Here is a 57,671-nt window from a genome sequence, read left to right on the forward strand (position 1 = left end):
TATCGCTCATACGGCTGACTCCTCTTGGTGCAGATGGCTTGCGGCGGTGCGTGGGCACCGCGCGGGCTTTCCAGAGCCATGGGCCCTGTCAGTGAATGCCATCCGAGTATGGACGATGCACCCACCTTCCGGCGCATGGTGGCTGGCGCCAGTTTAGGCAACGGCATGTTGCGCCCATGTAACGGTACAGCTGCGGCCAAGCCAGGCCGGACGGGGCTTGCGGGCAGACAGTAGGTTGGGGTATGCGGTCCAAAGTATGTATAATTCGTACATACTTCATTGGAGGTCCCATGGAAGCCACCGTAGCTGAACGCGGGCAGATCACCCTGCCCAAGGCCGTGCGCGACGCCCTGGGCCTGACCAAGGGCACCCAGCTCAAGGTTGAGCTGGAAGGCAGCCGCATCATCCTGCGCAAGAGCGTGGACGACGCCATCTCACGTGCCCGCGGCAAATTCGCGCTGGACGGTTTCGAGTCGGCCGAGCAGGCCGTGCGCACCGTGCGTGACGAGGCCGACCCGGCATGATCGCGGTCGACTCCCCGGTCCTGATCGAACTGCTCAGCGATGGCCCCCGTGCCGACGCGGTGGAGGCCTGCCTGCGGCAGGCACTGATCGGCGGCCGGGTGGTCATCTGCGGTACCACCCTTGCCGAGATCTGTGCCTCGCTGCGCGGCGGCGCCGAGGTACAGGAAGCGCTGGAGGAAATGGGTGTCCATTTCAATCCGCTGGAAGCCAAATCCGCGTTGCGTGCCGGCGAGATGCACCGCCGTCACCGGCAACGCAGCGGCGAGACGCGCCGCATCGACGATTTCATGGTGGGCGCCCACGCACTGCTGCAGTGCGACGGCCTGATCACCTGGAACGACACGTTTTATCGCGATTACTTCAAGGGCTTGAAGCTGATCGTGCCGCAAAGCTGAGCCCATCCATTCTTTAACCGTTACACCCGGGAGTTGTCATGTTGGAAGCCTATCGCCACCACGTAGCTGAGCGCGCCGCGCTTGGCATCCCGCCGTTGCCGCTGACCGCACAGCAGACGGCCGACGTCATCGAGCTGCTGAAGAACCCGCCGGCAGGTGAGGCCGAGTTCCTGCTCGACCTGATCACCCACCGCGTACCGGCCGGCGTCGATGACGCTGCCAAGGTCAAGGCTTCGTACCTGGCCGCCATCGCCTTCGGCAGCGAGAAGAACGCGCTGATCAGCCGCGCGCGCGCCACCGAACTGCTGGGCACCATGCTGGGTGGCTACAACGTTGCCCCGCTGATCCAGCTGCTGGACGACGCCGAAGTGGGCGCCATTGCCGCCAGCGGCCTGAAGCACACCCTGCTGGTATTCGATGCGTTCCACGACGTGCAGGAAAAGGCCAAGGCCGGCAACGCCCATGCACAGGGCGTGCTGCAGAGCTGGGCCGATGCCGAGTGGTTTACCAGCAAGCCGGAAGTGCCGCAGAGCCTGACCATCACCGTGTTCAAGGTGCCGGGCGAAACCAATACCGACGACCTGTCGCCGGCACCTGACGCCACCACCCGCCCGGACATCCCGCTGCATGCGCTGGCGATGCTGAAGAACAAGCGTCCCGACGCGCCGTTCGTGCCGGAAGAAGACGGCAAGCGCGGCCCGATCCAGGAAATCCTGTCGCTGAAGGAAAAGGGCAACCTGGTTGCCTACGTTGGCGACGTGGTCGGCACCGGTTCCAGCCGCAAATCCGCCACCAACTCGGTGCTGTGGTTCACCGGTGAAGACATTCCCTTCATCCCGAACAAGCGCTTCGGCGGCGTGTGCCTGGGTTCGAAGATCGCCCCGATCTTCTACAACACCATGGAAGACGCCGGCGCACTGCCGATCGAGCTGGACGTGTCGAAGATGGAGCACGGCGATGTCGTCGAGCTGCGTCCGTACGACGGCAAGGCACTGAAGAACGGTGAAGTGATCGCCGAGTTCCAGGTCAAGAGCGACGTGCTGTTCGACGAAGTGCGCGCCGGTGGCCGCATTCCGCTGATCATCGGCCGTGGCCTGACCGCCAAGGCGCGCGAAGCGCTGGGCCTGCCGGTGACCGACCTGTTCCGCCTGCCGGTGCAGCCGGCCGATACCGGCAAGGGTTACTCGCTGGCGCAGAAGATGGTTGGCCGCGCCTGTGGCTTGCCGGAAGGCAAGGGTATGCGCCCGGGCACCTACTGCGAACCGAAGATGACCTCGGTGGGCTCGCAGGACACCACCGGTCCGATGACCCGTGACGAGCTGAAGGACCTGGCTTGCCTGGGCTTCTCGGCCGACCTGGTGATGCAGTCGTTCTGCCACACCGCTGCCTACCCGAAGCCGGTGGACGTGAAGACCCACCACACCCTGCCGGAGTTCATCTCCACCCGTGGCGGCGTCTCGCTGCGTCCAGGCGATGGCGTGATCCACAGCTGGCTCAACCGCATGCTGCTGCCGGACACCGTCGGTACCGGTGGTGACTCGCATACCCGTTTCCCGGTCGGCATTTCGTTCCCGGCCGGTTCGGGCCTGGTGGCCTTCGCTGCTGCTACCGGTGTGATGCCGCTGGACATGCCGGAATCGGTGCTGGTGCGCTTCAAGGGCAAGATGCAGCCGGGCGTGACCCTGCGTGATCTGGTCAACGCGATCCCGCTGTACGCCATCAAGTCCGGTCTGCTGACCGTGGCCAAGGCTGGCAAGAAGAACATCTTCTCCGGCCGCATTCTTGAAATCGAAGGTCTGCCGGACCTGAAGGTCGAGCAGGCATTCGAACTGTCCGATGCCTCGGCTGAGCGTTCGGCGGCGGGTTGTTCGGTGCACCTGAACAAGGAGCCGATCATCGAGTACCTCAACAGCAACATCACCCTGCTGAAGTGGATGATTGCCGAGGGTTACCAGGATGCCCGTTCGCTGGCCCGTCGCATCGAGAAGATGGAAGCCTGGCTGGCCAACCCGGAACTGCTGCAGGGCGATGCCGACGCCGAATACGCCGCCGTCATCGAAATCGACCTGGCCGACATCCACGAGCCGATCGTGGCCTGCCCGAACGACCCGGACGACGTGAAGACCTTGTCCGAAGTTGCTGGTGCCAAGATCGATGAAGTGTTCATCGGTTCGTGCATGACCAACATCGGTCACTTCCGTGCCGCTGCCAAGCTGCTGGAAGGCAAGCGCGACATCCCGACCCGTCTGTGGGTTGCCCCGCCGACCAAGATGGATGCTTCCGAGCTGACCAAGGAAGGCGTGTACGGCACCTTCGGCGCTGCTGGCGCACGCATGGAAATGCCGGGCTGCTCGCTGTGCATGGGCAACCAGGCGCAGATCCGCGAAGGCTCCACCGCGATGTCGACCTCGACCCGCAACTTCCCCAACCGTCTGGGCCGCAACACCAACGTGTATCTTGGTTCGGCCGAACTGGCCGCGATCTGCTCGCGTCTGGGCCGCATCCCGACCAAGGAAGAGTACATGGCCGATGTCGGCGTGCTGGATGCTGCTGGCAGCGAGATCTACCGTTACATGAACTTCGACCAGATCAGCGATTACAAGGACGTGGCCGATTCGGTCAACGCCTGAGTTGTAGCTGAGAAGTAAAAGCTTGAACGAAAAACCCCGGCGCAAGCCGGGGTTTTTTGTTGTCTGCAGAAGCCGAGATGAAGATTGCGGCAATGGTTGGATGTGGGTGATAGGTTGTGGGAGCTGCATCAGCCGCGAAGCTGATGCAGTGTCAGCTTGCGGAAATCCCGGTGATTCATTGATCCCAGCTTCGCGGCTCACGCCGCTCCTACAAAAGCCTTGGTCGGCTTGTGGGAGCGGCGTGAGCCGCGAGACTGAAAGGGTGTCAGCTTGTGGAAATCCCGGTGATTCATTGATCCCGGCTTCGCGGCTTACGCCGCTCCTACAAAGCCTTGGTCAGCTTGTGGGAGCGGCGTGAGCCGCGAAGCTGAAAGGGTGTCAGCTTGTGGAAATCCCGGTCATTCATTGATCCCGGCTTCGCGGCTGACGCCGCTCCTACAAAGCCTTGGACAGCTTGAAGGAGCGGCATAAGCCGCGAAGCTGATGCGGTGTCAGCCTGCGGAAATCAGGGTTGTTCAATGATCCCGGTTTCGCGGCTTACGCCGCTCCCACAAAAGCAGAGCTTGCTGGCTTGCCTGCGGGGCCCGGGCAAGCACAGCGCGGTTGGGAGGCACCGTTCTTGGCGGAAAGTACCTGGGGAGCCCCAACCGCGCTGCACTTGCCCGGGACCCGCAAGCGGGTGCCGGTATCACCCATCAACGCTCGCGGAATGCCTCGCGCGCCTTCAGTACCGGCTTGAGCAGGTATTCCAGAACGGTCTTCTCACCGGTGCGGATTTCCACCGAGGCGATCATGCCGGGAATGATCGGCAGCTCTTTGCCACCGGCTTGCAGCGCACTTTTCTCGGTCAGCACGGTCACCCGGTAATAGGTGCTGTCGGGCCGACCGGCTCCGCCTTTCTCTTCATCCTTCAACGTATCGGGGCTGATCAGCTCGACCTTGCCGTCCAAGCCGCCATAGATGCCGTAGTCGTAGGCGGTGATCTTCACCTTGGCCGGCAAGCCCGGGCGCAGGAAGGCAACATCGGACGGACGAATCTTGCCTTCCACCAACAGCTGGTCTTCCAGCGGCACGATTTCCAGAATGTGCTCGCCCGGCTGGATGACGCCGCCAACGGTATTGACGCGCACGTTCTTCACCGTGCCGCGTACCGGTGCGGTGATGGTGGTGCGTTCCACCACGTCGGCGCGGCCAACGAGGTTCTCGGTGGTCTGCGACAGTTCCATCTCCAGCTTGACCAGCTCGGAGTTGGCATCGGAACGGTAGCGATTGCGGCGTTCCACCATCTGCGAACGGATATCGTTGGCCTGGCGGCGCATGCGCAGCAGTTCCACATCGGACAGCAGGCCCTTGGCCGCCAGCGGCTGGGCAAGGTTGATTTCGCGCATGGACAGGGCGTAGCTCTGCTCCAGCGAGGCGATGCCTTCCTCCAGCGAGCGACGACGCGCATTGAACGCCCGCGTTTCGCTGGCGACTTCGTCGGTGAATTGACTTACCTGCTCATCGAATACCAGCGGTTCGCCGTACGCTTCGGCGCGCAGACGGGCAATGGTGGCTTTCAGCGAGATGGCCTTGCTGAGCGCTTCGCGGTAGCTGGCGTTGGCGCGGGTCGGGTCGATCTTCAGCAGCACCTGGCCGCTTTCGACAATGTCCCCCTCGTGTGCCGACATTTCCGCAAGGATGCCGCCCTCCAGGCTCTGGATCACCTGCTCGCGGCTTTTGGAGACGATCTTGGCTTCGCCCTTGGTGATTTCCTCCACCCGCGCAAAGTGCGCCCAGGTCACCCCGATCACCACCACCAGCAGGATCATGTAGGTGACAAGGCGCGAGCCCGGCGTGGTCTGCGCCAGCAGTGATTCGGAGACATCGTCCATGAACGCGGCATCGGCGGCGTTGATCGAGCCAGCCTGTTTGCGGTCTTTTTTCCAGGGAAACATCAGTGGGCCTCCTGCTGAGGCGTTTTGGTGTGCCGCACACGAATGGGTGCGGCTTGAATGGACGGCGCCGGTGCCTGTGCTGCAACAGTGACGGCATTCGACGTCGCAGCCGTGGCGGTAGCCGAAGTTGCAGCCGCGGCTTGCGGCCTGTCCTGCGCGGCCGCGGGCTTTTCAGCATTCTGCTTTTCAGCATTGGCGCCCAGCGCAGCCAGCACGTTGGCCTTGGGGCCGTCGGCGAACACGCGGCCGTTGTCCATCACGATCACCCGGTCGACCAGGTTGAGCAGGGAAGGGCGGTGGGTAACCACAACCAGCGTCTGGCCCTGGGTGGCGCGGTGCAGGTGCTCAAGGAACTGCGCCTCGGTCTGCGCATCCATCGCGCTGGTGGGTTCATCCATCAGCAGCAGGCGCGGGCGTGCCAGCAAGGTGCGGGCCAGCGAAATCAGCTGGCGCTGGCCGCCGGACACACCATCACCGTTCTCGCCGATGGGCAGGTTGACGCCGCGCGGGTGTGCGGCGGCAAACTGGTCAAGACCGGTCAGCCGCAATACCCGCAGGAACTCATCCACGCTGGCATCCGGGCAGCCCAGCATCACGTTCTCGCGCAACGTGCCATGGAACAGACGCGCTTCCTGGTTGACGAAACCCACGGCCTTGCGCCAATCGGCCGGGTCGATCTGGTTGACGTCCAGGCCGTCGGTGAACATCTGCCCCTCGGTGGGCGAGTAAAGGCGCGACATCACCCGCAACAGCGTGGACTTGCCGCTGCCGATGCGGCCCAGGATGGCAACACGTTCGCCGGGCGCGATGGACAGGCTGATATCGGTCAGCACCGGCGGATTGGGCTGCATCGGCGGTGCCGGATAGGAAAAGCCAATCTTCTTCAGCGACAGCTGTCCGCTCAGGTTTGGCACCGGCAGGTAGTCCTGGGCCGGGTCGCGGTCCTGCGGCATTTCCATCAGCTTGTTCAATGAGCCCAGCGCGGCCTTGGCCTGCTGGAAGCGCACCGCAAGGCCGATCACCTGGCCCAGCGGGGCAGTAGCACGGCCGGCCAGCATCACCGTGCCGATCAGTGCGCCCATGCTGAGCGTGCCGGCGGTGATCAGGTACACGCCAGTGATGACCAGCACCACCGTCTGCAGCTGTTGCAGCAAGGTGACGGTGCCGGTGGCAATGCTGGACAGGCGGCGCGACTTCATCGAGGTGGCCGATTGCAGGGCGCTGAAGTGCTGCCAGCGGCGCTGCATGTTGGCACTGCCGCCGGTGGACTTGAGCGTTTCCATGCCTTCGATGGATTCGATCAATACGCCTTGCTTGAGCGATGACTCACGCAGGTTCTCTTTCATCACGCGCGCCAGCGGCCACTGGATGCTGACCGAGATGATGACGATCAACGGCAGGATCAGCAGCGGAATCCAGCCCAATGGCCCGCCAATGGCAAAGATGACGCCGACGAACATCAGCACGAAGGGCAGATCGGAGATCGCCGCCAGCGTTGCCGACGTGGCGAAATCGCGCACCGATTCGAACTCGCGCAGCTGATTGGCGAAGGCGCCGGAGGAGGCCGGCTTGTGTTCCATCTTCACCGACAGGGCCTGCCGGAACAGCATCGCGCCCAACACCAGATCGGCTTTCTTGGCGGCAACATCCAACAGGTGGGCGCGCACGAAGCGGATGACCGTGTAGCGCAGCTGGCGCTTATTCTCCTCGTCGCGTACTTCCCTGCGTTCCAGCAGGACGGCGCCGCCCTGCTTCTTGCGCAGCAGGATCATCGGCATCACCTGCGCCGGCAGTTGGGCGAGCCCGCGCTTCACCACGCCGCCGGTCAAGCCAACATTGCTCAGCGCCTGCAGCGCGAGCGAGGGCGAAAGCGCACCGTTCCACGGCAGGCCGGCCACCAGCGCTGCCGGGGTGCGGCGCATATCGTAGTGATCACACATCCAGGACACGCTTTGCAGCAGGGTGTCTTCTATGTTGACCTGGTCTTTGGTCATCGCGGCGGCTTCGTCAGCCGGTGCAGGTGTGTCAGTCATGGCAATTCCAGATGGAGCCACCTGCTACAACAGGTGGGTTTTTATCCGGGAGTGCAAAGTACCAACTGCTCCCGACGAGGAGCGGAAGTCTGGGCTTGGCGGGCGTCGCGGCGAATAGGATTGGTCCCAAATGTGCGGCGTTTGTTCTGAATTTCCGTTCACTGCGCTTGTTTACGCCTCGCCGGGCGCAGGAACACCGTGATTCCCATTGCGGCCGCCAATGTTCTGCTTGAACGACTGGCTCTGTTATCGCCATATGGCAGGGGAACTGACCTGCTGCGGGGGAGCTGCCCGGTGCTTGGCTAAGCAGTGGAAAGACGCAGATCCAATGCTATCCGTGATCCGCGCGCCCTTTAGTGGCCTTTTCGGCTTTTAAGATCATCCCTATGTAACGCAGTGGGGAGGGGATCTATTGTTATCACAGGTGAAACTAGCTGCCATTGGTGTCGCGGGTAGTTCATCAACGGCCGAACGCTGAAGTTTTCGCGTGACGCTGCGGTAAGTTGAAACGAAGTATGAGCCTTTTCGGTTTCTCGAATGAAGCCAGGGCCTTCTGTTGTCGCATGAAACATATGGGAATTCCATTCAGATACTGGCCAGTCCGGTCGGATCGTGCAATTCCCACCAGATAAACAATAACGAGTGAAATGTAATGACTGCGATGGTGTCAGTGGTTAGCGGGGGTTCTGTGGTGCATGTCCAGCAGTTTGCGGGCATGCAGAATGGCAAGGCCATGCGCATCAGCGCGGTCAAGGGCGCGCGCTATGTGCTTGCCGAGATGCACGGTGGCGTTGCTGCGGGTGATATCAGCGTGAAGCGCGTTGGCAAGAACCTGGTGATTGAGCAGCAAAAGGCGGGTGTTGAGCCGGCGTCTGTGGTCATCGAAGAGTTCTACGGCAGCGAAGGCCAGCTGGTCGGCCTGGGTGCTGACGGCGAATATCTGGAATACCTGGCCGCTAGCGAGGGTGGCGCTACCGAGGCTTCGGCAATGACGGATGGCGCTACGGCGCAGCTCATACTGGCTGCCGGCCAGCCTGTGGTTTTGCCGAGCAGCTTCGCGCTCGCCGAAGGTGGCTCTTCGGTATTCAGCGGCGCGCTTGCCGGTGTGGCGGCGCTCGCTGCTGGTGCTGCATTGAGCAACAACAAGAGCGGTGGCAGCAAGACGCAGCCTGCGCCGGCTGCCAGTGCTTTCGTGCTGGAAGATCAGCCTGCCGACGCAGATGCAGATGAGCCGGCGCCAGCCGCTGTAGAGCCAGGCGTCTCTGCCGTAGTGCAGGATGCTGGCGACACCGCTGGCCCGGTGGCCGAAGTGCACTCCGAGGCAGGCGATGTCAGTGCGGACAATGCTGCGATCAACGACAACGCTTCGAACGCCAATACCAACGAGGATGCTGCGCCAGTAGAATCCAGCACAGCGCCGGAAGCAGAAGCAATCACCAGCCCTGACAGCGCCTCGAACGCCAATACCAACGAGAACGCTGCGCCAGCAGAATCCACCACCGCACCGGAAGCAGAAGCAATCACCAGTCCTGGTTTGGTTGACGCACCTGCGGCCGTTGTACCGTTCGCTGTTGACGACGTTCCCGTCATTGAAAAGGTGATGGACGACCATGGCGTCATTCAAGGCGTAATCGAAAACGGCGGTTACACCGACGATGTCTATCCGACGCTGATGGGGCACGCCGATCCCGGCGTGAAGGTGCACGTCTACCGTGGCAAGTACCTGCAGGGCTATACCGTCGCTGACGAAAATGGCGTGTGGTCGTATACCCCGTCATCCGCCTATGCGTCCGGCACGCACTCGATGACCGTCAAGTACGAGTATCCGAACAAGGATACCAGCGGCTACTCCGAGCCCTACATCATCACCATCGACAAGATTGCACCGGGCATTCCGAAAATCACTGGCATTCTGGACGACGAAGGTCGCATCACCGGTGCCATCACCGATCAGACCATCACGGATGACAATCGCCCGACCATTACCGGCACAGCAGAAGCCAATGCCAAGCTGATTGTCTATGACAAGGGCAAGCAGATCGGCAGCACCACCGTCGGTGCCGACGGCACCTGGAGCTTCACCCCGGATACCCCGCTGGCCGATGGCCTGCACATGCTGAGCTACTCGGCAGTGGACCGCGCCGGCAACAGCGGTGAACAGACCGACGTCACCGAGTTCACCGTCGACACGCGCCCGGAAAAGATCAATATCTATTACGCCGAAGACGACGTCGGCAGCGTGACCGATGAAGTCTTCAGCGGTGGCGTAACCGATGACAGCACGCCGACTTTATTCGGCACGGCTACTGCTGGCGGTATCGTAAAAATCTATGAAGGCAGCGTGCTGCTTGGGCAGGTCGTGGCCGATGTCGACGGCACCTGGCAGTTCACGCCGCCGACCGAGCTGAGCGAAGGTGCGCATACCTTCCATGCCACGGTGACGCTGGTTGCCAAGGGCGAGAGTGGCCCGAGCCGTCCGTTCAAGCTGGAAGTGGACCTCACCCCGCCCAGTATTCCGACCATCGAGCAGGTGCTGGATGATGTGGGTGCCGTGCAGGGTGTAATCGAAAACGGTCAACACACAGATGATGCCACGCCGACCTTGTCAGGCAAGGCCGAAGCGGGTAGCACCGTTCGTATTTACGACAACGGAAGCTTGCTGGGTACGGCGGTTACCGATGCCAAGGGCGTGTGGACCTTTACGCCTCCCGTGGGCTTGGACGAAGGTGAACACATGTTCACCATCAGTGCCGCCGACGCTGCCGGCAACGTGACCGCATCGCCGGCACAGTATGAAATCACCATCGACAGCACCCGCCCGGATGCGCCGAAAATCGTGAGCGTGCTCGACGATGTGGGTGACGTCCAGGGCCCGCTGCAGAACGGCGATAGAACCGACGACACCCAGCCAACCTTTGTGGGCACCGCCGAGGCAAACAGCACCGTGATCATCCGCGATCATGGTGTTGAGATCGGCCGTGTGCAGGCTGACGGAAATGGGCAATGGCAATATACGCCGGCCTCGGAGTTGGCCACGGGCCCGCACGGTATCAGCGTGATCTCGGTGGACGTAGCGGGCAATGCAAGCCAGCCGACCGAGTCGTTCGATTTCACAATCAGCCTGTTGCCGCCGAGCGGCCCCAGCATCACCTCCATCTACGATGACGTGGGCAGCAAAACTGGTGAGCTGCGCAGTGGCGCGATTACCGACGATGACATGCCGCGCGTCAACGGCAGGGGCGATCCTTACACCACCATCGTCCTCACCGACAACGGGCAGGAGATTGGCCGTACGCAGGTGGATGCGGCGGGATACTGGAACTTCCTCCCAACCTTCCCGTTGAGCCAGGGCGTGCACAACTTGGTGGCGACGGAAATCAATGCGCAGGGTGAAACAACCGGCACGTCCGGTACGTTCGGCTTCCGCATTGCGGTGCCGGGTCAGTTTGGTGGATTTGAGAACTTCAACGAGATAAGGCACAGTTCCGTAGCGATACACCGTGAAGATCTTGAGCTTTCTTCGGGCCTTATTTTGACCGGGACTTTTCGTGCCCAGCCCACCGAAGCGAAGGAGGGTTACTATAAATATCGCCCCGAAGACGCTTTTGGGGTATTGGAAACGCACCTTTCGGGCTCGGTCCGGATGGAACTTCCAACCGAAAGTTCGACGCTATCATTTCACCACTTAACCTCTGGAAGTGGGGGCGTTGCCACTTATTTTGACGCGAATGGCGAGGTGATTGGTCAGTCAGAGTTGTCAGTGAATAATGGGAGTGGCTACCAACGTATCTATTTTCAAGCGCCTGAAGGAAAGTACGTCGCGTCGATCGCGATAGTTGGTGGTAGTTACAGTACGATGCTTGATGCCTTGCAATGGGGAGAGCGTTACCCGAGCAATATCACGATTTCAAAGGCCGAGACGAGCGCTTTCGGTGACCGCATCATTTATGGTTCGGTGGACGACATGCCTTATCTGTTGCCGAACATGGTAATCCAGGTATCCACCGACGGCGGCAAGACCTGGACCGACGCTGCTTTTTCCGAAGGAAGCTGGGCAGTCATCCAGCACAAGATGCCGCCGGGCGATTGGACCGCCGAGGTACGCATTGCGGAACGTTCCAGTGGTCTTTCCCTCGGGCTGAGCCATTCCAAGTACGTGCAGGCGCAGAGTGTGGGCGCGCCGGTGATTGAGCGCATTCCTGATGCCGAAGGTGTTTACACCGTTGCAAAGGCGTCTGATGGCGCATTGATCGAAGTATCGTTGACGGCCACGGATGCCAAGCAAGGCGACAGGATACATGTGCGCTGGGGCACCATCAGTCACGACCAGGTGTTGTACAAAGCCGACATCGATGCGGGCCACGTCACTGTGAGGATGCCGGCAGATCAGCTGTTGGAACACGGCGCCAGCAAAGACTTTTCGGTGATTGCCAAGATCATCGGCAAGAATGGACATATCGGCGCCGCGTCGGCACCTTATGAGGTTGTGATCAATCACCTCGTGGATACGCGTGACCCGAACGTAATCACCTCCGCCAAGGAAAGCTTCTTTGGCTCGGACGCCAATGATGTGGTGACGTTGCAAATGTACGCATGGGAATACGTCTATCGTGCTGAATCGGGTATTTACGGGGGAGGAGGTATCGATACTCTCAAGCTTATCCCCCTCCAAAACAGTATTGTGCCTGCCGGTTTGCAGTTCAATTCAATGGAGATCATCGATCTGGGCCTCGCAGGGGCGCATGTTCAACTTTCCCTTTCGGATGTGTTGCGCAATAGCGGCACGGACATCTTTTATAAGGGCAACGAGAGTCGCCTGCAGATGATGGTCAAGGGGGGCGCGGGTGGCAGCGGGGTCCTCGAATTGAAGGATGTATTGCCAGGGGGATTCGAGCTTTTGCAGCATAGCTATGTGCCAGGTGGTGATCTGGGTACGTGGGAATATGGTTCCCAGGTTGTGATTGACGGCTTGACGTACACCTCGTATCGGCATAGCGCGTTGAATGTAGAAGTGCTGACCTACGCAGTTAAGGTGATCCTCACCAACAGAGCGGAGTTTGTCGACCCGACTCCGCGTGAGCGCGCAATTGAGTACTGGCAGGACGCTGACATCGGCGAGGCGGGTTCGATTGATGCGCTTGCACAATCGCCGGCAGGGTTGGACGCGGCTGCGCGCGGCGGAATCTCTTCACTGCTGCAGCCCGTCGAGCCGGAGCTTTTCGCGGCCGGCGGCAGCTTGTTGAATGCTGCCGGTGCAGGTGATCGAGGTACCGGTGGCATTACGTACCCCGCACACGGCTTCAGTACCGATCTGTTTGATCACAACCAGGTGTCGTACTTGGCGTATTAAGCGAAGTAGGCGGCTGACGATTGCGTCTGCCATCAAGCAATAAACCGACGGGGCGCTCAGACGTCCCGTCGGCGTTTGAGCATGCCGTGGGGTTGTGCGGCCAGGCAGGGCGATGTGCAGCGCTGGGCCGCAAGCTAGGGCGATGTGATCTGTGCCTCTTGTTGAATGCTGCGTTCTTGGTTGAAAAGCTGACTGTCCACACACTGTGGGCATCGGCGATCCTGCCGGCGTTGGATGACATGAGGTAGTCGGGCTATCGCACTTGCTGCGCGCGCTTATCGGACTACTCCTATGGTCGGGCAAGGCGCCGGCCACTACATTTCCACTGGTGAAACTATTTTTTGGGAAAGGATGGCGTAACTTCGTCAGCTGCTTCTTTGCCGATGAAGAAACGCTAGTGATTTCTGCGGTTTCTTACGGAAAGTCAAAAGAGGATCAACCCTGATCGATCAGGGTTGTCATGGATGGCGCTTGGACGATGCCCCGACAGCGCCGACCGCTATTGCAATCAGTGGCAATTCCGCGATGGTCAGCTTCGAATCGGCTGCAGTGACGGCGGGGGATCGGATCTATTTGAATCAAGGAACCAGCTACTTCGAGTATCGGTTGACAGCGGCTGATGTGCTTGCGGGCAAGGCGACGATTACCCCCGGATTCCAGGTCTCAGACGTGACCACGGCGGCGCTCATCGATCAGGCAGGGAACATCTCCAAGTTCCGAGCCTGCCCACAGCAGGGGACCACTGAGGATTTCTCGAATACCACCGACAAGAAGGTCTATACGACAGGCCAGACGCTCGTGCTCGATACCATGAGCGTGAAGGTACTCCAAGGCAAAACCCTCATTGCTACCTACGGCAATACGTATCCCGAGTTCGGACACGGCAAGCGGCTCTACTTCGGCTACAGCGGAACGCCGGGCGATCGGCTGGAGATTTCTTTCGACGCTGCTTCGAAAGTCTCGTTCACAACGGACTACTTGCATCGCCCCGCGACGTATGAGTTCTACGATATCTATGGGAATCATCTTGCTACCCAGGGCTTCGACGGAATTCCCCAGGGGTATGCAGTGAGCTACACGGCCAACCCGGGCGTGCTGATTGGATCGGTAGTCGCCTATACAACAGAGTGGGGCTTCCTCGACAACTTCGAGTTCTCGCGGGCGGGTATTCCGACGTTGGTCGACGATGCGCAGACAAAGTATGTGAACCAAGCCAACTTCAGCTATCAAGGCGACGCGCGCGACGAAATCTTCGTCGTCTCAGAAATCGCCGCGATCTCGACCTCAAGCGTTCATGGCAATGGCGGCATCGATACCCTTAGGCTCAACACGACAGGCAAGGTCCTGGACATGAAGGCGTTGGGTGACGGCGACTGGGTTCAAAAGGCGGTATTGGTGATTGATGGCGTGAACTACAACACCTATCAGCACTCGTCGCTGGACGTGGAAGTGCTTGTGAAGAAGGAGTTGACTGTTGCGGTGACGAATCCAAAAGCGGTGGGTACAGGAATTTCCATTGCAGGCGATACCGACATAGCCGCAACTGGGCCGGTTTTGGCGCAGGCGGGAGAGGACCTGTTTGCTCAGGATTCAGCGCTTACAAGTAGCGCGGTACCGGTGATTCCGGGTGGCATTGCGCTTCACACTCAAGGCTTGGGCGCGGATCCATTGGAGTTGCATCACGTCAACGATGTCACCTCCAACCTGATCGAGCTGTCCAAGCAGCGCATCATCGTCGTAACCAGCCAGCGCTATGTTGACCGCATGGCCGAACTGGTGAAGATGCTGGAGGGCATTGTTGCCGTCGATTCGGGCCGGGTCAGTGAGCTGACCCAGGCGCGTGCGCGCCTGCTGCAGGCCGAAGCCTCGCGCAGTCTGGCCGATTCCAAAGCACGCGATATCGAAATCAACCTGCGCAGGATGGTGGGCGAGCGTACGCTGCCAACGCTGCCGGGCTCCCAGTACTGGGAAATGCGCATGCCGGAGCTGAGTTGGCTGCTGGGTGAGTCGATACACCACCCGACGGTGCTGCAGGCCAAGGCCTCGGCACGTTCTGCGGACATGCAGGCCGATGCCGTGCGCTCGGCACTGCGCCCGCAGGTCAACTGGGTGGTGAGCAAGAACACCGGTGAAGACATTTATGGGCGTGAGTCTGCGTGGCAGACCGGGCTGACGCTGTCCTGGAGCGCGTTCCGCGGTGGTTCGGGGCGGGCTGCGGAACAGGCAGCACGGCAGCGGGCGCAGGCCGGCTGGATGGGGGCCGAACAGCAGGTGCAGGATCTTGAATACCGTATACGCGCAGCCAACCAGGATGCGCGTTCGTTGGCGGACCGTGCTGATCTATATCGCGGCCTGGCGCTGGAGCCCGAATCCGTCGTCTGAGCGTTACTGGGTGAGCTGTAGCTGTAGTCGTCACTGCAGCTGCAGCTGCAGTGTACTCAGCCGCGTGCCAGGGCGAGGATCCGTTCGGCAATCCTGTCCAGCGCGACGACTTCGTCGGCCGCGCCCAAGCGCACCGCACTGCCGGGCATGCCCCAGACCACGGAACTGGCCTCGTCCTGGGCCAGGGTAGGTGCGCCGGCCTGTTTCATCTCCAGCAGGCCGCGCGCGCCGTCTTCGCCCATGCCTGTGAGAATGGCACCGATGGCGTTGGCGCCAGCGCTGCTGGCCACCGAGCGGAACAGCACATCGACCGCAGGCTTGTGCAGATTCACCGGCGCGCTGTCATCAACCCGGCAGCGCCAACGCGCACCATCGCGTATCACCCGCAGATGGCGGCCACCCGCAGGCAGATAGGCATGGCCGGGCAGGATGGCCTCGCCGTCGCTGGCCTCGCGTACCGACATAGCCGAATGCCGGTCCAGGCGCTCGGCGAAGGCGGTGCTGAAGCTGGCCGGCAGGTGCTGGGTCATGACGATGGCCGGTGCATCGGCGGGCATGGCTTCCAGCACCACCCGCAGCGCTTCGGTGCCCCCGGCCGAGGCGCCAATGGCGATCAGGCGGTCGGTGGTGCGGAAGCCGATATGGGCCGGGCTGGCTGCCTGCGGCAGCGGGCGACGCGGCGCTGAGCCGATGGCGCGTACCCGTGAGCGGGCGGCCATCTTGACCTTGCTGCGGATCTCCTCGGCGTAGGCATCCAGGCCGCGCGCTACGTCGAACTTCGGTTTGGAAACAAAATCCACCGCGCCCAACGCCAGCGCCTGCAAGGTGGTATCGGCACCGCGCTCGGTCAGCGAGGACACCATGACAACCGGCAGCGGATGCAGGCGCATCAGGTTTTCCAGGAACGCCAGCCCGTCCATGCGCGGCATTTCCACATCCAGCGTCAGCACGTCGGGATTGAGCCGCTTGATTTTTTCCCTTGCTAACAGCGGATCGGCGGCGGTGCCGACGACCTCGATGGCCGGGTCGGCCGACAGGATTTCGGTCAATACCTGGCGTACCACCGCCGAATCGTCGACGATCAATACTCGGCAGGGTGCTTGCAGCGTCATTCGAACAGCTCCACGCCACCGCTGACCGGGGTGCGCGACAGACGGGCGCGGATGGCCGATTCGGTGGCGGCGACTTCGGCGTCGTGCGCATGCGGCAGGCGCTGCACCACGACCCGGCCGGTGATCGGAAAGAACCAGATCTTGCGCGGGTGGATGCCGCACAGGTCTTCGGCAACGATGGGAATGTGCTCGGCATGCAGGTACTGGCGCACGAACTCGGCATTGCGGGTGCCGACCGGATTGCTGGTGAAGCCCTTGAGCACGTTGGCGCCGCCAAACACCTTGGCCTCCAGGCGCTTGCGATGGGCGCCGCGCTTGAGCAGGTCGTTGATCAGCAGTTCCATCGCATAGCTGCCATAGCGCGCAGGCGCGCCGTCGCCGATGTTGCCTTCGGGCAGCAGGAAATGATTCATGCCGCCAATGCCGAGGATCGGGTCGCGGATGCAGGCCGCCACGCAGGAACCGAGGATGGTGGTCAGCGCGGTGTCGTCGTCCACTACCAGGTACTGGGTGGGCAGCAGTTTGGCAGCGATGGTCTGGAACCGCGTATCGCGGTAGCGCATTACCTCATCGGGATGCTGTTGCGGGCTTCTCATGCGCCATTCCTGCGGCTGCGACGGTACAAGGTGCGGCCGCACGGCTGGATCAGGTCAGCGGCGTGCAGGTAGTTTTCCGAGTGCCCGGTATAAAGCAGGCTGTCCTCGTCCATGTGCTGCACCAGCCGCGACAGGATGCCGCGCTGGGTGGGTTTGTCGAAATAGATCATCACGTTGCGGCAGAACAGGGCATCGAAGGGGCCGCCGACGTCATAGCGGTTGGACAATAGATTTAGCGGACGGAACTCGATCAGCGAACGCAGGGCCGGCAGCACGCGGCATTTGCCCTCATTGGGGCCGCTGCCGCGCTGGAAGTAACGCCGCTTCAGGGCCGGGTCCAGGCCGGCGATGCGATCCATCGCATAGACACCCTGGCTGGCGGTGGCCAGCACCTGGGTGTCGACATCGGTGGCGATGATGCGCACTGGCGGGGTCATGCTGGAGAACGCCTCACACGCGGTGATGGCCATGGAGTAGGGCTCTTCGCCGGTGGAGGCCGCGCACGACCACAGCTTCAGCGGAGCCCGTGGCGCACGCATCTGCAGTTCTTCGCGGAGCTTGTCGAAGTGATGGGGCTCGCGGAAGAACGAGGTGAGGTTGGTGGTCAGCGCGTTGGTGAACGCCTGCCATTCGTCACCGTCCTGGCTTTCCAGCTGATCCAGATAGTCCTTGAACGAGCGCAGCCCCAGCACCCGCAGGCGCCGCGACAGGCGGCCGTACACCATGTCGCGCTTGGCCGGCGCCAGGGCGATGCCGGCACGGGTATGGATCAATTCGCAGACGCGACGGAAGTCACGGTCGCTGAATTCGAAGTCGCGCTCGGCGCTGCTGGGGATGGACATGGTTGGCGTGTCGGTTCAGCTGGCCAGAGCCAGCGAGGCGGAATCGGCGTGTGGTGCACGTACGGGGGTTTGCTGCAGGCGGAACACCGCCACAGCCTGGTTAAGTACCAGTGCCTGGTCTTCCATCGCGCGCGCCGCGGCCATGGCTTCTTCGACCAGCGCAGCGTTCTGCTGCGTGGTTTCGTCCATCTGGATGACGGTCTGGTTGACCTGCTCGATGCCGACGGTCTGCTCCTGCGAGGCGGCGGAGATCTCGCCGATGATGCTGGTCACCCGCTGCACCGACGAGACAATCTCATCCATGGTGGTGCCGGCCTGCTGCACCAGCTGCGAGCCCTCGGTGACCTTGCTGACCGAGTCGTCGATCAAGCCCTTGATCTCCTTGGCCGCGCCGGCCGAGCGCTGCGCCAGGGTGCGCACCTCGGCGGCCACCACCGCAAAACCGCGGCCCTGCTCGCCGGCACGTGCGGCCTCGACGGCGGCATTGAGGGCGAGGATGTTGGTCTGGAACGAGATGCCGTCGATCACGCTGATGATGTCTGCAATGCGCCGCGAGGCCTGTTCGATGTGGCCCATGGTGATGATGACGTCATCCACCACCTGGCCGCCGCGGGTGGCGACACTGGCCGCACCGATCGCCAACTGGTTGGCCTGCCGCGCCGATTCGGCGTTCTGGCGCACGGTGGAGGTGAGTTCCTCCATTGATGCTGCGGTTTCTTCGAGGTTGGCGGCCTGCATCTCGGTGCGCTGGGACAGATCGGTGTTGCCGGTGGTGATTTCACCCGCCGATACATTGATGTTGTGGGCCGATTGCTGGATGCCCGCGACGATGGCGCCGAGCTGGGCCATGGTGCGGCTGGCATCGTCGCGCATCTGCGCGAACACACCCTGGAACTGCCCCTGCATGCTGACGGTGAGGTCGCCGTCCGCCAGTGCGCGCAGCAGGCCGGAGATCTGCCCCAGGTTCTGGTCGCTGTTGCGCATCATCGCGTTGAGGCTGCGCACCATGGCCTGGAAGTCATGCTCGAAGCGGGCTTCGTCACCGCGCTGGCTGAAATCACCTGCGGCCGCCGCCGTGGCCAGCTGTTTGATCTGCGTATTGATGGCGCCCAGGTTGCGCTTGATGGCGGCCATGGTGTCGGTGATGACGCGCTTCTCGCCCGGCAGGTCGGCCATGTCCTGGCTGAGGTCGCCCACCGCATAACGCTGGGCGAGGGCGATGACGTCCATCTTCACGCCGATATGGGTAGCAACCAGGGTATTGGTCTCGCTGACCATCACGCCGTACTCGCCCGGGAATGCGGCAGGGTCGATGCGATAGCTGATGAAGCCGGCATCGTGCTGCCGCGCCATCTCGTTCTGCGCCTCGATCACTGCGTGCAGCTGGTGCTGCATGTCGCGCATGCTGGACAGCAGCTGGCCGGTTTCATCCTTGCTTGGCGGTGGGATGACATTGTCCAGGCGGCCGCCGGCGATTGCCTTGGCTATGCCGGTGGCGCTGCGCAGCGGGACCACGATGCGGCTGCCGATGAGCCAGTTCAGGGCGATCACCAGCAGGATCAGCACGCCGCCAGCCAGGGTCATGACGCCGGTGAACCGCAGCGCATAGGTGAGGCTGGAGTTCAAATACGCACCGCTGGACACCACCATCTTCCAGGGCGCGAAGGCGGTGGCATAGGAAATCTGCTCGATGCTGCCCTGCGCGGCCGGGTCTTTCACCAGGTAATGCACGAAGCCGCCGCCATTGCGCGCCGCCTTGACCTGCTCTTCGTACATGCGCACGCCGTTGCTGTCGGCAAACTGCGAGAGCTGCTTGCCTACCATGCTCTTGTCGAACGGATGCATCAGCATGGTGTTGTCCTCGCCATAGACTTCAAACGAGGCACCACCGCTGTCCGAGTGCATGGTGGCCAGCACCGCCAATGCCTGCTGGCGTGCTTCGGCATCGCTCAGCTCACCGGCCTTGGCACGCGCGTGGAAGTTGGCCAGTACGGTCTTGCCCAGTTCGACGCGGTTGCTCAGCGACAGCTTGCGTGTCTCGATCAGGTCCAGGTACTGCATGCGGGCGCTGAGCACGGCCAGGGCAATGACACCGAGCGCGATCAGCACCGTCAACAGGTTCAGCTTGCGCCGCACCGATATGTTCGAGATGTAGTTGGACCAGAGCTGCTGGATATTCATGGGAACAGGGCGCAGGGCGCAATTGGCGGGGGATACTCTGGTATCGGCCGCTGTGATGGTGAATGAAGTAGGTAAAAACCCCAGCGTTAGCTGGGGTTTTTGGGTAGATCAGAATTCCTGCCAATCGGAGTCTGCTAGCTCGGCCACGGCGGTGGGGGCGTTGGCCCGGCGCCGTGGTGCAGGTGCCGGCGTACGCGCCGGCGCTGAGCGTTGCAGGGGCTCACGTTTGGCGACGCTAGTGCTGGCCACTACATCTGCCTCGTCGTCCTGATCCAGCAGAAACACCGAGACGACGCTGGCAAGCTGCGCGGCCTGTTCTTCCATCGAACGCGCCGAGGCGGTGGCTTCTTCCACCAGCGCGGCATTCTGCTGGGTGGTTTCGTCCATCTGCACGATGGTCTGGTTGACCTGTTCGATGCCGGCACTCTGCTCCTGCGAGGCAGCGGAGATTTCGGCCATGATGTCGGTCACGCGCTGCACCGAGGCGACGATTTCACCCATGGTGGTGCCGGCCTTTCGGACCAGGGCCGAGCCGTCGGCGACCTTGCCGACCGAATCGTCGATAAGGCCCTTGATCTCCTTGGCGGCACCGGCAGAACGCTGCGCCAGCGTGCGCACTTCGGAGGCGACCACGGCGAAGCCGCGGCCTTGTTCGCCGGCACGGGCGGCTTCCACCGCCGCGTTCAGGGCCAGGATGTTGGTCTGGAACGCGATGCCGTCGATGACCGAGATGATTTCGGCGATTTTGCGCGAGGACTGCTCGATCTGGGTCATGGTGGTGACAACTTGACTGACCACTTCACCGCCCTGCGAGGCGACCGAGGCCGCACCGATGGCGAGCTGGTTGGCCTGCCGTGCGGATTCGGCGTTCTGGCGCACGGTGGAGGTCAGTTCCTCCATCGAGGCGGCGGTTTCTTCCAGGTTGGCGGCCTGCTGCTCGGTACGGCGCGACAGGTCGTTGTTGCCGGCGGCAATCTCGGTGGCGGCCGAATTGATCGACACCGACGAATGCTTGATGCGGCCGACGATGCCGGTCAGCTGCTCGGCCGTGGCGTTGGCGTCGTCGCGCATGGTGGCGAACACGCCCTGGTAATCGCCGTGCATGCGTACGGTCAGGTCGCCACGCGAAAGTGCCGACAGCAGTGCCGAGATCTGTTCCAGGCTGCTGGCATTGGCGTCAAGCAGGCCGTTGATCTGGCTGGCCAGCTGCAGGAAGAAGCCATCCTTGTCAGCCGTTCCGATACGACCACTGAGATCGCCGGCGGCGGCAGCCTCGATGATGCGCGCCACTTCCTTCTCGACCTGCGCTTCGGTGCTGCGGTCACGCCATTCGACCACGTGGCCGACCGGCTGGTTGTTGTCGTCGCGGATGACCGAAATGGTCTGTGCGAACTCGGCCTCGCCAAAGCGCATCTCGCGCTTGAACACGCCGGTTTTCTCCAGCGCTTCCATCACCTTGCCGTCTACTTCGCCACGGTGCTCCAGCACGGTGACCGGCTGGCCGATCAACGGCTTGCTGGCGTCGAAGTCGGTCAGGGTGCTGCTGAATTGCTGCTGGTGCTCGCTGAGCTTGTCGAGCAGGGCGCGGTTGGCGTAGACGATTTCCAGATCGTTGTTGGTCAGGAACACGCCGGTTGACGAATAGTCCAGCGCGGTGCGGATGCGCAGGTTCTCGTTGGCGATCACGGTTTCGCGCTCGATGCGTTCACGCAGATCGCGCTGCATGCGCTGCATGGCGCGCAGCAGGTCGCCCACTTCGTCGGCGCGGGAAACATCGATGGAACCATCCAGCTTGCCGCTTGCCACTTCGTTGGCGACATCCACCGCGCCGCGCATGGCCGCAACCAGCGAGCGGGCGAACAGCCATACCAGCACCAGCCCGGCAGCACCGCCCAAAAGCACGGCGATGATGCCGACCAGGGCCGAGCTGCGGTAGGTTTCAGCAGCCTGCTTGGCCGCTGCCTGGGCGCGGAGATTGTCGTTGGCAGCCATTGCCTGCAGGGCGGAATAGGCCTTGCGGTGCAGGTCGCGGGTTTCGCCGACGAAGGTGTCGATGGCGTCATCCGGCAGGTCCAGAGCCAGCATCTCGCTCACCGCATCGTAGGAGGCTGCGGTCTTGCTCCAGTCGGCTACGAAGGTGTCGAACAGCTTCTTCTGTTCCGGGTTGTCGATCAGCTTGGGATAGGCGGCGATGGCGGTGTCGATCTGCATGCGCAGTTCGGTCGCGCGCGCCTTGGCATCGGCTTTGACGTCGTCGCTGGCGCGTATCAGGCTCTGGTAGGACGCATTGCGATACTCGCTGACCATGCCGCTCAACTCACCGTTGGTGCGGAGGCTGGGCATGCGCTTTTCTGCAAGGTCGGTGGTGGCGTTGTTCAGTGAGTGCAGGCCGCGGTACGCGACGATGCCCTGCAACAACATGACGAACAGCACGACGCCGAAGGTAAGCATCAGCTTCGGCTTCAGTTTCAGCGAGTTGATCCACTGCATCTTGCGCGATCTCCGGGAACAGGCCCTGCCATGTCACTGGCGCGGGAAGTCACGCCGACAATGCCGGCGTGACAAAAGGCGGATTACTTGATGTTGGCCAGCTTCAGGTTGGCCGGCGAGGCGACTTCGATCTCGGCGCGCGAGGCATCGCGCTGGATCTTGCCGATCACGCAGACGGTCTTGCCTTCCAGCGTTTCCAGCGGGAATCCGAACTTGCTGCGGTTGCTGCCCGCGATGCGCGCGGAGAAGGTGTGGCGCGGGAACATGCCACCCATGTGCAGGAAGGTCGGCTGGCCCTCGGAGCCTTCCGCATAGCGTGCCTTTTCAACCTTGCCGCAGACCATGCCGTCCTTGCCGGCGAAGCGGGCGGCGCTTTCCGGTGGAATCATCTCGGCATCGGCGGCAGCGTCGAAGGCGACGGTGGCCAATACGGTGGCAGCAAACAGCGGAAGCAGGTGCTTGTACATCGGAAACTCCGGGATGAGGAAGTAGGGCCGGTCGGGGAGGACGGGCATGCAAGGGCTATCGGCCCCGATTTGTCGTGCTTGAATTGCATGCGCGAAACTGTGACCAGTTCCGCAGATGCACGTGTCAGGCGGCTTCTTCGGCGGTGCTTGGCTGGCCGAGATCGGCGGTGTCAAGCAGGGTTTCGATATCCAGCAGGATCAACATGCGGTCGTCCTGGGTGCCGATGCCGGAGATGAAGCGGGTATCGACGGCGGCACCGAATTCCGGTGTCGGGCGGATCTGATCGGCATTGAGCGGGATCACATCCGAAACGCTGTCCACCACGATGCCGACCACGCGGTCTTCGACATTGAGCACGATCATCACGGTGAAGGCGTCATAGCGGGCCTCGTCCAGGCGCAGCTTCAGGCGCAGGTCGATGACCGGCACGATGGTGCCGCGCAGGTTGATCACGCCCTTGATGTAGTCCGGTGCATCCGGCACCCGGGTAACCGCGTCATAGCCGCGGATTTCCTGGACCTTGAGGATGTCCACGCCGTAGTGCTCGTTGCCGAGGGTGAAGCTGAGGTATTCGCCGCCGGTGCTGTCCGGGGCGGTGCTGCGGGAGTCATTCATGGCGGATCCTGGTCCTGGCGGGCTGCCGATGTGATGCGGCTGATGCACCGGTATCGGCGTTGGCGGCCGGGACTTTAGGTGCCAGGGCAGGAATCTCGACGGTGGCACGGGAAGACGGCCAGTGTTGCCATGCGTTGGGCCCGTGGTGCGCCGTTCTGTCTTGGGTCCCGACGCTCATCTACTCTGCCAGCCGGTAGCGCTAGCCGGCAGCCGGAATACCGTGTGTATCTGCGCTTGCGGGCGGGGTTTTGCCAGCCAGTGTTTCCCCGTTGCTGGGAGCTGAGGTTCACGCCCTGCCGGTTGGAGATGCAGACCAGATTCGCGTTACGGAGCGATTTCCACTCTCGTAGGGGCGCTGGCCCCGGGCGGCCGCAACAAGGCCAGATCCGGTTATGCAGCCTCTCACCCTCGATGCAGTTGCCGGAGCGGGGCGTGCGGCTCAGTCGCCGTTGCTGCGCGCTTTGCGCAGGCGGTCAATCCTGAAGATATAGCGCTGGATGATGTTGTCGGCGCCGCGCGGCAGGTCGTCAAAACGCAGGCCGATGCGGGTCATCTCGGCACCGTTGGGCTGCTTCTGCTGGCGCAGGTTGCAGACCACCAGCGGAGTTTTCACCGAACCGCCTTCCGGGATTTCGAGTACGCAACCGTTGTACCGACTCTGCAGCTTGAGCAGGTTCTGCTCCGGCGGCAGCAGCAGGGCAATACCACCAGCGCTGATGTCCAGCACCCGCCAGCGGCTGGGCTCGCCGCCGTCCGGATCAGGCAGCACGCAGTAGGGCGAGTCGCCCACCGGCGTTTCCAGCCGATAGAACTCGCGCCGCTGCAGGTGGTACACCTCCTCCGGCAATGGCACCTCGAACGCGACGTGGTCGCCACGCTCGACGCGGCGCGGGCCGTGCAGCTGGAAGCGCACCATCACCTTGTCCACCTGGCCGAAGCAGAGCAGGGTGCTGGCTGTTTCCACGGCGCGGTTGATCGAAGGCACCGGGCTGGCATCCAGCATCAGGCCTTGCATGTCCACTTCCAGCACCGCCGAGGGGAAGGACTGATCGCGGCCGTCCGGATGGACGTTGACCATCGAACGCTGATCGATCATGCCCTGCAGCAGGTGCCGTACCTGGTGCGGATTGCGCACCATGTAGCGGTCGTCGGCATACAGCTTGCCGGCGTGGGGCGAGGGCATGGGTGCAGGCGATTCGTGGTCGGGCATGGACACGGTATGGGTTGGCCGAGGAGCAATGTGGCCGTGCTGAAGGCGCCACAAACTGTGATAACGGCCGCCTTTTTAACATCTTTAGGCGGCCTGTTACGACCCTGCAGGCCAATACGGAAGATCCGCGCGCCGCGGACCCGGAAAGCGCCAGCGATGACCGCTCATGGGGTGGATTTTCGGGTGCAGACGCGTGACCAGCGGTGAGACAGAGGCGTAAATTTTTTTCAAACGGCGGTAAATAGTTAGAAACAGTGATGATCACCACGGTTTAACATGTTCCTATTCGTGAGCATCTGCAACTTCCGGGCAGTACCCTCACAGCAAGGGAACAGCAATGAGCAGGGAAGCCGCAGATCAATTTGATCAGTTGGGCGCTCTCTACGAGGACATGGCGACGTGGCCATTCCGCAAGTACATCGAAACGCCGAGCGTATTTGCCGCGCTGGGGTCGCTTGATGGGCTGGACGTTCTGGAGTACGGCTGCGGCAGCGGCTATTACTCGCGCCTGTTGAAGCGCGCGGGCGCACGCACGGTGGTGGGTTACGACCTTGCCGAGGGAATGCTCGACTATGCACGCCGCTGCGCGCAGCGCGACGGGCTGGATATCGACTTCCGCAGTGCGCTGGATGAAACCTGTCGCGGAAACTTCGATCTGGTGCTGGCTGTCTACGTATTGCCTTATGCCACCACAGCGCCCGAACTGGAGCAGATGACCGCCGAGATGATGGCGCCGCTGCGGCCCGGCGGGCGGCTGGTGGCGCTGCCGATCCATCCGCGTTATGAACCCGATCCGGACTATTACGCCGGCTGCGGTTTCACCTTGACGCCGGACGACAGCGCCGCTCCTTACCAGGAGGGCGGGCGTCTGCGCTTGGACCTGCGTTATCGCCAGTACGATGCCAGCGTGCATGCCTGGTACTGGTCGCAGCAGGCGATCGAAGCGGGGCTGCGCAAGGCCGGTGCCGCGTCGATCCAGTGGTCCAATCCCAGCCTTGTTGCCGGCCACGATCTGGCCGGGGTGCCTCCGGCATTGCAGGCGTATGTCGATAAGCCGCACGCGGCGATCGTCGAGTGTCGCAAGCGCTGACAGCGGTGGCCGGAAGTAGCTTTTACCGGCAGGGCGTGCGCTTTCACTGAACCATCTCTTCGCTGCCCCGATGCCCATATCGGGGTATTGGGCGATCCCGAGGACTGGCCAATGTCCATTGAAGTGGAAATCCTGCATTCCATCGAAGCGGTGGATGAGGCCGAATACCGTGCGTTTCATCAGGCAAGCGGTGCCTCGTTCTTCTACGACTGGCGCTTCCTCTGCGCTGCTGAACGTTCGCCATTGTTGGCCATCCAGGGGGCGTTCTACCTGCTGGCGCGCGATGGTGGGCAGCTGGTGGGCTTCGTGCCTGCCTATCTGCAGTCGGTGCGGACGGTGGACCCATTCGGCTTGTTGGCGCGCACCGCAGGGATTGAAAGCGACCGTGCGCAATGCGCGCTTTTCAGCCACGTCATGCACTGCTTTGACAGTGAGGTGGTGACGCTGGGGGAGGCGGCGGCTGTCGTCGAGCAGGCATTGGTGGCCGCCTTGAAAGCGCAGGCGACAAAACTGGATGTGCACTACGTCGGGGTGCTGAATGTAGCCGATGCCCAGGCGCGGCTGCGGCTGGCGGAGCAGGGCCTGGTGGTGCGCTATCTGGTGGACCGCTATTACATGGACATGACGCGGTTTGGCGATTTTGCCGCAGTGGTCAAGGCGCTGCCCAAGGACGGCCGCTACGAAATGACCCGGCAGCTGCGCAAGTTCGCTGCCGGTGCCGGTGTGATCAACATGCACAGCCCGCCGTTCGATGACCGTCTGGAACAGCTGACCGAGTTGTGCCAGCAGACCACGGCCCGCAACGGCACCCCGCAGTACTTTCCGGCGCAGACACTGGCACGCTTTGTACGCACCTGTGATGGACTGATACGGCTGGTGCTGGTGGAAGACCAGGGCAGGGTGGTGGGCGGCCTCATCTGCTTTCTGGATGGCAGCTTGATGTGCATCTGGTCAGCCGGCATGCGCTACGACCTCACCGACTACAGCCCCTACACGGTCAGTTTCGCCTACGCCTACGAATGGGCCTTGGGCGCCGGCATCCGCACCATCGAAGCGGGCCGCTTGAATGCGCGCATCAAGACCCGCCTGGGCTTGCAGCCGTTGCCACTGTATTCGGCGACCAGTGCCGTTGCCGCCTGATCCTCCTCTCGAACGATCCTGGAAACCGCCATGGAACCGCAGCACGCAAAGACCCTGCCGGACGACTACCGTGCGTTCTCGCAGACATTGGAAGGCAAGGTCAGGTCGCGCCATCACGCCGAGTACGCCAGCTGGTATTACAGCACCGCATGGAACCGGCGCCATTTCGAGCGCTACCCGGAATACATCGTGCGTGCCGCCTCGGTCGACGATATGATCAAGAGCGTCAATTTCGCCCGCCGGCATGGACTGGGCATTGCGGTGAAGGGTTCCGGGCACAGCTATGCCGGGAGCTTTCTGCAGCAGGGCGGGCTGCTGCTGGATCTGGCCGCGCTCAACACGATGGAAATTCACCCGGACCAGGACGCGGTGACGGTTGGGCCGGGCGTCACCAGCGCGCAGCTGTCGCAGGCCCTGGCAGACCAGGGTCGGGCATTTCCGACCGGTCACGGTGCAAACGTGGGGATCTCCGGCTTTCTGCTCGGCGGCGGCTTGGGCATCAACTGCGACGCCTGGGGTGGCATGAGTACCTTCAACATCCGTGCGTTGGATGTGGTTACCGCCGACGGCCAGTTGCTGCACGTCAGCGAGACGGAAAACGCCGAGCTGCTGTGGGCGGCACGCGGCGGTGGCCCTTGCCTGTTCTTTGTGGTGGTGCGGTTCCATCTCAGGACCTGGCCGGCCGTATCGGCGATGCGGGCACGCAGTTACGGCGTGGATGCCGCAAACATCAGGCCGCTGTTGATGGCGCTGTGCGCGCGCCGGGACGACCATCGTGTCCAGATCATGCTCGCCGTAGGCGGCGCTGCCGGTCTGCCTGCCGGCCTGAGCGTGAACGTGTTCTGTGACGATGCGGCCCAGACAGCGGCGCTGCACGAGACCCTGTGCAGCGACATCGCATCATGGGTCGGTGCGTTCACCGAGCAGGCCCTGGATGGCTTCGAGCCGATTTACCGGCAGACAGAACAGGCCATGGTCAGCAAGCGCTACCGGGCCGACAACATCATGACCGATGCAGCCGGCAAGGCCGCCGAGCTGCTGCTGGCCGGCATGCAGGCGCGGCCATCGCCGGCCACCTTCAGCCTGCTGATACTGCGGCCAAATCATGAGCATGACGACGCGGCCTTCTCGGTCCATGGACGGCTTTCGGTGTCGACCTACGCACAATGGGATGACGAGGCTGCGGACGAGGCGAACCAGCAGTGGCTGCGTGGCGTATATGACCAACTGGCACCGCTGGCTAACGGCAGCTATATCAACGAATTCGATCTTGAGAGCCGTTCCAATGAGGTTGCCACCTGCTATTCGGCCGACGCCTGGCGGCGCCTGCAGAAATTGCGGCAACGTTATGACGCGCACGGTGTGTTCCCGGGGGTCGCAAGCTTGGCCGCGGACGCAAGTGAGCGCACTGCCTGAGCGCAGCGGCGAACCGGTGCGCTGCGGCAATCTGGTGTGGCCTTTCTTTAGGGAGGTTGCGCGCGAGCTGCCAGGCTTGATGACGCGCTCAACCGGGTGTCGCCAGCCTGCAATGCGCGAACGCGGCACTTCTGCCGACGCGCTCGCGCCTTGCGGTAGTCGGACATTTCAGCGTTGGGCGGGCGCACTCGCACCCGCCGCCCGCATCGGCTTAGAACTCCTGCCAGTCGTCGGCATTGGCAACGGGCGCGCGGCCACTGGGTTTGGGGATGGCCCGCAATGCCGGGCGGCCCCGCGGTGGCGCGGCGCTGGCACTGGCTGCCACCTTGGCCAACGAGGCACTGACCGTACCGGCCAGGCGGAACTGTGCCACCGCAGCGGATAACTGATGGGCCTGGTCCTCCATCGAGCGCGCGGCAGCCGTGGCTTCTTCTACCAGCGCGGCGTTCTGCTGGGTGGTTTCATCCATCTGCATGACGGTCTGGTTGACCTGCTCGATGCCGCTGGACTGCTCCTGCGAGGCAGCGGAAATATCGGCCATGATGGTGGTCACGCGCTGCACCGAGGCGACGATGTCGTCCATGGTATTGCCGGCGCGGCGCACCAGCTGCGAGCCTTCGGTGACCTTCTCAACCGAGGTATCGATCAGCCCCTTGATCTCCTTGGCGGCGGCTGCCGAGCGCTGGGCCAGGGTGCGCACTTCCGAGGCCACCACCGCGAACCCACGGCCCTGATCGCCGGCGCGCGCCGCTTCCACGGCGGCATTGAGCGCCAGGATATTGGTCTGGAAGGCGATGCCGTCGATCACGCTGATGATGTCGGCGATGCGCTGCGAAGACTGCTCGATCGAGGTCATGGTGGAAACCACTTGCCCAACCACCGCGCCACCCTGCGCGGCAACGTCGGCCGCGCCGCGTGCCAACTGGTCGGCCTGACGTGCGTGCTCGGCGTTCTGGCGCACGGTGGAGGTGAGCTCTTCCATCGAGGCGGCGGTTTCCTCCAGATTGGCGGCCTGTTGTTCGGTACGCCGCGACAGGTCGTCATTGCCGGTGGCGATTTCGCTGGCCGACAGACTGATGCTGCCGCTGGCGGCCTGGATGCGCGAGACGATGCTGCCCAGTTGCTCGATGGTTGCATTGCCGTCGTCACGCATGCGCGCGAACACACCGTGGAAATCGCCTTCCATGCGTTGGGTCAGGTCGCCCTGTGCGACCGCCTGCAGCAGCCGCGACAGATGGCCGAGATTGTCCTCGGTGGTTTCCATCAATGAGTTGACGCCGCCGACCATGGCGCGGAAATCATGCTCGAACTGGTCGGCGTCGCCACGCTGGCTGAAGTCGCCAGCAGCTGCCGCATGGGCCAGGCGCTTGATCTCGTTGTTGATGGCGGCAAGGCTGGCCTTGGTGCTGTCCATGGCTTCGGTGATGGCGGCCTTCTCGCCCGGCAGGCGATCCATGTCGATGGACAGGTCGCCGCGGGCGTAGTGGCGCATGACTTCCACCACCCGCATCTTGACCCCGATGTGCTGCGCGACAAGGGTGTTGACCTCGGCGACCATGCGCCCGTATTCGCCCGGGAATTTTGATTCATCGATGCGGAAGCTGATCATGCCCAGGTCATGCTCGCGCGCCATCTCGCGCTGCGCGCCGATCACTGCCTTGAGCTGGTTCTGCATGCGCTGCATGGACGCCAGCAGGGTACCCACTTCGTCCTTGCGGCTGCTGTCGATGCTGCCATCCAGGCGGCCACTGGCAACATCGTCGGCGGCCCGCAATGCCTGGTTCACCGGCCGCACGATCGCGCGCACGATCACCACGCCCAGCACGACCGACAGCAGGCCCAGCAGCACCATGCAGACGACGATGGCGTGGCTGCTGCGCGTCTGCGTGGCGTCGGCCGCCGCGACTTCCTTGTCCAGCACCAGGGCGACATGGCCGCTGAGCTTCTCCACCGCGTCAAACAGGTTGCGCCGGCTGATGCGCGACTGGTCGTTGGAAATACGCTGGGCCTGTTCGAACTCGCCGGCGACGATGGCTTTCTCCATCTGCGCGTGGGCGCCGAAGTAAGCCTCCAGGGTCTTGCCCATGTCGGCGTACAGGCCTTGCTGGGTGGCGTCGGCGGGCAGGGCTTCATACTGTTTGCGGTGCTCGGCCAGCTTCTGCCGCTGCTCGACAATGCGCTGGTTGTACTCGGCCACAAAGCTGGGGTCATCCAGGTGCGCGAGCTGCGACAGCTCTGCGATACGGATCTCGGCCAGGTCAGCGCGCATCTTCTCCAGATACTGAACTGCTGGCATGAAGCGCGTAGTCACCTGTGCCAACTGCTGGGTTGCCTGGTTCAGGCGCACCACCGCGAAGCCGCCCATGGCCAAGGTGGTGAGCGTGGTCAGGGTGAAAGCTAGTGCGAGTTTTCTGGCGATGCTCAGGTTGCGAAAGAACTCCATCTCTGACTCTCCGGATCGACTGCAGAATGAGGCGCTGTGGCGGGCGTGTGCTGGCCTGGTGCCTCAGCGTGGTGTCCGCACCGCATAACGCTGCGGATGCTGTCTTAGGCGATAACGGCGTTTTCCTATAGCGCTGTAGGGCATCGGGAGGCTGGAATTCTGAAGAATTCAGCACATTTCCCGTTTGGGGATCATCTTCCTTAGCCGTTCAAGGATGTCAGGCCTGCTCTGTGAGATGCGTTGTCGTGGAAGAACGTCCGCGAATGATCGCGGGCGGCGCATTTCATTTGCTCTCTTACGTTTGGGCAAGGCCGTCGACGTCGATCCGGATGCAGGATGGCCAGCCGGGAGCAATAAAAAGGCCCCGGCAGTGCGCCGGGGGCTTTGTGGTGGATCCGCAATCAGGGAATCAGAACTGCTTCCAGTCTGCGTCGGTGTTCTGGCGCGAAGCCTGGGTGCCGTGTGCGCTGGCCGACACCGGGCGCAGATATGGTTGCGCGCGTCGGGCCGCAGCGGCGGCCGGTGCCGAAGCAATCGTGCGGACGCCGGTATTGGCGGCTGCGGTACGGAACACCGCCACCGCCTCGGTCAACTGGTTGGCCTGGTCTTCCATCGAGCGTGCGGCGGCGGTGGCTTCTTCCACCAGCGCGGCGTTCTGCTGGGTGGTTTCGTCCATCTGCATGACGGTCTGGTTGACCTGGTCGATGCCGGCGCTCTGTTCCTGCGAGGCGGCCGAGATTTCGGCCATGATGTCGGTCACGCGCTGCACCGAGGTGACGATCTCGCCCATGGTGGTGCCGGCCTGCTGCACCAGCGTGGAGCCTTCACCGACCTTGCTGACCGAGTCGTCGATCAGGCCCTTGATCTCCTTGGCGGCGGCGGCCGAGCGCTGGGCAAGGGTGCGTACTTCCGAGGCGACCACGGCGAAGCCACGGCCTTGTTCGCCGGCACGAGCGGCTTCCACGGCGGCATTGAGGGCCAGGATATTGGTCTGGAAGGCGATGCCGTCGATGACGCTGATGATGTCGGCGATCTTCTTGGACGAGGCTTCAATTGCGCTCATGGTGGTGACCACCTGGCCGACTACGTTGCCGCCCTGGCTGGCGACACCGTGCGCGCCGATGGCCAGCTGGTTGGCCTGGCGGGCATGCTCGGCGTTCTGGCGCACGGTGGAGGTCAGTTCCTCCATCGAGGCGGCGGTTTCTTCCAGGTTGGCGGCCTGCTGCTCGGTGCGACGCGACAGGTCGCTGTTGCCGGTGGCGATTTCGCTGGCGGCCAGGTTGATGCTGGAAGCAGCATGCTGGATGCGGCCGATGATGTCGGTCAGCTGGCCGACGGTGGCATTGGCGTCGTCGCGCATATTGGCGAACACACCGTGGAAATCGCCCTGCATCTGTGCAGTCAGGTCGCCACGAGCGATGGCCTGCAGCAGCTTGGAAAGTTCGGACAGATTGCCATCGGTGGTTTCCATCAGCTGGTTGAGGCTGCTGACCATGTCGCGGAAGTCATGCTGGTAGGCATCGGCATCGCCGCGTACCGAGAAGTCGCCCTGCGCAGCGGCGCTGGCCAGGTGCTTGATCTCGTTGTTGATCGCCGACAGGCTGGCCTTGACCGCATCCACGGTCTCGGTGATGACGGCTTTCTCGCCGGGCAGGCGCTCGATGTCGATCGACAGATCGCCAGTTGCGTAGCGCTTGATGATCTCCAGCGCGGACAGCAGCATCTGGATATGCGAGGCGACCAGCGCATTGCTTTCCTTGACCATCACCCCGTAATCGCCGGGGAATGCAGCCTCGTCCATGCGGTAGCTGATGCTGCCGGCATCGTGCTGGTGCGCCATCTCACGCTGCGCGCCGATCACTGCCTGCAGGCGGGTCTGCATGCGCTGCATCGAGGTCAACAAGGTGCCCAGTTCATCATCGCGCTGTGCGCTGATGTGGTTGTCCAGCTTGCCGGCGGCGATGTTGTCGGAAATCTTCACCGCATCGTTCAGGGGCGTGAATACGAACCTGCGCAGCAGCAGATACAGCGCACCACACAGCAGCAGCGCCGCAAGCACGCCGACAATGATGATGGTCCACAACAGGGCGCGGGCCTGCTGCATCAACAAGGCGCGCGGAACCACCACACCGAAGGCGAAACTCTGCTCTGCGTTGCCGATCTTCAACGGCACATAGGTTTCTATCATCTGCTCGTCGCGCTGGGCGTCACGGTGCTGCTCGAAGGTGACCTGGCCCTTGGCAGTGGCCGCGAGCATCGCGCGCGTATCCGAATCATCGGCCTTGCTGCCAACCTTGGCCGGGTCGCGGTCGGCGATGATGGTGCCGGCGGGTGAAAGCAGGCGCACATAACCCTGCTGCATCGGATGCATCTTTGACAGGCGGTCCTGCAGGGACTGCAGGGCGAAATCCACGGTTGCCACACCCAGGAACTTATCGTCCTGCAGGATGGGCGTGGCCAAGGTGGTCATCAGGATTTTCTTGCCACCAATCTCGTAGCTGTAAGGTTCCAGCACGGAGGGCTTCTTGGAGGCGCGCGGTTGCAGGTACCAGTCGCCGTCGCCGGGGACGTCGTAACCACGCAGGGCTTCCTGTACCGGCGCGCCATTCTGCCAGGCCCAGTAGCTCATGAAGCGCCCCGTGGCGTCATGGCCTTCGGCATCGATATGGTTGGCGTCCTCGCCATCGAATGCATCCGGCTCCCACAAGGTGCCCACGCCCACCCATTGCGGATTGTTCAGGGCTTGAGCCTGCAGTATGGCGGCGGCGTTCTGGCGGCTGAATCCGCCTTGCTGGCGCAGGGCCAGGAAGCTGCGTGACAGGTTGGCGTTGGATTCAAAACCCCGCCCCAGCTCGGCGGAAATGCGCTGTGCTTCCAGCTGGGCCATGTTTTCCAGGCTCACCCGCGAAGCGGCCAGCAGCGCGTCGCTGCTGCGCAGATAGATGGTCCAGGCGGTGAGGCCGAATGCGAAGGTCGCGACCAATGCCGTTCCCAGCATCAAACGCATTGCAATACTGCGGGTGAGGAAACCTGTGGGCAAAGACATGGGCTGGTGCTGGCCTGGAATATGGATGGGATAGCTCAGTACATCGGCTTGTTCGGGTATTGCTGTAGGTGCAGTGACAGTGCGTGGCGCTTCCCTCGCGGGAAGCGCCATCAGTGATCAGAATTCCTGCCAGTCACTGTCGTTGTCGATGCGCACGGCGGTGTTGCCACGCTGCACCGGTACGGCCGAGCGCAGGCGGCGAACCGGCGCTGGCGCTGCAGCTGCGGGCTTGCTGTGGCGCGGCGGCGCAGCCACGTCCTGCACGTTGGCAGTGCGGAACACCGCCACTGCCTCGGTCAACTGGTTGGCCTGGTCTTCCATCGAACGTGCGGCGGCGGTGGCTTCTTCCACCAGCGCGGCGTTCTGCTGGGTGGTTTCGTCCATCTGCATGACGGTCTGGTTGACCTGGTCGATGCCGGCGCTCTGTTCCTGCGAGGCGGCCGATATCTCGGCCATGATGTCGGTCACGCGCTGCACCGAGGTGACGATCTCGCCCATGGTGGTGCCGGCTTGCTGCACCAGCGTGGAGCCTTCGCCGACCTTGCTGACCGAGTCGTCGATCAGGCCCTTGATCTCCTTGGCGGCGGCGGCCGAGCGCTGGGCCAGGGTGCGTACTTCCGAGGCCACCACCGCAAAGCCACGGCCTTGTTCACCGGCACGGGCAGCTTCCACCGCGGCGTTCAGGGCCAGAATATTGGTCTGGAAGGCGATGCCGTCGATGACGCTGATGATGTCGGCGATCTTCTTGGACGAGGCTTCAATTGCGCTCATGGTGGTGACCACCTGGCCGACCACGTTGCCGCCCTGGCTGGCGACGCCATGCGCGCCGATGGCCAGTTGGTTGGCCTGGCGGGCATGCTCGGCGTTCTGGCGCACGGTGGAGGTCAGTTCCTCCATCGAAGCGGCGGTTTCTTCCAGATTGGCGGCCTGCTGCTCGGTACGGCGCGACAGGTCACTGTTGCCGGTGGCGATCTCGCTGGCGGCCAGGTTGATGCTGGAAGCAGCATGCTGGATGCGGCCGATGATGTCGGTCAGCTGGCCGACGGTGGCATTGGCATCGTCGCGCATATTGGCGAACACACCGTGGAAATCGCCCTGCATCTTGGCGGTCAGGTCGCCACGTGCGATGGCCTGCAGCAGCTTGGACAGCTCGGACAGGTTGCCGTCGGTGGTTTCCATCAGCTGGTTGAGGCTGCTGACCATGTCGCGGAAATCATGCTGGTAGGCATCGGCATCGCCGCGCACCGAGAAGTCGCCCATCGCGGCGGCGCTGGCCAGGTGCTTGATCTCGTTGTTGATCGCCGACAGGCTGGCCTTGACCGCATCCACGGTCTCGGTGATGACGGCTTTCTCGCCGGGCAGGCGCTCGATGTCGATCGACAGATCACCAGTTGCATAGCGCTTGATGATCTCCAGCGCCGACAGCAGCATCTGGATATGCGAGGCAACCAGCGCATTGCTTTCCTTGACCATCACCCCGTAATCGCCGGGGAATGCGGCCTCGTCCATGCGGTAGCTGATGCTGCCGGCATCGTGCTGGTGCGCCATCTCACGCTGCGCGCCGATCACTGCCTGCAGCTGTGCCTGCATGCGCTGCATGGACTGCAGCAGCATGCCCACTTCATCACGACGCGAGGTGTCGATGCGGCGGTCGAGCTTGCCGGCGGCGACATCGTCGGCCACCCGCACGGCTTCGGCCAGCGGAACGGTGATGGCGCGGATGATGGCCACGCCGAGCGCGGCAGCCAGCAGCAGCGACACGCCCAAGCCGGCCAGGATGGCCAGCAGCGAGCGCTTGTGGGCGCTGCGCGATTCGGCTGTCTGCTTGGTCAGCTGGGCCTGGTTGTACTGCGAGAGCTGCTTGAGCTGGTCGAACAGGCCGCGGCGCAGCATGCGCGATTCGTTACTTGAAATGTTGCTGGCGGTGACGAAGTCGTCCGCAGCGATGGCCGCGGCGATGCGGTCATGGGCTTCGAAGTAACCGGCGCGCAGCTCCTTCATTTTCTCGTACAGGGCCAGCTCTTCCGGGTTGTAATCCGAATCGATATCGTCATAGGCCTTCTCCGCAGCCTCGATCAGCTTGCGGGTGTCGGCCATGCGCTTGTCGTAGTCGGCCAGCTGGGCGGGATTGCCCTGGTAGGACAGCTGCGCCTGCTCGAAGGTGCGGTATTCGCCGAGTTGTGCGCGCATCTCGCCGAGCTGCTGCACGGACGGCATCCAGTTGTTGTTGACCTGCTGGATCTGGGCGTCGGCCACCGTCATGCGCCACAGCGCGAACAACGCCAACAGCAGGGTGAGCAGGCTGGTGCTGCAGAACGCAAGCACCAGCTTTCTTGTGATCGACAGGTTCTGGAACCACTTCATTGCAGACATCTCCGTAAGCAGGCGTAGGGGGCAACCCACAGGTCCGGCGCCCCTGGGGAATGTCATGAGAATGGTGCAGGCCGCGCAGAGGCCCGGGTCGGAGGACAAACCCGATTGCATTGCGTTGCGGTATCGGCAGGATTTCGGGCTTCTTGAAGGCGACCTGCATCGCCGCGCGGCCGGCATTTAGCCGCAGGCAAGCCTGTGCGCTGCAAGCCGTGGCCACGCTGCATCAGCCATGCGAACGCCGCCCGCCCAGAGCTGGGCGAGCGGCGTCAAGGTGCTGCTGTGCGGGGGATCAGGCGGCTTGCTGGGTGCGCAGGGAGCGCACCAAACCGCCGATATCGACGATCAGCGCCACCCGGCCATCGCCGAGGATGGTGGCACCGGAAACGCCGCTGATGCGCCGGTAGTTGTTTTCGATGTTCTTGACCACGACCTGTTGCTGGCCGATCAGCTCGTCCACTTCCAGCGCGATCTTCTGGCCATCGCCTTCGACCACGACCACCAGCGGCTCGGCCTGCGGGTTGTCGGGGTAGCCGTAGTACTGGCCCAGCGACAGGATCGGCAGGTACTCGCCACGCACCCGCAACACGCGGCCTTCGCCGGCCATGGTGCGGATGTCCTCGGGCTGCGGCTGCAGTGCTTCAAGCACGTAGGCCAGCGGCAGGATCAGGGTTTCGCCGGCGATGGAGACGGTCATGCCATCCAGGATGGCCAGCGTCAGTGGCAGCCGGATCAGCACGCGGGTGCCTGCGCCGGTACGGCTTTCCAGCTGCACTTCGCCACCCAGCGCCTGGATGTTGCGGCGGACCACGTCCATGCCCACGCCGCGGCCGGACAGATCGGTGACGGCATCGGCGGTGGAGAAGCCGGGTTGGAAAATAAGATCCCAGACCTGGGCGTCGGTGGGGTTGTCCGGCACGCTCAAGCCGCGTTCCAGTGCCTTGGACAGGATCTTGTCGCGGTTCAGGCCACGGCCGTCGTCGCTGACCTCAATGACGATGTGCCCGCCCTGGTGTGACGCGGCCAGGGTGATGGTGCCGGTTTCGTCCTTGCCGGCCTCGCGACGTACGTCCGGCATTTCCAGCCCGTGGTCGATGGAGTTGCGGACCAGATGCACCAGCGGATCGGCAATCTTCTCGATCAGGCCCTTGTCCAGCTCGGTGCCTTCGCCGATGGTGCGCAGGCGCACCTGCTTGCCCAGGCGGCTGGACAGGTCACGTACCAAGCGCGGGAAGCGGCGGAACACCGCATCCACCGGCAGCATGCGCACGCCGATGACGGCTTCCTGCAGGTCGCGGGTATTGCGTTCAAGCAGGTCCAGTCCGGCAAACAGCTGTTCGGCATGAACCGGATCCAGCCCGCCGGAAACCTGCTTGAGCATGGCCTGGGTAATGACGAGTTCACCTACCAGATTGATCAGTGCGTCGACCTTGTCGACGCTGACCCGGATCGAGCTTTCCGCTTCATGCTGCTGCGCGCTGGCCGGTGCCTTGGCGGCAGCCTCGTTGTTGACGACTGGCGTTGCCACAGGGGCCTCAACGGCGAGACTCGGCGGTGCGGCCGGACGGATGTCCAGTTCGCAGTCGTCCACCACCCAGGCGAAAGTGTCTTCGATCCGGCTGCGCGGCACCTTGCCGACCAGGCCCAGATCCCAGGCCAGATAGGCTTCCAGCGGATCGAGCTGGTCGAAGCTGGGCAGGCGCGCCATGCGCGGTTCGACGTGCAGCGAACCGAGGGTTTCCAGCTCGCGGATGATGCGCAGCGGATCGTTGCCACTCATGAACAATGACGGTGCCGGGGCAAACCCGATCTGCCATGCGTCCGGGGTTTCTTCCTGTTTGGGGGCAGCGGCTGCCACCGGGGCGTCGCCTGCCAGTACCGCCTGCAGGCGATCGGTTACCGCCTTGACCGCAGCCGGATCGGCGGCTTGGCCATGCTCGACTTCACGCAGCAGGGCGCGCAGCACATCCACTGAACCCAGCATCGCATCGACGGCGTTGCCTTCCAGCGCACGCTTGCCGGCACGCAGTTCGTCCAGCAGCGTTTCCAGCACGTGGGTAAGTGCGGCGATGGCATCAAAGCCAAAAGTGCCGGCACCGCCCTTGATGGAGTGCGCGGCACGGAACACCGAGTTGATGACTTCGGGGTCGTGCTGGCCGTCTTCCAGTGCCAGCAGGCCGGCCTCCATTGCATCCAGCCCTTCGCGGCTTTCTTCGAAGAAGGTGGCGTGGAAACGCTGCAGGTCCATGCTCATTGGCGCGGTATCCGATCGGTAGGGCAGGTGGGCTGATCAGCCCAGGACTTTCTGTACGGTGGCAATCAGCTGTTCGGGATTGAACGGCTTGACCAGCCAACCGGTGGCACCGGCGGCCTTGCCTTCGGATTTCTTGTCGGCGGCCGACTCGGTGGTCAGCATCAGCATTGGCGTGAACTTGTAGTCCGGCAGCTGGCGCAGCTCGCGGATCAGCGCGATGCCGTCCATGTTGGGCATGTTGACGTCGGTGACCACGGCGTTGAAACGCTGGCCCTTGGCGCGGCCCAGGGCGACGGCGCCGTCCTCGGCTTCTTCAACCGAAAAGCCGGCTGAGGTGAGGGCGAAAGAGACCATCTGGCGCATTGACGCCGAGTCGTCCACCACCAAGATTCGTGCGCTCATGCAGCGTTCTCCACAGATTTCGTTGTGTCAGGGGTTGCTTCCAGACCCAGGGTCCGGAGGACACCGAGCAGGCGCGCGGCGTCACGGAAGGTATCGGTAGCGTTGTCAAAGACGGTGCCATGGCCGGCCTGCTGGCGCGCCAGCACAAAGGCGCACAGCACCTGCATCGCGGCGGTGTGCACACGGCCTACCTGGCCAGCATCCACGCGCAGCTCACCGGCCTGCGGCAGGTGGGTTGCCAGTTGTTGTTTCAACTCGCTGGTGGACTCGATGCCGAGATCCTGCGCCAGGGCCACAGTGCTCATCATTGCTCCGAACAAACGTTACTGGGAGAGATAGCGGCGATAGGCCTGCGATCTTTAGGGCTGCGATGCGCTGCAGCAGATAGTGTTAACCGGCGCACGGTTTTGGCTTTACCCCCTCCCTTTCGCGCAGCGAAGGGGAGGGTTGGGGAGGGATAGCTTTTGACTGTGTAGAGCCGAGCCATGCTCGGCTGGGGCCTTACCGGTAAAGCTTCTGCCGAGCATGGCTCGGCACTACCTTTGCCTGCTCCGCTTTGCTTCGCAAAAGGGAGAGGCTTGGAGCAACAGCAACAGCAACAGCACCCCTCCTCATTCCTCCCCTTCGCTGCGCGAAAGGGAGGAGGTTTGGAGCGACAGCGACAGCGACAGCAACAGCAACAGCAACAGCAACAGCACCCCTCAATTCTCCCCTTTGCTTCGCAAAAGGGAGGAGGCTTGGAGCAACAGCCCGCCCAAGCTGCATCTGGCAAGCAGGCGAAGCGGCACTCAGCGCAGCAGGCGGTCCGCGTCGAGCAGGATCATCGGTTGCTGGCCGACGCGGGCGATGCCGCGGAACAGCTCGTTTGAAATCTGGCAGATGCGTGCGGTGTCCGGTGGCTCGATCTGCGAGTCGTTGAGGTTGGCCACGTCTTCTACCGCTGATACGCGCAGGCCCAGGGTTTCGCCGTTTTCTTCCAGCACGACGATCCGGGTCTGCGCGTCCTCCGGGGCGCTGTGCACCTCCAGATGTCGGCACAGGTCCATCACCGGCACCACCTGGCCGCGCAGGTTCATGATGCCCAGCATCGCCGGGCCGGTGCCGCGCAATGCCAGCAAGGGCACCGGCAGCACCACTTCCTGCACCTTCAGCAGTTCCAGCGCATAGGTCTGCTGGCCGCAGCGCAGGCGCAGCCAGCGCGAACTGCGCTCGGCGGCGCGGCGGTGCTGCGGGCTGCTGGCCGGGCGCTGCGCCTGTGCCTGCAGTTCCTGCCAGGTGCTGGGGCGCGCGTCTGCGGCCGGCGTGTCCAGGGCGCGTACGTTGGGTGTGCTGCGCGGCGGCGCAGGCGGTGGCGCTGGCAGGCCGGCGGCGGTCGCAAACGCGGCCTGCAGGCTGGCGCTGTCGCTGTGGGCAAGCTTGCGGCTTTCAGCCGGGCCGGTTTCGTAGATGACTTCGTCCGGCAGGTCGTCCCAGGTGGGCGCGCGGCTGGCGTTGGCAGCATTGGTGGCGGCCATTGCATCGTCGAATGCAGCCTGCAGGGCGGCACTGTCTCCGGGCATGCTGGGTGGCGGCTGCGGTGCCGCAGCGGCCTTGGCTTGCGCTTCGGCCAGGGCAGCTTCGAACACCGCTTCCAGCTCGGCGCTGTCACCGGGTGCTGCAGCTGCTGAGGGTTTCGCGGCCACGGCAGGTGCGACGGCCACAGGGTCTGGCACCGCTTCGAGCAGCAGTTCGCCCAGATAGTCGTCCAGTACGTCGTTGCTCATGCGGCGCGCTCCAGCTGCGCGGCCTCGTTGAGCAGCAGCCATTCCAGCGCGCGACGGTAGGCGGCCATGCCACGCCCGGGGTAATCATCGCCAAGCAGCGGTACGGTCAAGGCGGTGGGATTGCAGATGCGGGTGTCGATTGGAATCGCATCTTCCCAGACGCGCTCCCCGTGCCGGTCCTGCATCAGCTTGAGGGTTTCGTTGCCGGCGCGGGTGCGGCGGTCGAACAGGGTCGGCAGCACCGAGATCGGCAGGGCGCGCTTGCGCGAGCGCTCCACCATCTCGCCGGTGCGGACCATGCCGTCCAGGCCGTGCAGGGCCAGTGGCTCGGCCTGGGTTGGAATGATCAGGCGATCGGCTGCCGCCAATGCATTGATCATCAGCAGGCCCAGCGTCGGCGCGCAGTCGAGCAGGATGTAGTCGTGTTGTTCGCCGTGTCGCTGCAGCGCCTGCTGCAGGGCCAGGCCCAGGCCCGGCTGGTTGGCGCTGCGCCTTTCCAGCGTGGCCAGCGAGGCCTGCGCGCAGAGATAGTCCAGGCCGGGGATGTCGCTGTGCCGGGCCAGTGCGCTGATTTCATGCGGTGGTGCGGCGAACAGCTCCTGCACGCCCTGCGGCACCGGCTCGATGGGCACGCCGAAGGCGCGGGTCAAGGAGGAATGGGGGTCCAGGTCGATCAGCAGCACCTTGTGGCCGCGCGCGGCCAGGCCGCGCCCCAGCGACAGGGTGGTGGTGGTTTTGCCGACGCCGCCTTTTTGGTTGGCAATGGCCCAGATGCGCATCAGTGGACTCCTTCAATGACCGCCGGTACTGCGCTGCGGACGGCCGCTGCGGCGGGTGCGCCGCCACTGTCGTCACCGCCGCTGGTACTGGCTGTTGTGTTGCCGGCGGCAGGCAGATCGGCTGCTGCTGCCGAATCGGCGAGGATGATCACCATCACCCGCCGGTTGCGGTTGCGCCCTTCGGGCGCGTCGTTGCTGTCGCGGGGGCGGAACTGGCCGTAGCCGACCATGGCCAGCCGTTGCGGCTGCACGCCGTGGTCGGCGAACAGGTGCACCACGCTGGCCGCGCGTGCCGCCGACAGTTCCCAATTGGACGGGAACTGCGCGGTCGCGATCGGCAGGTTGTCGGTATGGCCTTCCACGCGGACGCCGTTGGGGGCATCGAGCAGAACATCGGCCAGTGTGCCCAGGGTCGTGCGGGCGCTCGCATCCAGTGCCGCCGAGCCGGTGCCGAACAGGATGTCGCTGTTGATCTCGACCTCGATCCACAACTCGGTGCGGCGCACGCTGATGACGCCCTGCTTGACCAGCGGTGCCAAGGATTTGCTGAGCCGGTCGGCGATCTGGTTGAGCTGGCGCTCGGCGCGCTGCAGCTGGTCCTGGTTGTGCGCCGAGACCGGCATGCGCATATGCGAGGCCATCGATGGCAGCTGGGTGGGGTCTGCGAGCGCGCCGCCGGTCATGCTGGGCGCGCGGATCACCGAAGGCGAATCGAAGCCGCCACCCTGCACCTGCTGGTTGCCGACCTGGACCTGGCTGATGGTGCGCGGAGCGCCACCGAAGGCAGTGGTCAGGGCATCGGCCATCACCCGGTACTTGCCTTCGTTCAAGGACGAAATGGCGTACATCACCACGAAAAACGCAAGCAGCAGCGTCATCAGGTCGGCATAGGGAATGGCCCATGCTTCGTGGTTGGCGTGCTCTTCGTGGTGCCTGCGACGGGCCATGGTTCAGTTCACGAAGCCGGCCAGGCTGTTTTCGATATTGCGCGGGTTCTCGCCCTGGGCAATGGCGATCAGGCCTTCGATGATCATTTCGCGTTCGCGGCAGCTGCTGGCAATCACGCCCTTGAGCTTGGCCGACACCGGCAGGAACAGCAGGTTGGCCGAGGCGATGCCGTAGATGGTGGCGGTGAATGCGGCAGCGATGCCGTGGCCGAGCTTGCTCGGATCGGCGAGGTTCTTCATCACCGCGATCAGGCCGAGCACGGCGCCGATGATGCCCAGGGTAGGGGCGTAGATGCCCATGCCTTCGAACACCTTGGTGGCGGCCAGATCCTGTTGTTCCTGGCTGCCCAGTTCGATTTCGAGCATGTGCCGGATGGTGTCCGGCTCAACGCCGTCAACCACCAGTTGCAGGCCCTTGCGGATGAACGGGTCGTCCTGCAGCTCAACCTGCGGCTCCAGGCCAAGCAGGCCCTGGCGGCGGGCGATGTTGCTCCAGTCCACGATCTGCTGCACCAGCGCGCGGGGGTCGCTGGCCGGCGGGCGGATCACCCAGCGCACGATCTTGAAGGCGTGTTTGAACACCGCCGGCGAGGTGTGCAGCAGGATGGCCGCCAGGGTGCCGATGATCACAATCACGAACGCAGCCGGTGACCACAGCGAGGACAGGCCGGCGCCTTTGAGGATGCTGCCACCCACCAGCGAGGCGAGGGCGAGGAAAAGTCCAATGATGCTGAGTCGGTCCATGGTGCGTATATCGGCCTGGTTGGAGCGGTCTTGAATCGGGGGCTTTGCTTGAGCCCCTCTCCCGCACGCGGGAGAGGGGTTGGGGTGAGGGCGGTGTTGGAGCAGTCTTGAATCGGCGAGGCTTTGCTTAAGCCCCTCTCCTGCGGCAGCGGGAGAGGGGTTGGGGTGAGGGCAGCTTCAAGCTTTAGAAACTAAAAGCGCCCCTCACCCGCCCCGTCTTCGCGGGGCGCCCTCTCCCGCAGGCGGGAGAGGGGACAGTCGGGATCGTGGCCCCAGTTGGATTGCGAGATTGCAGGGGTTGCGGACGGCTTGCGTCTGCATCGCTCACCCTTGCCCCCCGCGCAGCCCATCCACGTCCAGGATCAAGGCCATGCGGCCGTCACCGATCAGGGTGGCGCCGGCATAGCCGTTGAGTCCGCGCAGCGCGCGTGGCAGCGGTTTGATCACCACTTCCTCGCGGCCACGTACCTGGTCCACCACCAGCCCGAAACGGGCCTCGCCCATCTGCAGCACGACGATGGTGAGCAGCGTCGAAGGTGCCGGGCTGACCCCCAGCCACTGGCGCAGGTCCAGCAATGCCAGGGTGTGGGATTTGCGGTCCAGCACGGCGCGGCCGTCGAACCAGCCCAATGAGGTGGCCGGCGCATGCAGCACTTCCATTACCCGGGCCAGCGGCAGGGCGTAGACATCCTCGCCGGCCTGCACCAGCAGGGTGGGCAGGATCGCCAGGGTCAGCGGCACGCGGATCAGGAAGCGACTGCCACGGCCCAGTTCCGATTGGATCTGGATCTGGCCGCTGAGTTCGCGGATGCGTGACTGCACCACGTCCATGCCGACGCCACGGCCGGAGATGTCGGTGACTTCCTGCTTGGTCGAAAAACCGGGCAGGAACACCAGGTGCAGGCATTCTTCGCTGGTCAGGCGGGCGGCGGCTTCGGGATCGATCAGGCCCTTGTCGCGGGCCTTGGCGCGCAGGCGCTCCGGATCGATGCCGGCGCCATCGTCCTGTACTTCGATACTGACGTAGTCGCCTTCCTGCTGTGCGGACAGGCGCACCCGGCCCATCCGGGGCTTGCCCTGTGCTTCGCGCAGCTCAGGCGATTCCACGCCATGGTCGATGGCATTGCGCACCAGGTGCACCAGCGGGTCGGCCAGCGCTTCGACCAGGTTGCGGTCCAGCTCGGTATCGGCGCCGATCAATTCCAGGTCGACCTCTTTCTGCAGCGAGCGGGCGACATCGCGGGCGACCTTCGGAAAGCGCGAGAACACCTTGCCGACCGGTTGCATGCGGGTACGCATGACCGCCGACTGCAGGCGTGCGGTGGCGATATCCAGGGTGGACACAGCGCGGTCCAGTTCCTCGTCCTTCAGGCGGGTGCGCAGGGTCTTTAGCCGATTGCGCGCCAGCACCAGCTCGCCGATCAGGTTGACGATGGCGTCCAGGCGTTTGGTGTCGACGCGTACGGTGTGCTCGGGCTCGGCGGCTTTGGCAGCTGCTGGTTTGGCGGCCGCCGCAGCAGGGCGAGCCGGGACAGCAGCGCGCGGTGGCGCTGCTATCGGCGCGGGCGCGGGGGTTACAGCAGGCGCGGCCTGCAAGGCGACGGCGCCAGGTGCGGCACCGCCGTGAAGCTTGTCGAGCAGTGCTTCAAATTCGTCTTCGTCGATCAGCCCGTCGTCGGCCTTGGCCGTGATGGGCTGGGCGCCGGGCGTGCCGCTGCCATGCAGTTCATTGAGCAACGCTTCGAATTCGTCTTCGCTGATCAGCTCGCTGTCGCTGGCTGCGGCGGCAACCGGGGCGGCTGCCACCACCGGCGCGTTGCCGACATCGAACTGTGCGATCAGCGCGGCCGGTGCATGCTCCGGATCGGTGCCGGAGGACACCGCATCGAGCATGGCCTGCAGCCAGTCCAGCGATTGCTGGGCGGCATCGAAATGATGCGCCAGCAGTTCGGCCTTGCCGGCGCGGGCCATGCCCAGGGTTTCCTCGGCGGCGTGGCACAGCTCCACCATCGGATGGATCGCCAGAAAACCGGCGCCACCTTTGAGTGTGTGGAAGCCGCGGAACACGGCGTTGAGCTGCTCGCTATCGTGGGGCGCCTGTTCCAGCGTCACCAGCTGCTCGCCGAGGCGATCCAGGATCTCCTGCGCTTCGAGGATGAAGTCGGCGGCGATGTCGTCGGCAAAAGCACTCATGGCTTACAGCCCCAGGTCCGAGAGCAGGTCGTCGGCATCGACCTGCGAGACGGCATGGCGGTCCAGACCGTTGACGGCTGGGCCGGCCAAGCCCTGGTTGCGGGCGTCTTCTTCCGGGGGCGGCAGACCGAGCGCACCAAAACCTTCATGCACGCGGCGGACGATGCCGACCACGCGACGGATGATCTGCCCGGTCAGGTCCTGGTAGCTCTGGGTCAGTGCTACCTCGGTGAGGTTGTGGCGGATGCGTTCGAGGATTTCGCCCTGATCGGCATTGAGCCCGTCGGCACGCAGGCGTTCGGTCAGCGCACGGCATTCCTCGGCCAGGTCCAGGGTGCGGTGGGTGGCCTGCTCGGTCATTTCCACCACGTGGTCCAGGCGCGCGCAGGCGTCGTCCAGCTCGCCGGCTTCACTGGGCACGCTGGGCAGTTCGCCCAGTGCCTGGCCCAACTCGCGCGCAAGCCGGCCCAGGCCGGACATCATCGGCTGGGTGCGCAAGGCGGCCAGCGCGTCGATTTCCCGGCGCCAGCCGGGCTCGTCACCGCTTTCCAGTGCGGCAAGTGCGTCCTGCAGGCGTTGCACCAGGGCCGATTTGTCGTTCAGGGCTTCCCCGAGGCCGTCCATCAGGCGCTCGCTGCCAGGCGTTCGAAAATCTTGCCGAGCTTTTCTTCCAGCGTCTGTGCGGTGAACGGTTTGATGATGTAGCCGTTCACGCCGCTCTGTGCGGCCTCGATGATCTGCTCGCGCTTGGCTTCAGCGGTGACCATCAATACCGGCAGGGTCTTGAGCTTGGCGTCGTTGCGGATCGCCTTGAGCAGCTCGATGCCGGTCATCACCGGCATGTTCCAGTCGGTGACCACGAAATCGAAGGACTGGCTCTGCAGCAGCGACAGCGCGGCATGCCCGTCCTCGGCTTCGGCGGTATTGGTGAAGCCCAGGTCGCCGAGCAGGTTCTTGACGATGCGACGCATCGTCGAGAAGTCGTCAACGATCAGGATGCGCATGTTCTTGTTCAAAAGACTTTCCTCTTCATGGTTCCTCGAGGCCGGCGTCGGCCGCCTCGAAAATCTTCAGCCGCCCGCGCAGGCGCAGCATGGCTTGGCCGTGGATCTGACAGACGCGGGATTCGCTTACGCCCAATACCGCGCCGATTTCCTTCAGGTTCAATTCCTGCTCGTAGTACAGCGACAGCACCAGCTGTTCGCGCTCGGGCAGCTGGCCGATGGCCTTGCCCAGCTCGGCACCGAACTGGCTGCGCTCCAACACCTGCTGCGGATTGGGGCCGCCTGTGGTCGGGGTATCCAGTTCGCCCTGGTCTTCGATGCGCGACTCCAGGCTCAGCACCTGGCCGCGCGAGGCGTCTTCGACCAGCCGCATGTAATCAGGCAGCGGCAGCTCCATTGCTTCAGCCACTTCGCTGGCGCTGGCCGAACGACCGGTGCTCTGCTCCAGGCGGCGGATGGTGGCAGCAGCGTCACGGGCACGGCGGTGCACCGAGCGCGGCACCCAGTCGCCACGGCGGATCTCATCGATCATCGAGCCGCGGATGCGGATCGAGGCATAGGTTTCGAACGAGGCGCCCTGTTCGGCGTCGTAGCTGCGCGAGGCTTCGATCAGGCCCATCATGCCGGCCTGGATCAGGTCGTCGACCTCGACGCTGGCCGGCAGGCGCGCGGCCAGGTGGTGGGCGATGCGGCGGACCAGGTCGGCGTGGCGGGCGATGCAGTCGTTGGCCGCGCTGCGCTGGACCTCCCGGTATTGGGCGGCTGCATTGTTCATGCCTTCACCTTCTGCTGGATGATGCGTTCCAGGAAGAACTCAACGCCGCCGCGCGGGGCGGTTGGGGCTTGCCAGCGCGCGGTGCGACGGGCGATTTCGTTGATGGCCAGCGAGGCTGGCGCGGAAGGGTAGAGCTTGACCACCGGCTGCTGGCGCTGCACCGACAGCCGCAGCCAGTCGTCCTGTGGCACGCAGCCCAGGTAGTTCAGCGAGACATCGATCAGGAATTTCTCGCAGACCCGCACCAGCTTTTCGTACAGGGCGCGGCCTTCGTTCGGGTCGCGGACCATGTTGGCCACGACCTGGATGCGGTCCACGCCGCGCTCGCGCGAGAGCACCTTGATCAGTGCGTAGGCGTCGGTGATGGAGGCCGGCTCGTCACAGACCACCACCACGGTGTCCTGCGCGGCCTGGCAGAACGTCAACACGCTGTCGGTGATGCCGGCGGCGGTGTCGATGATCATCACGTCGAGGTCGCGCTCGAGCTCGGAGAACACATTGACCAGGCCGACATGCTCGGCCGGCTGAAGTTCAGCCATGTGCCGGCGGCCGGACGCGGCCGGCACCACCAGCACGCCGTTCGGGCCTTCGATGATGACTTCTTCCAGCGTCGCGCGCCCGGCGACCAGGTCGGCCAGGGTGTGCTTGGGCTGCAGGCCCAGGACCACGTCGATGTTGGCCAGGCCCAGGTCGGCGTCCAGCAGCAGCGTACGTTTGCCCATGCCCGCCAGTGCCACGGCCAGATTGGCCGAGACATTGGTTTTGCCCACACCGCCCTTGCCGCCGGTCACCGCGATGGTGCGTACCGGGCCGGCCGGTTCGTGTCGGGTCGCCGACAGCGGGAAGGTGTTGGTCAGCTTGGCGTACTCACGCGACTGCATTGTTCAACTCCGGGTTGCAGGGCATATCGGCCGCGCGGCGCAAATCTTCAAGGCGAAGTACGAGATTTGCGGCAGAGGCCCGATAAAGGTCTTCCGGGACGTCCTGGCCGTCGGTCACCCAGGTGATCGGCAGGCGGTGATCGACCGCCACCGACAGGGCCGAACCGAAGCGGCCGGTCTCGTCCAGCTTGGTCAGCACCACGCCCTGCGGATTGGCGGCGCTGAAGCGGCGCACCACTTCGTCCATGTCCTGGAAGGCGGTGTTGGCGGGCAGCACCAGCAGGGTGCGGATCTGGCCGGCGGCGCGCAGCCACTGCAGCTGGGCGGTGAGGGCGCGGTCGCGCTGGCCCAGGCCGGCGGTGTCGATCAGCACCAGCTTGTAGTCGGCCAGTTTCTGCAGCAGCTGGTTCAGATCGGTGCCGCTGTTGGCCTCGTGCACGGCGATGCCGAGCTGGCGGCCAAAGCCGTAGAGCTGCTCGCGGGCGCCGATGCGCTGGGTATCGGTGGTGACCAGGGCTACGTCGCGGGCGGCATGGGCTTCGGCAAAACGCGAGGCCAGCTTGGCGATGGTGGTGGTCTTGCCGGCGCCGGTGGGGCCAACCAGGGCGATGATGCCACCGGTTTCCATCGGGTCGACCGGGGCAATCGGCAGCTTCTTGGAAATCAGCCCCAGCATCAGGCCGCGGGCACGGCTGGGATCAATGTCGGCCGGAATCTGGGTGGCGACGTCGCGGGCGAGGCCGGCGTCGAAGCCGTACTCATCCATCAGGTCCAGCGCATTGGCGCGCACCGCGCTGCCACGCAGGCGTTCGTCGGTGAAGCGGTTCATCTCGCGCTCGATCAGGTGGCGCATGCCGGCCACTTCCTGGCGCAGCTGGCTGAGTTGTTCGTTGTCGCGGGCGGCCACGGCCGGACTGGTCGGCACGGGACTCAGTGCTGCAGTGGCAGCTGCCGCAACCGGCGCGCCAGGCTGCATGGTCGCATGCAGCGGCTGGGCGGGTTCCACCACGGTAACGGGAGCTGCCACTGGCGCAACGGCGGCGGCTGCAACCAGGGCATCGCTGGATGGGGCGTGCATCGCGGCCGCAGCCGGCAAGGCCGGTGCGGCGACGGGCGGCGCGCGGGTCGGCTCGGGCAGCGGCGGATCGATCACGAAGCGGGCACGCTCAACCGGTGCCGGCGGTGCGATGGTGACGGCGGCAATGGCGTCGGCAAAGCTGGCCTGCGCGGTGCTGGCTGCGACCGGTGCCGGCGCAAGCGGTGCGATGGCGGCGCCGCTGCCGGCAGGACGGAATGCCGGCACCACCGGCAGTTCGTCGGCGCTGGCCGGCTGGGTGGCAAACAGGCTCTGTGCGACGGCTGGCTGGCGCGGTGCGGCCGGTTCAACCTCAGCCGAGCGCAGCAGGCCGGCGAAGCGGCTGCCCGGTGCCAGGTCAACGCTGCTGTCGATGGAGCGGCCGGTAGCGCCCACCGCCGAGCGCGCCAGTGCGGCGACGGCCGAGGTGGTGGCGGTGACCGGTTCCGGCTCCGGCGTCTTGCGGCGGGTCATCGCGGCCATGATGGCTTCGGCGGCACTGCGCGGCTTGGCCGGTGCCGGCGGGGCCGGGCGGGTCGCTTCCAATGCCTGCTGTACCGCGGTTTCGTCGTAGTGTGCGGCCGCCACGATCTCGACACCTTCCTCGATCCGTCGATTGGACAGGATCACGGCATCGGGACCGTGTTCTTTGCGCACGAGGTTCATGGCGGTGCGCATGTCAGCGGCGACGAAACGTTTGATCTTCATGCTTTGGTACCGGGAGTGGGGTTGCGGTGAAGGAGGGGCGTTGGCGATGTCATACATGGCGTGGCGGGCTCCTTCTTGCGGAATGGGTGCGGGCTGCAGCTGGTGTCTGGTTTCCGTCGCCGGCTGGGCGGCCGGCGTCGGTTTTCGGCGTGCCTCAGCTGATCGTGCCGACCAGCTTCAGGCGTTTGTCTTCCGGCACTTCGCTGTAGGCCAGGACCGACAGCGAGGGAACGCTGTGGCGGACCAGGCGCGCCAGCGCGGCGCGGACCGGGGCCGGTACCAGCACAACCGCAGGCTCGTTGCGGGCCTCCTGCTTGCCGACACATTCGGCAAGACTCTGGTGGAGGCGTTCGGCGAGACCGGGTTCCAGTGCGGCACCATTGCCTTGTGTTGACTCCTGCAAGACCCGTTCCAATTGCGGGTTGAGGGTGAACACCGGCAGCTCCGGCGAGGAGCCGGCGATTTCCTGCACGATGAAGCGGCCCAGGGTGTTGCGTACTGCGGCGGTGAGCGCGGCCGGATCCTGAGTGACTGGTGCGGCTTCGACCAGCGCCTCGGCGATCTTGCGCAGCTGGCGGATCGGGATGCGTTCGACCAGCAGGTTCTGCAGCACGCGCGCCACGGTGGACAGCGGCAATGCCTTGGGCGAGAGGTCTTCGGCCAGCTTGGGCGCGCTCTTGGCCAGGGTGGCCAGCAGCTGCTGCACTTCCTCGTGGCCCAGCAGTTCCGGCGCGTGCTCGCGGATCAGGTGCGACAGATGGGTGGCCACAACCGTAGCCGGGTCGACCACGGTGTAACCCAGCGATTCGGCGTGGGCGCGCTGGTGCGGCTGGATCCAGGTGGCATCCAGGCCGAACGCCGGGTCCTTGCCGGCGATGCCGTCAAGCTTGCCCATGGCGCTGCCCGGGTCCAGTGCGAGCTCGCGATCCGGGTGGATGTCAGCGGTACTGACCGGCACGCCATGGATCAGCAGGCGGTAATGGGTGGCCGGCAGTTCCAGGTTGTCGCGGATATGCACCGGCGGGATCAGGAAGCCCATGTCCTGGGTGAGCTTGCGGCGCACGCCCTTGATCCGCGCCATCAGTTCGCCGCCTTGGGTCTTGTCCACCAGCGGAATCAGCCGGTAACCGACTTCCAGGCCCAACGGGTCCACCGGCCGCAGTTCGTCCCAGGTCAGTTCGGCGGTCGGGGCCGGTTGCGGCTGGCCCAGTGCGTTCATGCCGCCTTCGGTGGCCGCAGTGGCGCTGGCTGCCGCGTTGGCAGCAGCGCTGGTTTCACGTTTCCACAGTTTCCAGGCAATGAAGCCCAGAATCACTGCCAGGCTGAGGAAGGCAAGGTTGGGCATGCCCGGCACCAGGCCGACCAGGCCGATGATGCCGGCGGTGATGGCAAGTGCGCGGTACTGGCCGAACACCTGGCCCATCATCGCCTCGCTCATATCCTGCGAGCGCGAGGCACGGGTGACCAGCATGGCCACGGCGCTGGAGACCAGCAGGGCCGGCAGCTGCGCCACCAGACCGTCACCGATCGACAGCAGCGTATACGTGGCGGCAGCGTCACCGAAGGCCATGTCATGCTGCAGCACGCCCACGGCCAGGCCGCCGAGCATGTTGATGAAAAGAATCAGGATGCCGGCGATGGCATCGCCACGGATGAACTTGCTGGCGCCGTCCATCGCGCCGTAGAAGTCGGCTTCCTCGCGCACTTCTTCGCGGCGCAGCTTGGCTTCTTCACGCGTCAGCAAACCGGCGTTGAGGTCGGCGTCGATCGCCATCTGCTTGCCGGGCATGGCGTCCAGGATGAAACGCGCGGTCACTTCCGACACGCGCCCGGCACCCTTGGTGATGACCACGAAGTTGATGATGGTCAGGATGGCGAACACCACGATGCCGACCGCATAGTTGCCACCGATCACGAACTCGCCGAACGCGGCGATCACCTTGCCGGCGGCGTCATGCCCGTTCTGGCCGTTGAGCAGGATCACCCGGGTCGAGGCCACGTTCAGCGCCAGCCGCAGCATCGTGGTGACCAGCAACACGATCGGGAAGATGGTGAAATCCAGTGGCCGCCGCACATACACCACGGCCAGCAGCACCAGCATCGAGATGGCGATGTTGAGGGTGAACAGCGCGTCCAGCACCGGCGCGGCCAGGGGCACCACCACCATTGCCAGCAGTGCCAGCACGATCAACGGCGCGCCCAGCCCGTGGCGCAGCATGTCCAGTGCGCGGCGTGCGGAGAAGCCGGAAGTCTGGCTGCTCATCGGGCGTCTCCCTTGCCGAATTCATCGATATCGATGGACGCCATCTGCGGCATCGGGCCGGTGCGCCATTGGCGCAGCTGGTAGACATAGGACAGGACAAGGGCAACAGCCGAATACAGTCTCACGGGGATTTCCTTGCCAAGTTGGCTTTCCCGATACAAGGCCCGTGCCAAAGGCGGTGCCGAGACGATGGCGACCTTGTTGCCGTCGGCCACCTGGCGGATGCGCAGGGCCATTTCATCGACACCGCGGGCGACCACCGTGGGGGCGTTCATGCGCCCGCTCTCGTACTTGAGGGCAACCGCATAGTGTGTGGGGTTGACCAGGACCACGTCGGCGGTAGGCACGGCCTCGTTCATCCGGCGCTGCGACAGCTGCATCTGCATCTGCCGGATGCGGCCCTTGACCTCGGGGCTGCCCTCGCTTTCCTTCATCTCGCGGCGCAGCTCTTCGCGGGTCATCTTCAGCTTCCGCAGCCAGTTCCACTTCTGGTACGGCGCATCGATGGCGGCCAGCAGCGCCATGGCGCCGGCGGTGGCCAGCAGGAGCTTGAGGGTGAAACCCAGGCCGCGGCCGATGGCGCTTTCCAGCGGCAGATGCAGTAGCCCGCGCAGGGCATCCACACCGTGCCAGATGCACAGGCCGGCGGCAGTGCCCACAAAGACCACGCGCAGCAGCGATTTGACCAGCTCGGCCAAGGCCTCGGGGCCGACCAGGCGCTTGATCCCGCTCATCGGGTTCATGCGGTTGAAGTCCGGCATCATCGCCTTGCTGGAAAACCGCAGCCCCCCCATCAGCACCGGGGCGATGAAACCGGCGGCCAGGCACACGAGCAGCAACGGAGTAAAGGCCAGCATCAGCTGCAGCAGCATCCAGCCGGCGTGGCCGAACAGGGCGTTCGGGGTGTCCAGCAGGCCGGGTTCGGGCGAAAGCGCGGCCTTCATCCATTGCCGTGCCGAACCGCCCATGGAGTCAGACATCGCATACAGCGCCAGCACCGCGGCGACGAAGACAGCAGCGGTGGCCAGCTCGCGTGAACGCGGGATGTTGCCTTGCTCGCGGGCTTCGCGCAGGCGTTTTTCGGTGGGGAGTTCGGTTTTTTCCCCGGCCTGTTCGTTTTCTGACATTGCCTGGCATGGAAGAAGGGTTCTTCCAGGGCCGTGCAAAAATCATTCCAAACCAGGGTTTGGGTAGTGCCGAGCCATGCTCGGCAAGGGGCTTTGCCGATAAAGCCCTTGCCGAGCATGGCTCGGCACTACAGATTGGGCTTTACCGGGAATGCCCCTGCCGAGCGTGGCTCGGCACTACGGGGCTCTACTCGGGGCTGGCCTGGAACGAGGCCAGCCGTGCTTCCATTGCCGCGTGCTGGACGTCGCCGCCGTGCAGGCGCATGAAATTCTCTGCGCTGACCGGGCGGCCCAACAGATAGCCCTGCAGATGGTCACAGCCCAGACGCTCCACGTAGGAGCGTTGGCCCTGGGTCTCGATGCCCTCGGCAACCACCTCCAGATTCAGCGCATGGCCCAACGCGACGATGGCCGAGACGATCACCACGTCCTCGTCGCTGTCCTCCAGCGACATCACGAAGGCCCGGCCGATCTTGATCTCGGTCGCCGGCAGTCGCTTCAGGTGCAACAGGCTGGACACGCCGGTGCCGAAATCATCGATCGAGATGCCCACTCCCAGCCCGGCGATGCCGCGCAGCACCGCAATGGTGTTTTCGGTATCGCGCATCACCGCGGTTTCGCTGATTTCCAGGATCAGCCGCGAAGGCTCCAGGTCGTTGCTATCCAACGCCGCCCGCACGTCCTCCAGCAACTTGGGCGAGCCCAGCTGCCGGCCGGACAGGTTGACCGATACCCGCCATTCGTTGTTGCCGGCATCCTGCCAACTGCGCATCTGCCGGCACGCCTCGCCCAGGACCCAGTTGCCGACGGTCTCCATCAGCTCGCTTTGCTCGGTAAGGCGGATGATGCGTTCGGCCGGAATATAGCCGTGTTCAGGGTGGCGCCAGCGGATCAACGCCTCGGCCCCGCTGATGCGGCCGCTGTGGGCATGCACGCGCGGCTGGTAGTGCAGTGACAGCTGCCCGGTACCCAGCGCCTTGCGCAGGTCGTCGAGCAGGCGCCGGTCCTGCTCGACGTTGTCGTTCATCCAGTCGGCGAACACGGCGTGGTTGTTGCGGCCGGATTGCCGGGAATAGGCCATGGCGGTTTCAGCCATGGCGATCAATTGCGCGGCGGTGTTGCCATGTTGCGGGTACCGGGCCAAACCCAGGCTGGCGGTGATGCGCAGGTCACGGCCGGTGGCCCGCACCGAGTTGACCGCCAGGATGATGCGCTCGGCCAGGGCATCATGTTCGTCCGGCTGCGCCAGGGGGCTGGCAATGACGAACTGGTCGCCACCCAGGCGGCCCACCAGGTCTTCGGCTGGCAGCAGTTGGCGCAGGCGCTCGCTGACGTCCACCAGCGCCGCATCGCCGGTCTGCGCGCCGAAGGTGCCATTGATCAGGCGGAAGCCGTCCAGGTCGACCACCATCACTGTGAATGCCGGCCTTTCCTGCAGCATCTGCTCGATGCGCTCATGTGCGAGCTGGCGGTTGGGCAGGCGGGTCAGTGAATCGTGCAGGCTGGCATGGAACAGTTCCTTGCGGGCATCGTCCAGCGAGGCCGACAGCATCGAGTTGCGCAGGTGCAGCAGCCGCGCCTGCATGCGCTGCTCGAACAGCGAGATGGTCAACACCACCGCCATCACGCCGACGGTCAGCAGCACCACGCAGGCCGCCAGCCATTCGGTGGGGACGCCGCCGCTGGAGGCCGCCGTGCAGACCGCGCCGGCCGGGAACCGCGCCGCCGCCATGCCGGTGTAATGCATGCCGACAATGGCCAGGCCCATCACCGCGGCCGCAACCAGCCGCTGTGGCAAGGGATGCTCGACGGTACGCAGGCGGAAGGCGATATACAGCGCGCTCCACGATGCGCCGACCGCGATGATCAGCGACAGCGCGAACCAGAGAGGGTCGTAGTCGATGTCCGGTGACATCTTCAGCGCCGACATGCCGACGTAGTGCATCCAGGCGATACCCAGACCCATCAGCAACGCGCCCAGCGCCAGCCGCATGTGCGGCAGGGTGGGCCGTGACACCAGCCACAGGGCGAAAATGGACGCCGCGACTGCCACCAGCAGCGATTCCAGGGTCAGCCACAGGTCGTAGCCCAACGGGATGGGTAGGCGGAAAGCGAGCATGCCGACGAAGTGCATCGACCATATCCCGGCGCCCATCGCCACGCCGCCGCCCAGCAGCCAACGGGCGGCCCCCCGCCGTGGTTGCGAGGCCGAGACCCGCGAGGCCATGTCCAGTGCCGTGAACGAGGCAAGGATGGCCACCAGGATGGACAACACGACAAACAACGGGTTGTAGCTGCCAACGAGCATCGAACCCTCTCCCTAAGATTGCCGTGCCGCGGTTGCGGCAGCGAGATGCCGTCACGGGTTCCGCATTCCCCTGCGGCGCCCGACTGTAAGCGGACTATCCACGGGTAGAAGGAAACCGGCAAGAGGGGGGTCAGGCAATGCGAAACCGAAAGCATTGAGCTGAGGAGGGCGTCACATTGTCACTTGCCGCGCCGTATCAAAGGCGGTGTTGAACAGACGTTGCACCGGCGGCCCCATTTCTCCTGCCAACAAGGTCAGCAGGGATAGCCCCAGCAGCAGTGCAATCGGCAGGCCCAGCTGCATGGGATTGAGTGCCGGGGCGGCACGCGCCAGCACGCCGAAGGCTAGGTTGATCGCCAGCATCGCCACCACCAGCGGCAGGGCCAGCGACAGCGCGCCACGGAAGATCTGCAGGGCCAGGGTCGGGGCCAGCGCCGCCACCGCATGCGGGTCGGGCAGGGCGGTGCCGATGGGCAGCGCCTTGTAGCTGTCCACCAGCAGCGAGATGAGTGCCAGATGCCCGTTGCTGGTGAAAAACAGCAGGCCGAACATCAGGTAGAACCATTGCCCGATCACACCGGAGCTGCCGCCGCGCATCGGGTCGGCCATCTGCGCAAAGGCCAGGCCGGTGCTTTGCGCGATCATTTCACCGGCCATCGCACCGGCTTCGAAGATCAGCCGCAGCAGGAAGCCGATGCTGACCCCGACCGCCACTTCGCGCAGGATGCTGAGCACGGTGGCCGAGTCGAAGCCGGTGAACACCGGCACCGGCGGCAATACCGGCGCCAGCGCCACGGACAGGGCCACGGCCAGCATCGCGCGCACGCGGGCCGGCACCGCACGGGTGCCGAGCATGGGCATTGCCATCAGCATCGCGCCGATGCGCAACATGATCCACAGGGTATTGCCGATGATGGCAAACGCCTGTTGGCCATCGATGACCGTCTGCGTGACCGAGTCCATGCCGCTAGCCGATCAGATGCGGAATGCGCTGGAACAACAGGATGGTGAATTCGACCAGATGGCCGAGCAGCAGGCTGCCCAGCGCAAACAGCGCTGCGGTAAGGGCGGCGGCTTTGGCGACGAAGGCGATGGTCGGCTCATTCAGCTGGGTGGCGGCCTGGATGACGCCGATCACCACGCCGACAACCAGCACGACAAGCAGCAGTGGGCCGGCAATCCACAGCGTGGCGACAAGGCCGCCGCGCAGTTCGGTGAGGGCAAGTTCGGGACTCATGCCGGGACAGATGCAAGAGCGGTGCCAGAGCGCAGGCGTCGGTTTTCCGGCAGTGCCTCGCCGGTGGGGCCTGTGGGGGCGTGTGCGCTGGCAAGCGCTTCTTCTATCAGGGTGCAGGCCGCGCCTTCATCCATTGGTTTCGGCTTCGCGGCTTACGCCGCTCCCACAACAGCGGCCCTGTTCCGCGTCGGCATCATCAGCCTGCCCTTGCCCTTGTGGGAGTGGCGTAAGCCGCGAAGCTCCCGGTCCATCCGGTGGCAAGTAATAGGGTCTACTAACGCTTCCGGCTCGCGGCTGGGGTCTCTCGCACAGGCCATCATGATCTTTCCTCTGCCGAACGGCGATGAAGCAACAGACGGATGGCGGTGTGATCGTCGTCGGTTGAGATGCACACATTGCTTCGTTGCTAAATCGCGCCTAAACATGTCGATTCGACCGAGCCCGCGCTGCACTTCCAGCAAACGCTGCATCCGCGCGCTGTGTGGAGCCGCTTCACAGCAATTGTCTTCATAGTGTTGATGGCGGATTCACGTGGCCCGACAGTTCCTACACGTTGTACGTGGCAGGGTTGGTCACAAGTGTTCTGGAAGGCAAGTACGTAATGGACGCTGATCTGGTCGAACTTCGACCCGAAGGAATGTACTGCCCGGCCGGTGACTTCTACATCGACCCTGGACAGCCGGTGGCGCAGGCCGTCATCACCCATGGTCATGCCGACCACGCGCGGACCGGCATGGGTTGCTATCACCTTGCCAACGCCGGACTGCCCATCCTGCGCTGGCGGCTGGGCGAGCAGAACTACGTGCCGCATCCCTACGGCGTGCCGTTCCGGCTGGGAGCTGCAACGGTGTCATTGCATCCGGCCGGCCACGTACTGGGCTCGTCACAGGTGCGGATCGAGGTGGATGGTCAGGTGTGGGTGGCGTCGGGTGACTACAAGC

The 57,671-nt window shown here is 64.1% G+C and carries 41 protein-coding genes (2 of these 41 cut by a window edge); 9 read left to right on the plus strand and 32 right to left on the minus strand.

Annotated elements, in window-relative coordinates; translation table 11 throughout:
- A protein-coding gene (gene acnA, locus BCV67_RS18090; RefSeq protein ID WP_062167773.1) for an aconitate hydratase AcnA crosses the window boundary here: on the minus strand, positions 1-10 show its 5' end (the start). Its footprint begins 2,756 nt before the window's first position; only the first 10 of its 2,766 coding nucleotides appear in the window; the start codon lies at positions 8-10; the stop codon falls past the left edge of the window.
- Between the two features lie 280 nt (positions 11-290).
- Here acnA and BCV67_RS18095 point away from each other — a divergent pair, with 280 nt between their 5' ends.
- The 3 genes from BCV67_RS18095 to acnB are packed head-to-tail and all read left to right on the plus strand — an operon-like array spanning position 291 to position 3,549.
- Entirely contained in the window at positions 291-524 is a 234-nt protein-coding gene (locus tag BCV67_RS18095) for an AbrB/MazE/SpoVT family DNA-binding domain-containing protein (protein WP_062167771.1), read from the plus strand.
- The gene (locus tag BCV67_RS18100) at positions 521-919 is read left to right on the plus strand and encodes a type II toxin-antitoxin system VapC family toxin (protein WP_062167770.1); all 399 of its coding nucleotides are present in this window, start codon (positions 521-523) and stop codon (positions 917-919) included. The genes BCV67_RS18095 and BCV67_RS18100 overlap by 4 nt, the downstream gene beginning before the upstream one ends.
- A gap of 38 nt (positions 920-957) precedes the next feature.
- A complete protein-coding gene (gene acnB / locus BCV67_RS18105; RefSeq protein ID WP_062167769.1) occupies positions 958-3,549 on the plus strand; it encodes a bifunctional aconitate hydratase 2/2-methylisocitrate dehydratase in 2,592 nt (863 codons plus the stop codon).
- 695 nt (positions 3,550-4,244) lie between these two features.
- Here the strand turns inward: acnB and BCV67_RS18110 are convergent.
- Positions 4,245-5,486, minus strand: a complete 1,242-nt coding sequence (locus BCV67_RS18110; protein ID WP_062167768.1) for an HlyD family type I secretion periplasmic adaptor subunit — start codon at positions 5,484-5,486, stop codon at positions 4,245-4,247.
- Complete coding sequence (locus BCV67_RS18115) at positions 5,486-7,519, minus strand: ATP-binding cassette domain-containing protein (protein ID WP_082746552.1); 2,034 nt, start codon at positions 7,517-7,519, stop codon at positions 5,486-5,488. Before BCV67_RS18115 ends, BCV67_RS18110 begins: the two co-directional genes overlap by 1 nt.
- A 652-nt stretch (positions 7,520-8,171) precedes the next feature.
- On the opposite strand from BCV67_RS18115, the gene BCV67_RS18120 reads away from it, so the two are divergent.
- The gene (locus tag BCV67_RS18120) at positions 8,172-12,869 is read left to right on the plus strand and encodes an Ig-like domain-containing protein (RefSeq protein ID WP_156455813.1); all 4,698 of its coding nucleotides are present in this window, start codon (positions 8,172-8,174) and stop codon (positions 12,867-12,869) included.
- A 471-nt stretch (positions 12,870-13,340) separates the two neighbouring features.
- Positions 13,341-15,251, plus strand: coding sequence for a TolC family protein (locus BCV67_RS18125; protein ID WP_197430093.1), 1,911 nt, complete (start codon positions 13,341-13,343; stop codon positions 15,249-15,251).
- Positions 15,252-15,307: 56 nt separating this feature from the next.
- Here BCV67_RS18125 and BCV67_RS18130 read toward each other — a convergent pair whose 3' ends face one another.
- From BCV67_RS18130 to BCV67_RS18165, 8 genes are all read right to left on the minus strand, one after another.
- Positions 15,308-16,363, minus strand: a complete 1,056-nt coding sequence (locus BCV67_RS18130) for a protein-glutamate methylesterase/protein-glutamine glutaminase (protein ID WP_062167765.1) — start codon at positions 16,361-16,363, stop codon at positions 15,308-15,310.
- Positions 16,360-16,959, minus strand: coding sequence for a chemoreceptor glutamine deamidase CheD (gene cheD / locus BCV67_RS18135; RefSeq protein ID WP_062167763.1), 600 nt, complete (start codon positions 16,957-16,959; stop codon positions 16,360-16,362). The genes BCV67_RS18130 and cheD overlap by 4 nt, the downstream gene beginning before the upstream one ends.
- The gene (locus BCV67_RS18140) at positions 16,956-17,801 is read right to left on the minus strand and encodes a CheR family methyltransferase (protein ID WP_062167761.1); all 846 of its coding nucleotides are present in this window, start codon (positions 17,799-17,801) and stop codon (positions 16,956-16,958) included. Before BCV67_RS18140 ends, cheD begins: the two co-directional genes overlap by 4 nt.
- Positions 17,802-17,816: 15 nt before the next feature.
- Positions 17,817-19,982, minus strand: a complete 2,166-nt coding sequence (locus BCV67_RS18145; protein ID WP_062167760.1) for a methyl-accepting chemotaxis protein — start codon at positions 19,980-19,982, stop codon at positions 17,817-17,819.
- 108 nt (positions 19,983-20,090) lie between these two features.
- Entirely contained in the window at positions 20,091-22,472 is a 2,382-nt protein-coding gene (locus BCV67_RS18150; protein WP_062167759.1) for a methyl-accepting chemotaxis protein, read from the minus strand.
- 83 nt (positions 22,473-22,555) lie between these two features.
- Complete coding sequence (locus tag BCV67_RS18155) at positions 22,556-22,939, minus strand: hypothetical protein (protein WP_057628689.1); 384 nt, start codon at positions 22,937-22,939, stop codon at positions 22,556-22,558.
- Between the two features lie 124 nt (positions 22,940-23,063).
- Positions 23,064-23,555: a chemotaxis protein CheW gene (locus BCV67_RS18160; RefSeq protein WP_062167758.1), complete on the minus strand. Its 492-nt coding sequence runs from the start codon at positions 23,553-23,555 to the stop codon at positions 23,064-23,066.
- Positions 23,556-23,994: 439 nt separating this feature from the next.
- On the minus strand, positions 23,995-24,738 hold the full coding sequence (locus BCV67_RS18165) for a flagellar brake protein (protein ID WP_156455812.1): 744 nt from the start codon (positions 24,736-24,738) through the stop codon (positions 23,995-23,997).
- 364 nt (positions 24,739-25,102) lie between these two features.
- On the opposite strand from BCV67_RS18165, the gene BCV67_RS18170 reads away from it, so the two are divergent.
- The 3 genes from BCV67_RS18170 (at position 25,103) to BCV67_RS19805 (ending at position 28,411) form a co-directional block, all read left to right on the plus strand.
- Positions 25,103-25,855, plus strand: coding sequence for a class I SAM-dependent methyltransferase (locus tag BCV67_RS18170; protein ID WP_062167755.1), 753 nt, complete (start codon positions 25,103-25,105; stop codon positions 25,853-25,855).
- Between the two features lie 111 nt (positions 25,856-25,966).
- Entirely contained in the window at positions 25,967-26,995 is a 1,029-nt protein-coding gene (locus BCV67_RS19800; protein ID WP_084743386.1) for a GNAT family N-acetyltransferase, read from the plus strand.
- 30 nt (positions 26,996-27,025) lie between these two features.
- Entirely contained in the window at positions 27,026-28,411 is a 1,386-nt protein-coding gene (locus BCV67_RS19805; RefSeq protein WP_062167752.1) for an FAD-binding oxidoreductase, read from the plus strand.
- A gap of 211 nt (positions 28,412-28,622) precedes the next feature.
- Here the strand turns inward: BCV67_RS19805 and BCV67_RS18180 are convergent, their stop codons facing one another.
- From BCV67_RS18180 to BCV67_RS18280, 21 genes are all read right to left on the minus strand, one after another.
- The gene (locus BCV67_RS18180; RefSeq protein ID WP_062167751.1) at positions 28,623-30,854 is read right to left on the minus strand and encodes a methyl-accepting chemotaxis protein; all 2,232 of its coding nucleotides are present in this window, start codon (positions 30,852-30,854) and stop codon (positions 28,623-28,625) included.
- A 409-nt stretch (positions 30,855-31,263) separates the two neighbouring features.
- The gene (locus BCV67_RS18185) at positions 31,264-33,861 is read right to left on the minus strand and encodes a methyl-accepting chemotaxis protein (protein ID WP_237334380.1); all 2,598 of its coding nucleotides are present in this window, start codon (positions 33,859-33,861) and stop codon (positions 31,264-31,266) included.
- A 156-nt stretch (positions 33,862-34,017) separates the two neighbouring features.
- Positions 34,018-36,273 carry a methyl-accepting chemotaxis protein gene (locus tag BCV67_RS18190; RefSeq protein WP_335338968.1) on the minus strand — a complete coding sequence of 752 codons (2,256 nt, stop codon included), beginning with the start codon at positions 36,271-36,273 and terminating at the stop codon, positions 34,018-34,020.
- Between the two features lie 289 nt (positions 36,274-36,562).
- Entirely contained in the window at positions 36,563-38,524 is a 1,962-nt protein-coding gene (locus tag BCV67_RS18195; protein ID WP_062167747.1) for a chemotaxis protein CheA, read from the minus strand.
- Between the two features lie 36 nt (positions 38,525-38,560).
- Positions 38,561-38,926 carry a response regulator gene (locus BCV67_RS18200; protein WP_062167746.1) on the minus strand — a complete coding sequence of 122 codons (366 nt, stop codon included), beginning with the start codon at positions 38,924-38,926 and terminating at the stop codon, positions 38,561-38,563.
- Positions 38,923-39,231 carry an STAS domain-containing protein gene (locus BCV67_RS18205; RefSeq protein WP_057628681.1) on the minus strand — a complete coding sequence of 103 codons (309 nt, stop codon included), beginning with the start codon at positions 39,229-39,231 and terminating at the stop codon, positions 38,923-38,925. The genes BCV67_RS18200 and BCV67_RS18205 overlap by 4 nt, the downstream gene beginning before the upstream one ends.
- 483 nt (positions 39,232-39,714) lie before the next feature.
- Entirely contained in the window at positions 39,715-40,689 is a 975-nt protein-coding gene (locus tag BCV67_RS18210) for a chemotaxis protein CheW (RefSeq protein ID WP_062167745.1), read from the minus strand.
- A complete protein-coding gene (locus BCV67_RS18215; RefSeq protein ID WP_062167744.1) occupies positions 40,686-41,468 on the minus strand; it encodes a ParA family protein in 783 nt (260 codons plus the stop codon). The genes BCV67_RS18210 and BCV67_RS18215 overlap by 4 nt, the downstream gene beginning before the upstream one ends.
- Positions 41,468-42,415: a flagellar motor protein MotD gene (gene motD / locus BCV67_RS18220; protein WP_062167743.1), complete on the minus strand. Its 948-nt coding sequence runs from the start codon at positions 42,413-42,415 to the stop codon at positions 41,468-41,470. The genes BCV67_RS18215 and motD overlap by 1 nt, the downstream gene beginning before the upstream one ends.
- 3 nt (positions 42,416-42,418) lie before the next feature.
- Entirely contained in the window at positions 42,419-43,159 is a 741-nt protein-coding gene (locus tag BCV67_RS18225) for a flagellar motor protein (RefSeq protein ID WP_062167741.1), read from the minus strand.
- Between the two features lie 324 nt (positions 43,160-43,483).
- Positions 43,484-45,352, minus strand: coding sequence for a chemotaxis protein CheA (locus tag BCV67_RS18230; RefSeq protein ID WP_062167739.1), 1,869 nt, complete (start codon positions 45,350-45,352; stop codon positions 43,484-43,486).
- Positions 45,353-45,355: 3 nt separating this feature from the next.
- On the minus strand, positions 45,356-45,976 hold the full coding sequence (locus BCV67_RS18235; RefSeq protein WP_062167737.1) for a protein phosphatase CheZ: 621 nt from the start codon (positions 45,974-45,976) through the stop codon (positions 45,356-45,358).
- Positions 45,976-46,368, minus strand: coding sequence for a chemotaxis response regulator CheY (cheY, locus tag BCV67_RS18240; RefSeq protein ID WP_057628674.1), 393 nt, complete (start codon positions 46,366-46,368; stop codon positions 45,976-45,978). The genes BCV67_RS18235 and cheY overlap by 1 nt, the downstream gene beginning before the upstream one ends.
- 13 nt (positions 46,369-46,381) lie before the next feature.
- Positions 46,382-47,131 (minus strand): RNA polymerase sigma factor FliA, encoded by a 750-nt coding sequence (locus BCV67_RS18245; RefSeq protein ID WP_062167736.1) that lies wholly within the window; start codon positions 47,129-47,131, stop codon positions 46,382-46,384.
- Entirely contained in the window at positions 47,128-48,012 is an 885-nt protein-coding gene (locus BCV67_RS18250; protein WP_057628672.1) for a MinD/ParA family ATP-binding protein, read from the minus strand. The genes BCV67_RS18245 and BCV67_RS18250 overlap by 4 nt, the downstream gene beginning before the upstream one ends.
- Complete coding sequence (flhF, locus tag BCV67_RS18255; RefSeq protein WP_062167735.1) at positions 47,999-49,795, minus strand: flagellar biosynthesis protein FlhF; 1,797 nt, start codon at positions 49,793-49,795, stop codon at positions 47,999-48,001. Before flhF ends, BCV67_RS18250 begins: the two co-directional genes overlap by 14 nt.
- Positions 49,796-49,949: 154 nt before the next feature.
- Entirely contained in the window at positions 49,950-52,058 is a 2,109-nt protein-coding gene (gene flhA / locus BCV67_RS18260; protein WP_062167734.1) for a flagellar biosynthesis protein FlhA, read from the minus strand.
- Positions 52,055-53,185 (minus strand): flagellar biosynthesis protein FlhB, encoded by a 1,131-nt coding sequence (flhB, locus tag BCV67_RS18265; protein WP_062167732.1) that lies wholly within the window; start codon positions 53,183-53,185, stop codon positions 52,055-52,057. Before flhB ends, flhA begins: the two co-directional genes overlap by 4 nt.
- Positions 53,186-53,372: 187 nt before the next feature.
- Positions 53,373-55,493 carry a putative bifunctional diguanylate cyclase/phosphodiesterase gene (locus BCV67_RS18270; protein WP_062167731.1) on the minus strand — a complete coding sequence of 707 codons (2,121 nt, stop codon included), beginning with the start codon at positions 55,491-55,493 and terminating at the stop codon, positions 53,373-53,375.
- 171 nt (positions 55,494-55,664) lie between these two features.
- On the minus strand, positions 55,665-56,456 hold the full coding sequence (gene fliR, locus BCV67_RS18275) for a flagellar biosynthetic protein FliR (protein WP_062167730.1): 792 nt from the start codon (positions 56,454-56,456) through the stop codon (positions 55,665-55,667).
- A 4-nt stretch (positions 56,457-56,460) separates the two neighbouring features.
- Complete coding sequence (locus BCV67_RS18280; RefSeq protein WP_062167729.1) at positions 56,461-56,730, minus strand: flagellar biosynthetic protein FliQ; 270 nt, start codon at positions 56,728-56,730, stop codon at positions 56,461-56,463.
- Positions 56,731-57,331: 601 nt separating this feature from the next.
- On the opposite strand from BCV67_RS18280, the gene BCV67_RS18285 reads away from it, so the two are divergent.
- Positions 57,332-57,671: the start of a ligase-associated DNA damage response exonuclease gene (locus BCV67_RS18285; protein WP_062171570.1), read on the plus strand. The gene runs 656 nt beyond the window's last position; only the first 340 of its 996 coding nucleotides appear in the window; its start codon is at positions 57,332-57,334; the stop codon falls past the right edge of the window.

It is taken from the genome of Stenotrophomonas nitritireducens (genome assembly GCF_001700965.1).
In the GTDB taxonomy this organism is placed as follows: domain Bacteria; phylum Pseudomonadota; class Gammaproteobacteria; order Xanthomonadales; family Xanthomonadaceae; genus Stenotrophomonas; species Stenotrophomonas nitritireducens_A.

Excerpts from the sequence above, each read along its gene's own strand:
- BCV67_RS18120 (WP_156455813.1), top strand. The coding sequence starts at position 8,172 with ATGACTGCGATGGTGTCAGTGGTTAGCGGGGGTTCTGTGGTGCATGTC.
- BCV67_RS18145 (WP_062167760.1), bottom strand. The coding sequence starts at position 19,982 with ATGAATATCCAGCAGCTCTGGTCCAACTACATCTCGAACATATCGGTG.
- BCV67_RS18215 (WP_062167744.1), bottom strand. The coding sequence starts at position 41,468 with ATGCGCATCTGGGCCATTGCCAACCAAAAAGGCGGCGTCGGCAAAACC.
- motD (WP_062167743.1), bottom strand. The coding sequence starts at position 42,415 with ATGGCCCGTCGCAGGCACCACGAAGAGCACGCCAACCACGAAGCATGG.
- BCV67_RS18250 (WP_057628672.1), bottom strand. The coding sequence starts at position 48,012 with ATGCAGTCGCGTGAGTACGCCAAGCTGACCAACACCTTCCCGCTGTCG.
- BCV67_RS18195 (WP_062167747.1), bottom strand. The coding sequence starts at position 38,524 with ATGAGCATGGACCTGCAGCGTTTCCACGCCACCTTCTTCGAAGAAAGC.
- BCV67_RS18110 (WP_062167768.1), bottom strand. The coding sequence starts at position 5,486 with ATGTTTCCCTGGAAAAAAGACCGCAAACAGGCTGGCTCGATCAACGCC.
- BCV67_RS18165 (WP_156455812.1), bottom strand. The coding sequence starts at position 24,738 with ATGCCCTCGCCCCACGCCGGCAAGCTGTATGCCGACGACCGCTACATG.
- flhB (WP_062167732.1), bottom strand. The coding sequence starts at position 53,185 with ATGTCAGAAAACGAACAGGCCGGGGAAAAAACCGAACTCCCCACCGAA.
- BCV67_RS18185 (WP_237334380.1), bottom strand. The coding sequence starts at position 33,861 with ATGCGTTTGATGCTGGGAACGGCATTGGTCGCGACCTTCGCATTCGGC.
- BCV67_RS18150 (WP_062167759.1), bottom strand. The coding sequence starts at position 22,472 with ATGCAGTGGATCAACTCGCTGAAACTGAAGCCGAAGCTGATGCTTACC.
- BCV67_RS18235 (WP_062167737.1), bottom strand. The coding sequence starts at position 45,976 with ATGGACGGCCTCGGGGAAGCCCTGAACGACAAATCGGCCCTGGTGCAA.
- BCV67_RS18180 (WP_062167751.1), bottom strand. The coding sequence starts at position 30,854 with ATGGAGTTCTTTCGCAACCTGAGCATCGCCAGAAAACTCGCACTAGCT.
- BCV67_RS18230 (WP_062167739.1), bottom strand. The coding sequence starts at position 45,352 with ATGAGTGCTTTTGCCGACGACATCGCCGCCGACTTCATCCTCGAAGCG.
- BCV67_RS18100 (WP_062167770.1), top strand. The coding sequence starts at position 521 with ATGATCGCGGTCGACTCCCCGGTCCTGATCGAACTGCTCAGCGATGGC.
- BCV67_RS18200 (WP_062167746.1), bottom strand. The coding sequence starts at position 38,926 with ATGAGCGCACGAATCTTGGTGGTGGACGACTCGGCGTCAATGCGCCAG.
- BCV67_RS18140 (WP_062167761.1), bottom strand. The coding sequence starts at position 17,801 with ATGTCCATCCCCAGCAGCGCCGAGCGCGACTTCGAATTCAGCGACCGT.
- BCV67_RS19805 (WP_062167752.1), top strand. The coding sequence starts at position 27,026 with ATGGAACCGCAGCACGCAAAGACCCTGCCGGACGACTACCGTGCGTTC.
- BCV67_RS18130 (WP_062167765.1), bottom strand. The coding sequence starts at position 16,363 with ATGACGCTGCAAGCACCCTGCCGAGTATTGATCGTCGACGATTCGGCG.
- BCV67_RS18210 (WP_062167745.1), bottom strand. The coding sequence starts at position 40,689 with ATGAGCAACGACGTACTGGACGACTATCTGGGCGAACTGCTGCTCGAA.
- BCV67_RS18155 (WP_057628689.1), bottom strand. The coding sequence starts at position 22,939 with ATGTACAAGCACCTGCTTCCGCTGTTTGCTGCCACCGTATTGGCCACC.
- acnB (WP_062167769.1), top strand. The coding sequence starts at position 958 with ATGTTGGAAGCCTATCGCCACCACGTAGCTGAGCGCGCCGCGCTTGGC.
- BCV67_RS18280 (WP_062167729.1), bottom strand. The coding sequence starts at position 56,730 with ATGAGTCCCGAACTTGCCCTCACCGAACTGCGCGGCGGCCTTGTCGCC.
- BCV67_RS18270 (WP_062167731.1), bottom strand. The coding sequence starts at position 55,493 with ATGCTCGTTGGCAGCTACAACCCGTTGTTTGTCGTGTTGTCCATCCTG.
- BCV67_RS19800 (WP_084743386.1), top strand. The coding sequence starts at position 25,967 with ATGTCCATTGAAGTGGAAATCCTGCATTCCATCGAAGCGGTGGATGAG.
- cheD (WP_062167763.1), bottom strand. The coding sequence starts at position 16,959 with ATGAGAAGCCCGCAACAGCATCCCGATGAGGTAATGCGCTACCGCGAT.
- fliR (WP_062167730.1), bottom strand. The coding sequence starts at position 56,456 with ATGGACTCGGTCACGCAGACGGTCATCGATGGCCAACAGGCGTTTGCC.
- BCV67_RS18190 (WP_335338968.1), bottom strand. The coding sequence starts at position 36,273 with ATGTCTGCAATGAAGTGGTTCCAGAACCTGTCGATCACAAGAAAGCTG.
- flhF (WP_062167735.1), bottom strand. The coding sequence starts at position 49,795 with ATGAAGATCAAACGTTTCGTCGCCGCTGACATGCGCACCGCCATGAAC.
- BCV67_RS18225 (WP_062167741.1), bottom strand. The coding sequence starts at position 43,159 with ATGGACCGACTCAGCATCATTGGACTTTTCCTCGCCCTCGCCTCGCTG.
- flhA (WP_062167734.1), bottom strand. The coding sequence starts at position 52,058 with ATGAGCAGCCAGACTTCCGGCTTCTCCGCACGCCGCGCACTGGACATG.
- BCV67_RS18160 (WP_062167758.1), bottom strand. The coding sequence starts at position 23,555 with ATGAATGACTCCCGCAGCACCGCCCCGGACAGCACCGGCGGCGAATAC.
- BCV67_RS18205 (WP_057628681.1), bottom strand. The coding sequence starts at position 39,231 with ATGAGCACTGTGGCCCTGGCGCAGGATCTCGGCATCGAGTCCACCAGC.
- BCV67_RS18245 (WP_062167736.1), bottom strand. The coding sequence starts at position 47,131 with ATGAACAATGCAGCCGCCCAATACCGGGAGGTCCAGCGCAGCGCGGCC.
- BCV67_RS18115 (WP_082746552.1), bottom strand. The coding sequence starts at position 7,519 with ATGACTGACACACCTGCACCGGCTGACGAAGCCGCCGCGATGACCAAA.
- BCV67_RS18095 (WP_062167771.1), top strand. The coding sequence starts at position 291 with ATGGAAGCCACCGTAGCTGAACGCGGGCAGATCACCCTGCCCAAGGCC.
- BCV67_RS18170 (WP_062167755.1), top strand. The coding sequence starts at position 25,103 with ATGAGCAGGGAAGCCGCAGATCAATTTGATCAGTTGGGCGCTCTCTAC.